Annotated in this window: 51 protein-coding genes (1 of these 51 cut by a window edge); 16 read left to right on the top strand and 35 right to left on the bottom strand. The window is 63.6% G+C overall.

All coding sequences use genetic code 11. The features are described 5' to 3' along the window. Positions 1-84 precede the first annotated feature (84 nt). Positions 85-1,677 (bottom strand): gamma-glutamyltransferase family protein, encoded by a 1,593-nt coding sequence (locus KJQ96_RS25850; RefSeq protein ID WP_213289226.1) that lies wholly within the window; start codon positions 1,675-1,677, stop codon positions 85-87. Between the two features lie 203 nt (positions 1,678-1,880). Here KJQ96_RS25850 and KJQ96_RS25855 point away from each other — a divergent pair, with 203 nt between their 5' ends. From KJQ96_RS25855 to KJQ96_RS25865, 3 genes are all read left to right on the top strand, one after another. Beyond that, positions 1,881-2,612 (top strand): gamma-glutamylcyclotransferase, encoded by a 732-nt coding sequence (locus KJQ96_RS25855; RefSeq protein WP_213289227.1) that lies wholly within the window; start codon positions 1,881-1,883, stop codon positions 2,610-2,612. 169 nt (positions 2,613-2,781) lie between these two features. Next, on the top strand, positions 2,782-4,446 hold the full coding sequence (locus tag KJQ96_RS25860; RefSeq protein ID WP_213289228.1) for an NAD(P)/FAD-dependent oxidoreductase: 1,665 nt from the start codon (positions 2,782-2,784) through the stop codon (positions 4,444-4,446). A 111-nt stretch (positions 4,447-4,557) separates the two neighbouring features. Further along, positions 4,558-4,947: a TfoX/Sxy family protein gene (locus KJQ96_RS25865; protein WP_309142472.1), complete on the top strand. Its 390-nt coding sequence runs from the start codon at positions 4,558-4,560 to the stop codon at positions 4,945-4,947. 54 nt (positions 4,948-5,001) lie between these two features. Here the strand turns inward: KJQ96_RS25865 and KJQ96_RS25870 are convergent, their stop codons facing one another. Together KJQ96_RS25870 and KJQ96_RS25875 are read right to left on the bottom strand one after the other, a co-directional pair. Then, entirely contained in the window at positions 5,002-7,680 is a 2,679-nt protein-coding gene (locus KJQ96_RS25870; RefSeq protein WP_213289230.1) for an alpha/beta hydrolase fold domain-containing protein, read from the bottom strand. Between the two features lie 400 nt (positions 7,681-8,080). Then, positions 8,081-9,232 (bottom strand): LysR family transcriptional regulator, encoded by a 1,152-nt coding sequence (locus KJQ96_RS25875; RefSeq protein ID WP_213289231.1) that lies wholly within the window; start codon positions 9,230-9,232, stop codon positions 8,081-8,083. Positions 9,233-9,244: 12 nt separating this feature from the next. Between KJQ96_RS25875 and KJQ96_RS25880 the strand changes: the two genes are divergently transcribed. Further along, positions 9,245-10,222 carry a tripartite tricarboxylate transporter substrate binding protein gene (locus KJQ96_RS25880; RefSeq protein WP_213289232.1) on the top strand — a complete coding sequence of 326 codons (978 nt, stop codon included), beginning with the start codon at positions 9,245-9,247 and terminating at the stop codon, positions 10,220-10,222. Positions 10,223-10,228: 6 nt separating this feature from the next. Here the strand turns inward: KJQ96_RS25880 and KJQ96_RS25885 are convergent, their stop codons facing one another. Genes KJQ96_RS25885 through KJQ96_RS25900 form a run of 4 tightly spaced genes read right to left on the bottom strand, consistent with a single transcriptional unit; the run spans position 10,229 to position 14,380 of the window. After that, the gene (locus tag KJQ96_RS25885; protein ID WP_213289233.1) at positions 10,229-11,419 is read right to left on the bottom strand and encodes an ABC transporter permease; all 1,191 of its coding nucleotides are present in this window, start codon (positions 11,417-11,419) and stop codon (positions 10,229-10,231) included. Between the two features lie 2 nt (positions 11,420-11,421). Beyond that, positions 11,422-12,582, bottom strand: a complete 1,161-nt coding sequence (locus tag KJQ96_RS25890) for an ABC transporter permease (protein ID WP_213289234.1) — start codon at positions 12,580-12,582, stop codon at positions 11,422-11,424. Next, complete coding sequence (locus KJQ96_RS25895) at positions 12,579-13,259, bottom strand: ABC transporter ATP-binding protein (protein WP_028347190.1); 681 nt, start codon at positions 13,257-13,259, stop codon at positions 12,579-12,581. Before KJQ96_RS25895 ends, KJQ96_RS25890 begins: the two co-directional genes overlap by 4 nt. A 47-nt stretch (positions 13,260-13,306) precedes the next feature. Beyond that, positions 13,307-14,380, bottom strand: coding sequence for an efflux RND transporter periplasmic adaptor subunit (locus tag KJQ96_RS25900; RefSeq protein ID WP_213289235.1), 1,074 nt, complete (start codon positions 14,378-14,380; stop codon positions 13,307-13,309). Between the two features lie 487 nt (positions 14,381-14,867). Between KJQ96_RS25900 and KJQ96_RS25905 the strand changes: the two genes are divergently transcribed. Beyond that, entirely contained in the window at positions 14,868-15,791 is a 924-nt protein-coding gene (locus tag KJQ96_RS25905) for a DUF2066 domain-containing protein (RefSeq protein ID WP_249734507.1), read from the top strand. A gap of 250 nt (positions 15,792-16,041) precedes the next feature. Here KJQ96_RS25905 and KJQ96_RS25910 read toward each other — a convergent pair whose 3' ends face one another. From KJQ96_RS25910 to KJQ96_RS26020, 23 genes are all read right to left on the bottom strand, one after another. Then, complete coding sequence (locus tag KJQ96_RS25910) at positions 16,042-17,055, bottom strand: NAD(P)-dependent alcohol dehydrogenase (RefSeq protein ID WP_213289236.1); 1,014 nt, start codon at positions 17,053-17,055, stop codon at positions 16,042-16,044. Between the two features lie 73 nt (positions 17,056-17,128). Beyond that, positions 17,129-17,755 (bottom strand): FMN-dependent NADH-azoreductase, encoded by a 627-nt coding sequence (locus KJQ96_RS25915; protein WP_213289237.1) that lies wholly within the window; start codon positions 17,753-17,755, stop codon positions 17,129-17,131. A 13-nt stretch (positions 17,756-17,768) separates the two neighbouring features. Further along, a complete protein-coding gene (locus KJQ96_RS25920) occupies positions 17,769-19,346 on the bottom strand; it encodes an isochorismatase family protein (RefSeq protein ID WP_213289238.1) in 1,578 nt (525 codons plus the stop codon). 19 nt (positions 19,347-19,365) lie between these two features. Then, positions 19,366-20,214, bottom strand: a complete 849-nt coding sequence (locus KJQ96_RS25925) for an MBL fold metallo-hydrolase (RefSeq protein WP_213289239.1) — start codon at positions 20,212-20,214, stop codon at positions 19,366-19,368. Positions 20,215-20,260: 46 nt separating this feature from the next. Continuing rightward, positions 20,261-21,151 (bottom strand): amidohydrolase, encoded by an 891-nt coding sequence (locus KJQ96_RS25930; RefSeq protein ID WP_213289240.1) that lies wholly within the window; start codon positions 21,149-21,151, stop codon positions 20,261-20,263. Next, positions 21,148-22,266, bottom strand: coding sequence for a VWA domain-containing protein (locus KJQ96_RS25935; protein WP_213289241.1), 1,119 nt, complete (start codon positions 22,264-22,266; stop codon positions 21,148-21,150). The genes KJQ96_RS25930 and KJQ96_RS25935 overlap by 4 nt, the downstream gene beginning before the upstream one ends. Further along, on the bottom strand, positions 22,263-23,144 hold the full coding sequence (locus tag KJQ96_RS25940) for a MoxR family ATPase (RefSeq protein WP_213289242.1): 882 nt from the start codon (positions 23,142-23,144) through the stop codon (positions 22,263-22,265). The genes KJQ96_RS25935 and KJQ96_RS25940 overlap by 4 nt, the downstream gene beginning before the upstream one ends. Positions 23,145-23,152: 8 nt before the next feature. Then, a complete protein-coding gene (locus tag KJQ96_RS25945) occupies positions 23,153-24,175 on the bottom strand; it encodes a xanthine dehydrogenase family protein molybdopterin-binding subunit (protein WP_065745719.1) in 1,023 nt (340 codons plus the stop codon). A gap of 2 nt (positions 24,176-24,177) precedes the next feature. Further along, positions 24,178-25,761, bottom strand: a complete 1,584-nt coding sequence (locus KJQ96_RS25950; RefSeq protein ID WP_213289243.1) for a xanthine dehydrogenase family protein molybdopterin-binding subunit — start codon at positions 25,759-25,761, stop codon at positions 24,178-24,180. Between the two features lie 11 nt (positions 25,762-25,772). After that, on the bottom strand, positions 25,773-26,252 hold the full coding sequence (locus KJQ96_RS25955) for a (2Fe-2S)-binding protein (RefSeq protein ID WP_213289244.1): 480 nt from the start codon (positions 26,250-26,252) through the stop codon (positions 25,773-25,775). A 6-nt stretch (positions 26,253-26,258) separates the two neighbouring features. Then, positions 26,259-27,077 carry a xanthine dehydrogenase family protein subunit M gene (locus KJQ96_RS25960; protein WP_213289245.1) on the bottom strand — a complete coding sequence of 273 codons (819 nt, stop codon included), beginning with the start codon at positions 27,075-27,077 and terminating at the stop codon, positions 26,259-26,261. 16 nt (positions 27,078-27,093) lie between these two features. Then, entirely contained in the window at positions 27,094-27,537 is a 444-nt protein-coding gene (locus KJQ96_RS25965) for an SRPBCC family protein (protein ID WP_213289246.1), read from the bottom strand. Position 27,538: 1 nt separating this feature from the next. Then, positions 27,539-27,976, bottom strand: coding sequence for an SRPBCC family protein (locus tag KJQ96_RS25970; protein WP_057842976.1), 438 nt, complete (start codon positions 27,974-27,976; stop codon positions 27,539-27,541). Positions 27,977-27,985: 9 nt separating this feature from the next. Further along, entirely contained in the window at positions 27,986-30,892 is a 2,907-nt protein-coding gene (locus KJQ96_RS25975; RefSeq protein ID WP_213289247.1) for a flotillin family protein, read from the bottom strand. Positions 30,893-30,916: 24 nt separating this feature from the next. Continuing rightward, entirely contained in the window at positions 30,917-31,750 is an 834-nt protein-coding gene (locus tag KJQ96_RS25980; protein WP_028347174.1) for a phosphoenolpyruvate hydrolase family protein, read from the bottom strand. A 2-nt stretch (positions 31,751-31,752) separates the two neighbouring features. After that, a complete protein-coding gene (locus KJQ96_RS25985) occupies positions 31,753-33,990 on the bottom strand; it encodes an ABC transporter permease (RefSeq protein WP_213289248.1) in 2,238 nt (745 codons plus the stop codon). After that, positions 33,983-34,765 carry an ABC transporter ATP-binding protein gene (locus KJQ96_RS25990; RefSeq protein ID WP_213289249.1) on the bottom strand — a complete coding sequence of 261 codons (783 nt, stop codon included), beginning with the start codon at positions 34,763-34,765 and terminating at the stop codon, positions 33,983-33,985. Before KJQ96_RS25990 ends, KJQ96_RS25985 begins: the two co-directional genes overlap by 8 nt. Next, complete coding sequence (locus tag KJQ96_RS25995; RefSeq protein ID WP_213289250.1) at positions 34,758-35,840, bottom strand: branched-chain amino acid ABC transporter permease; 1,083 nt, start codon at positions 35,838-35,840, stop codon at positions 34,758-34,760. Before KJQ96_RS25995 ends, KJQ96_RS25990 begins: the two co-directional genes overlap by 8 nt. 1 nt (position 35,841) lies before the next feature. Beyond that, positions 35,842-36,852, bottom strand: coding sequence for a branched-chain amino acid ABC transporter permease (locus KJQ96_RS26000; RefSeq protein ID WP_213289251.1), 1,011 nt, complete (start codon positions 36,850-36,852; stop codon positions 35,842-35,844). Positions 36,853-36,980: 128 nt separating this feature from the next. Beyond that, a complete protein-coding gene (locus KJQ96_RS26005) occupies positions 36,981-37,808 on the bottom strand; it encodes an AraC family transcriptional regulator (RefSeq protein ID WP_213289252.1) in 828 nt (275 codons plus the stop codon). Between the two features lie 138 nt (positions 37,809-37,946). Continuing rightward, entirely contained in the window at positions 37,947-39,197 is a 1,251-nt protein-coding gene (locus KJQ96_RS26010) for an ABC transporter substrate-binding protein (RefSeq protein ID WP_213289253.1), read from the bottom strand. A gap of 208 nt (positions 39,198-39,405) precedes the next feature. After that, positions 39,406-40,836 (bottom strand): MATE family efflux transporter, encoded by a 1,431-nt coding sequence (locus tag KJQ96_RS26015; protein ID WP_249734510.1) that lies wholly within the window; start codon positions 40,834-40,836, stop codon positions 39,406-39,408. Continuing rightward, entirely contained in the window at positions 40,836-41,837 is a 1,002-nt protein-coding gene (locus KJQ96_RS26020) for an alpha/beta fold hydrolase (protein WP_213289254.1), read from the bottom strand. The genes KJQ96_RS26015 and KJQ96_RS26020 overlap by 1 nt, the downstream gene beginning before the upstream one ends. A gap of 251 nt (positions 41,838-42,088) precedes the next feature. On the opposite strand from KJQ96_RS26020, the gene KJQ96_RS26025 reads away from it, so the two are divergent. The 3 genes from KJQ96_RS26025 to KJQ96_RS26035 are packed head-to-tail and all read left to right on the top strand — an operon-like array spanning position 42,089 to position 43,621. Next, positions 42,089-42,724: a TetR/AcrR family transcriptional regulator gene (locus KJQ96_RS26025; protein ID WP_249734512.1), complete on the top strand. Its 636-nt coding sequence runs from the start codon at positions 42,089-42,091 to the stop codon at positions 42,722-42,724. Then, the gene (locus KJQ96_RS26030) at positions 42,721-42,864 is read left to right on the top strand and encodes a hypothetical protein (protein ID WP_213289255.1); all 144 of its coding nucleotides are present in this window, start codon (positions 42,721-42,723) and stop codon (positions 42,862-42,864) included. Before KJQ96_RS26025 ends, KJQ96_RS26030 begins: the two co-directional genes overlap by 4 nt. Next, positions 42,854-43,621, top strand: coding sequence for an SDR family oxidoreductase (locus KJQ96_RS26035; protein WP_213289256.1), 768 nt, complete (start codon positions 42,854-42,856; stop codon positions 43,619-43,621). Before KJQ96_RS26030 ends, KJQ96_RS26035 begins: the two co-directional genes overlap by 11 nt. A gap of 65 nt (positions 43,622-43,686) precedes the next feature. Here the strand turns inward: KJQ96_RS26035 and KJQ96_RS26040 are convergent, their stop codons facing one another. The 5 genes from KJQ96_RS26040 to KJQ96_RS26060 all read right to left on the bottom strand — a co-directional run bounded on the left by KJQ96_RS26040 (position 43,687) and on the right by KJQ96_RS26060 (position 49,018). Beyond that, positions 43,687-44,691, bottom strand: a complete 1,005-nt coding sequence (locus KJQ96_RS26040; protein ID WP_213289257.1) for a calcium-binding protein — start codon at positions 44,689-44,691, stop codon at positions 43,687-43,689. Positions 44,692-44,934: 243 nt separating this feature from the next. Then, positions 44,935-45,909 carry a TRAP transporter substrate-binding protein gene (locus KJQ96_RS26045; RefSeq protein ID WP_249734513.1) on the bottom strand — a complete coding sequence of 325 codons (975 nt, stop codon included), beginning with the start codon at positions 45,907-45,909 and terminating at the stop codon, positions 44,935-44,937. Positions 45,910-45,923: 14 nt separating this feature from the next. Beyond that, positions 45,924-47,231: a TRAP transporter large permease gene (locus KJQ96_RS26050; protein ID WP_213289258.1), complete on the bottom strand. Its 1,308-nt coding sequence runs from the start codon at positions 47,229-47,231 to the stop codon at positions 45,924-45,926. A gap of 1 nt (position 47,232) precedes the next feature. Further along, positions 47,233-47,778, bottom strand: coding sequence for a TRAP transporter small permease (locus KJQ96_RS26055; protein WP_213289259.1), 546 nt, complete (start codon positions 47,776-47,778; stop codon positions 47,233-47,235). A gap of 268 nt (positions 47,779-48,046) precedes the next feature. Further along, complete coding sequence (locus KJQ96_RS26060) at positions 48,047-49,018, bottom strand: LysR family transcriptional regulator (RefSeq protein ID WP_213289260.1); 972 nt, start codon at positions 49,016-49,018, stop codon at positions 48,047-48,049. A 145-nt stretch (positions 49,019-49,163) separates the two neighbouring features. On the opposite strand from KJQ96_RS26060, the gene KJQ96_RS26065 reads away from it, so the two are divergent. From KJQ96_RS26065 to KJQ96_RS26100, 8 genes are all read left to right on the top strand, one after another. Then, positions 49,164-50,201 (top strand): class 1 fructose-bisphosphatase, encoded by a 1,038-nt coding sequence (locus tag KJQ96_RS26065; RefSeq protein WP_213289261.1) that lies wholly within the window; start codon positions 49,164-49,166, stop codon positions 50,199-50,201. Between the two features lie 12 nt (positions 50,202-50,213). Continuing rightward, positions 50,214-51,089 (top strand): phosphoribulokinase, encoded by an 876-nt coding sequence (locus KJQ96_RS26070; RefSeq protein WP_213289295.1) that lies wholly within the window; start codon positions 50,214-50,216, stop codon positions 51,087-51,089. Then, the gene (gene tkt / locus KJQ96_RS26075; protein WP_213289262.1) at positions 51,086-53,122 is read left to right on the top strand and encodes a transketolase; all 2,037 of its coding nucleotides are present in this window, start codon (positions 51,086-51,088) and stop codon (positions 53,120-53,122) included. The genes KJQ96_RS26070 and tkt overlap by 4 nt, the downstream gene beginning before the upstream one ends. A 33-nt stretch (positions 53,123-53,155) precedes the next feature. Next, positions 53,156-54,241, top strand: a complete 1,086-nt coding sequence (gene fba / locus KJQ96_RS26080) for a class II fructose-bisphosphate aldolase (RefSeq protein WP_213289263.1) — start codon at positions 53,156-53,158, stop codon at positions 54,239-54,241. Positions 54,242-54,296: 55 nt separating this feature from the next. Next, positions 54,297-55,757: a form I ribulose bisphosphate carboxylase large subunit gene (locus KJQ96_RS26085; RefSeq protein WP_213289296.1), complete on the top strand. Its 1,461-nt coding sequence runs from the start codon at positions 54,297-54,299 to the stop codon at positions 55,755-55,757. Positions 55,758-55,769: 12 nt separating this feature from the next. Continuing rightward, entirely contained in the window at positions 55,770-56,189 is a 420-nt protein-coding gene (locus KJQ96_RS26090) for a ribulose bisphosphate carboxylase small subunit (protein ID WP_213289264.1), read from the top strand. Between the two features lie 152 nt (positions 56,190-56,341). Then, positions 56,342-57,235: a CbbX protein gene (gene cbbX, locus KJQ96_RS26095; protein ID WP_213289265.1), complete on the top strand. Its 894-nt coding sequence runs from the start codon at positions 56,342-56,344 to the stop codon at positions 57,233-57,235. 118 nt (positions 57,236-57,353) lie between these two features. Continuing rightward, positions 57,354-57,671, top strand: partial view of a radical SAM protein gene (locus tag KJQ96_RS26100; RefSeq protein WP_213289266.1) — the beginning only. 717 nt of this gene lie beyond the right edge of the window; only the first 318 of its 1,035 coding nucleotides appear in the window; it begins with the start codon at positions 57,354-57,356; its stop codon lies beyond the right edge, outside the window.

The raw sequence follows: 57,671 nt of genomic DNA on the forward strand, positions 1-57,671 counted from the left end.
AAAGTGCGGCATCCGACCTGCCGCACTTTTCCGGTTGAGCGGCATTTTGCCATTGCTGCGCCGCTCCCGGCGGCCTGTCCGGTTCTATTCCTCCGCCACTGCCTCGCTCCAGGCGTGGAACGGCTCGGTGGCGCCGCTGTTGGTTGCGCCGTCGCGCAGCACCGCGCTGGGGCAGGCGAATTTCATCGGCAGGTTCTGGACACGCGCCTCCTCGTAATCGAACCGCGAGCCCAGCGCTTCGCGCGCGGCCTGCGGCAGGCGAACGTCGCCGATCACGATCGCGCCTTCGCTGGCGTCGATGCGCGGCTGATGGATTGCGGCATCGAGATCCATGCCGTAATCCATCACGAAGGACAGAAGCTGGCTTACCGCCGGCAGAATGCGCCGGCCGCCCGAAGCGCCGACCGCGACGCGCCTTCCATCTGCCGCCTGCGCCAGCACGGGCGTGTAGTTGGTAAGGCACCGCTTGCCCGGCGCCAGCGAATTCGGCGTGCCCGGGGTCGGGTCGAACCACATGATGCCGTTGTTCATGGTAATGCCGGTCTGGTTCGTCACGAATTTGGAGCCGAAGGTGGACAGCAAGGTTTGCGTTACCGCGGCCATGTTGCCGTCGCGATCGACGGCGGAAAAATGCGTGGTGCAGGCAGGCGCCAGCGCTTCGGCGCCGAGCGCGCGCCTGCCGTCTTCATCGCCCATGTCCTTGAGGCGTTCGCGATACGCTTTTTGCAGCGCCGATGCATAGGCGATGTAGGCCGCAGCGTCCGGTCCGCCGCGCGCAGGCTCAAGATTTTCCTGCAGCAGACGAAGCGTGCGCGCCAGCGTCGGCCCGGCGGTGAGTTCGGGCGTCGCGAACACCTCGCCGCCGCGATAGGGGATCGCCAGCGGCTCGCGCACAATGCCGCGAAATGGCTTGATATCCTCGGCCGACAGCGCGCCGCCGGCGGCCTGAATGTCGGCGGCGAGGCTTTGCGCCAGATCGCCCTCGTAGAAGTCGCGCGGGCCGGCGCTGGCGAGTTGCGCCATCGTGGCCTTGAGCCGATCCTGCGGCATGCGGACCTTGGACCTGATGCCCCATTGCGGGTTCGGCGGCAGCCCGTCCTGGAGATAGGCGGCGGCGCTCGCGGGGTAACGCCGCAAGTCTGCTGCCGCGCTCGAAATCATCACCGTCGTCCACCAGTCGACCGCAAGCCCTTCGGCGGCGAGTGCAATGCTCGGCGCCAGCAACTCCTTCCACGGCAGTTTGGCGTAACGGTGGTGCGCCTCTTCCATGCCGGCGACGACGCCGGGCACGGCGATCGAGCCGGGCCCGTGAATGTTGCGGTCGTCCTTTACCCGCGGCCAGGGAAAGATGTCGGAAGCCGCGCCACCGCCGGTCAGCGGATAATCTTCCACCCGCAGGCTGAGCGGCGCGCGCATGCCGTAGTCGATCACCTCATAGCGGTTTTCTCGCGCCCGATAGAGCACCATCGCGCCGCCGCCGCCGACCCCGCTCATCCAGGGCTCCAGAACGCCAAGCGCAAATGTCGTCGCGATCACGGCATCGACGCAGTCGCCGCCCGCAGCCAGCACCTCGGCTCCCACCTGTGCCGCCCTGCTTGATTGCGCGGCAACGATGCCGCCTTTGGAAGTGACGGCCGGCTTGCGTATCGCTTGGGTATTAGAGAACTGGTCGCGCATCGGATTGCCTTTGATCCCTGTAACGTGTGTGGTTGCCGGTCGGGCGGAAGATTTCGTTGACGTCATTACACCCTAAAAATCTCAGGCCAGCCATGACAGAATAACATGCTGGCAATTCGCATCGTCCGTCTTCGTGTTGGCGTCTTGCGTCCGACAATGGCACATTGCGGACGATGGCCGTATCCACAAAGGAGCATACTGACTTGACAGCCGACGCATTCATTCATCTGCCGGAGCTGCGAGCCCGGGTAACGCACCCGGAAAAATCGCTACTGCGCCTGACGCCGCAGATGTTTGCGATGTGGGAGCAGCGGGCGCGGGCCGCGGGATGGCCGGCAGGCTGGCGGCTCTCGGACGAAGCGATCGAGGCGTCGCGGCTTGCGGTGCTCGGCAATCACCCTGATGGCGACGACCTCTGGATCTACTCCTACGGTTCGCTGATGTGGGACCCCGGCTTTCACTTCGCCGAAGTCCGGCTCGCCGACGTCGAAAATTATCAGCGGCGCTTCACCCTGAAGATCAATCTAGGCCGGGGATCGCACGACTATCCGGCGCTGATGCTCTCGCTCGAGCCGCAATTGGGATGTTGCCGCGGGCTGGCGTTCCGCATTGCGGCCGAATCCGTCCATGCCGAGACTGCGATCCTGTGGCGCCGCGAAATGCTGCGCGGCGGCTATGCGCCGGCGATGATGCCGATGACGACGCCGCAGGGACCAATCACCGCACTCGCCTTCACCTCCAACCGCTCGGACCCGAGTTATGTCGGCGAACTGCCGCTCGCCGAGACCGCCGCGATGATCACGAGCGGGAAGGGCGTTCTCGGCACTAACCGCGAATACCTCGTGCAACTGGCGACGCAGTTGCAGGCGTTGGAGATCGAGGATCCGTATGTCGCGCAGCTGCATGCGCAGATCGGCGGAGCTCCCGGTGCTTGAGGCGGCCGCCTCACGGCGGCCTGCCGCGTCTATTTTCAAACAATGTTTCAGGCTGATTTTGCCGCACAATCCGGCATCCTGACGCAAGTGCAGGACGCGGATAGTTGGCATCATAAGAGCCGACGCGCGGAGACGATCGACAACGAAATAATTAATGGAGAGGGCGCGCATGGCTGGGGAGATCAAGTCGCACTACGAGGTCGTTGTCGTTGGCGCGGGCGTGTCGGGCATTTACCAGATCAAGCGGCTGGCCGATCTCGACGTGGATGCCCTCGTGCTCGATGCTGCCCCCGATCTCGGGGGAACCTGGTACTGGAACCGCTATCCCGGCGCGCGCTTCGATTCCGAGAGCTACACCTACGGCTATTCCTTCTCGAAAGAGCTGCTCAACGAGTGGCACTGGCAGGAGCGGTTTTCGAGCCAGCCGGAGAATCTTCGCTACCTCAACTATGTCGCCGACAAGTTCGATCTGCGCAAATACATGCGATTCAACCGTAAGGTGAAAGCGGCGGCGTTCGACGAAGGCCGTCATCTTTGGCGGCTCCGGCTCGACGATGGGCGTGAACTGAGCTGCCGATTCCTCATTCTTGCGGTCGGGTTGCTCTCGGTACCGACGCTACCCCGGCTTGAGGGCATGGAGATGTTCAAGGGGCGTTCGTTCCATACCTTCTATTGGCCGCACGAGCCGGTTGAACTCTCCGGCAAGAAGGTCGGTATCATCGGCACCGGCGCCACCGCGATCCAGGTGATCGGCGAGATCGCCGACAAGGTCGGCGAACTCACGGTGTTCCAGCGGCGTCCGAACTGGAGCGCGCCGCTCAACAACGGGCCGATCTCGAACGAGGAAATGGCCGACATCCGTTCGCGCTACGACGAGATCTTTGCAGCCTGCAGGCGCACGCCCGGCGGCTTCGAGCACGAGCCTGATAGGCGCGGCTTCTATGAAGCCACCCGCGAGGAGCGGATCGCGCTGTGGGACAAGCTCTATGACGAGCCCGGCTTCGGGATCTGGCTCAGCAATTTTCGCGAGATCTTTACCGATGAGGCGGCCAATGCCGAGTTTTCCGCTTACATCGCCGATCGCATCCGAAGACGCGTGAAGGACCCGGTGACGGCGGAAAAGCTGATTCCGAAGGATCATGGTTTTGGCGTGCAGCGGGTGCCGCTGGAGACCAATTATCTCGAGGCCTACAACCGTGACAATGTGCATCTCGTCGACATCAGCGAGACGCCGATTCTGCGGGTCACCGAAACGGGCCTGCGCACCAGTGCGCGCGACTACGAGTTCGATATCATCGTCTACTCAACAGGCTTCGATGCCATCACCGGCGCATTCGATGCGATCGACATCACGGGTGCCGCCGGAGTGAAGCTCGCCGACGAATGGCGCGACGGACCCTCGACCTTTCTCGGCATGATGGCGCACGGCTTTCCGAACTTGCTGATGCCGACCGGGCCGCAAAGCGGCTCAGCCTCGACGAATTTTCCGCGCGGCATCGAGAACGGCGTCGGCTGGTGCATGGGCCTGCTCGGCTACATGTGGGACCGCGGCTACACGCGGGCTGAGCCAACGGCCGAAGCGCAGGCGCGTTGGACCGCGCACGTGACCAAGATGTACGCCATCATGCTGATGCGTAAAGCCAAGTCGTGGTTCACCGGCTACAATTCCAATATCCCCGGCCACGAGCACGGCAAGACCCGCTACCTCGTGTACAATGGCGGCACGCCGAAATATGTCGCTGCGATCACCGAGGTCACCGACAAGGGGTATGAGGGGATCGTGTTTGAGGCGGAGGGGCGGGCTGCGACGCGGGCATCGGCCGCCGCGGAGTAAATCCGAGCGTCAAGGCGAGCGCAACCGAGATAAACTGAACGATTGACTTAGAAAATCTGATGCATGACCCTTGCGGGGAACGTCGGGGCGATTGCAGGAAGTGGCCGCGGAGTGACTGTCAGCGAAAGCTATGCCGAGTTTCTGCGCGAGCAGCTCGCGCCGCTTGGCCGTCTCACCATGCGGCCTATGTTCGGCGCGACCGGTGTGTTCTGCGACGGGCTGATGTTCGCCGTGGTGACGGAGAACACGCTTTACTTCCGGATCGATGATCAGAACCGGGAGATGTTCAGAGAGGCCGAGGCGTTTCCACCGCTCAGTTATGTGAAGAAGGGCCAGACCATCGACCTCGCGTTCTGGCGCGCGCCGGAGCGGCTGTTCGACGAACCCGATGAGCTTGCCGCGTGGGCGCGCGCCGCGCTGGCGGCGGCGCATCGCGTTGCGGCGAAGAGGCCTGCGCCAAAGCAACGCAAAGCGCCAAGGCCCCGCAAACGCCTGTCGTAAGCGGTTCAAATCTTTTGGCCGCTCAGATGAAGCCGAGCGGCCGTTGCCTAATGCCTATCCCGCAGCCGCGTTGATCGTGATCGGCGAAGCGCCTTCGCCGCTCTCTTCCAGCGTTCGCGGCAACCCCGCAAAACTGCGCAACGCTTCGGCCATCCTGGCACGCCCGCTGACGCCGGTGATCACCACATCCACCATCATCAGGGACGAGTGGATATGGCCGCGCGCCCGCAGTTGCTCGACCGGGACACCTGCGGCAGCGAGCGCCTCGGCATATTCGATCCCTTCGTCACGCAGCGGATCGAACTCGCAGGTCGCCACGAATGCCGGAGGCAGGTTCGCCAGATTGCCGCGCAGCGGCGAGGCGCGCGGGTCAGTGCGGTCAGCGGGCGAACAATAGATATCCCAGAACCAGAACATCAGCGCGCGCGTCAGGAAATAGCCGATCGCATTGTCGGTGTAGGATGGACGGTCGAACCTGCAATCGGTGACCGGGCACACCAGGAGCTGGCCTGCGATCTCTGGCCCGCCGCGGTCGCGTGCGAGCTGGCAGGTGACGGCGGCGATATTGGCGCCGGCGCTCCAGCCCGCGACCAGCACCGGTCCCGCTCTGCCGCCGAGTTCGGTGGCGTGCTCGGCAATCCAGCGCGTTGCCGCATAGCCATCCTCGGCCGCGGCGGGGAAGCGATGCTCGGGCGCATGGCGATAGCCGACGCTGACGACGATCATCCCGCTGCGGCGGCAGATGTCGCGGCAGAACGGATCGTCGGATTGCTCATCGCCCAAGACCCAGCCGCCGCCGTGGAAATAGACCACGATCGGATGCGGCCCCGGCGTTGCCGGCCGATAGAGGCGATACTGCAGGAGGCCATCGGCGCCGTGCAGCACGCCGTCGCCGACCTCGCCGACCGGCCGCCCGGCAGGACGTCCCTTGTTGAATTCGGTGAGGAAGTCGCGCGCGCCCTGGGCGCCGAGCGACTCGATCGCCGGCAGGTTCATCTCGGCCAACATGCCCAGCACCAGCCGCACGTCCGGCTGCAGGCGCACGACCTGGCCGTCATTGCATTGCTCGGCAACGTTTGGACCGGTGAGTTTGAAGCCGAGCATGCCGCGGGCGACGACCTCGTTGCATATGCTGCGATAGGGGCCGACGCCGCCGGTATAGGGCATCACGCCCCGCGCCTTGCCGGGCACGTTGGCGCCCGTGTACCAGGTGTTGGCGAGCCGATGCAGCGTCAGCGTCGAACAGTCGGCCATGTGCTGCGCCCAGCCGGCCTGTGCCGTCTCGGTCGCGTCGATGGTCGTGAAGCCGGCCTCGCGCAGCGCCGCCAGCCGCTCGACCACCCAGTCGACATGCTGCTCGATCGACACCGCCATGTTCGACAGCACCGATGGGCTGCCCGGGCCTGTGATCAGGAACAGATTGGGGAAGCCTGAGACCGTGAGCCCGAGATAGGTCTGCGGGCCGTTGGCCCAGACGTTGGACAGCGATTTGCCATCGCGGCCTGTGATCGGATGAACCGCCTTGATGGCGCCGGTCATGGCGTCAAAACCGGTGGCAAACACGATCACATCGACGTCGAACGTGCGCTTGTCGGTCGTGATGCCGGAGGCCGTGATCTCTGTGATCGGCTCCTTTCGCAAATTCACCAGTGTGACGTTGGGGCGGTTGAACGTAGCGTAGTAGTTGGTATCGAGGCAGGGGCGCTTGGCGCCGAACGGATGGTCGCGCGGAGTCAATGCCTCGGCCGTTTCGGGGTCCTTGACGATCTCGCGGATTTTCTCGCGGATCAGGTCGGCGAGCAGCGCATTGCCGTCGACGTCGACGCCCTGGTCGGCCCAGAGCTGGGTCAGGATGTAGACGAGATCGCCGGCGGCCCAGGCCTGCTCGAAGCGCTCGCGGCGCTCGGCATCGCTCAACTGCCAGCTCACCGCCATCTGTTGCGGATAGGGGACGCCCGCGAGCGACCACCGCGCTTGCTCGCGATAGCCGGCGCGGTCGCCCTGCAGCAGTGCGAGGCGGTCTGCCGGCGCCGAACCGTTGTGGGCGGGAAGGGCGAAATTCGGCGTGCGCTGGAAAACGGTGAGATGCGCGGCCTGCTCGGCGAGCAGCGGGATCGACTGGATGCCCGATGACCCCGTGCCGATGACGGCGATGCGCTTGCCGGCGAGCTTGACCTCTTCGTGCGGCCAGCGGCCGGTGAAATAGATCTCGCCCTTGAAATCCTTGACGCCGTCGATCTCCGGCGGCTTGGGCGCAGAGAGGCAGCCGGTCGCCATGATGTAATAGCGACAGGAAACATCAGCGCCATTGCTGGTCGTGAGCCGCCAGCGTTCGGCCGCCTCATCCCAATTTGCCGCCGTGACCTTGGTGCCGAAGCGGATGTCGCGCCGCAACTCATATCGATCGGCGACGAAGCCGAGGTAGCGCAGGATCTCGGGTTGCGTTGCGTATTTCTCCGACCATTGCCACGCGCTCTCCAGCTCGGGATCGAAGGTGTAGCTGTAGTCGATGGTCTGGATGTCGCAGCGTGCGCCGGGATAGCGGTTCCAGTACCAGGTGCCGCCGACGTCGCCGGCCTCTTCGATCACGACCGCCGAGAAGCCGGCCTTGCGCAAGCGATGCAGGAGATAGAGGCCGGCAAACCCGGCACCGACCACCGCGACATCGACCTGTTGTGTCGTACCGCTGTTCGTCGCTTCAGAAGAACGTGCTGCGACCGCTGCGTCTGGCATGCCACTCCTCCCGTATGTTCTATAATTTAGAGGAGGCTACTGCCGCGTGTTCAGTTTGTCATCAGAACATATGCAATCGTTGGATGTTGGTTGCAGACGCGTGCTGCCGTCCTGCCCGACGGCGGTTTCACAAATTTCCTCGTGTGAAGCAGCGACTTACCCCCGCAACGCTTTCGCTCACACCTCCTACTGAACTGCATCCTCTACGTCGTCCCTGCGAACGCAGGGACCCATACGCCGCGGCCGTCTGAATGGGCAGGAGGGGAGACGGCTTTGCTTCAGCAACTCACAACAGTAGGCGGCTAACGCAGGGCGTCTGCGACCGCGCTTCCTCGACGGATCACGCGGTATGGGTCCCTGCGTTCGCAGGGACGACATCGACATGCCGCGCGCCCGTTCGCTAGACGCGCTTGCGTCGCTCATTCGTGCGCCGGCGCTCCATTCCGCCGGGCGCCCAATTCGGGCTGAAATCCAGCGTGAAGTCGCGAAAACTTTCCACGGCGGGTGACAGCGATGCGCTGTTCCGGACGAACATCGCGATCTTCCATTTGACCGTGGGTTGTGTGAGCGGCAGGAACGCCAGCCCGAAGCCGCGCACCAGCGGCTCCGCCATCGAGGGGCAGATCACGACGCCCTGTCTCACCCGCAGCATCGATAGCGCGGTGTTCACCCGGTGCACTGGCACCAGCACCTTCGGGTGATGCCTAGGCGGCACGTTGCTCAACACATTGACGGCGATGTTGGGCATGTAGTTGAGCAGGGGCCGCTCGCGGAGATCCTTCCAACTCACCGACTTGCCCTTTGCCAGCGGATCCTCACTACGCAGCGCCACCCAGAGCGGGTCGGCGCAAATCATGTGCACCTCCACCGATCGATCGGGAACGACGCCGGCCGGCCCGAAGCCGATGTCGGTAGAGCCGTTCTGCAGGCCCGCCAGCACCTCCTGGATCGGCACGTCGTCAAAGCGGACGTCCACGCCGGGATGGCTGTTAGTGTATTCAGCGATCAGCTCCGGCAGCAGCGTGCACGATAAGGTCTCGGGCGCGGCTACTCGCACCAGTCCGCGGCGGAGCTCCTTCAGGTTGGTCAGGCTCTCCAGAGCCTCGTCGAGGTTCGACAGCACGCGCCGCGCCATCGGTGCAAAGGTCTCGCCGACGCTCGACGCAGAAACCTTGCGGGTGGTGCGGTCCAGGAGGCGGACGCCGACGCGGCTCTCGAGCTCCTTAATCAGGCCGGAGAGCGCCGCCTGTGACAAGTGCATGGCCTTGGCGGCTTCCGAGAAGCTCGCGGTCTCCAGCACGGCCACATAGGCGCGCAACTGCCGCACTGTCACGTCCATCGCCATGTCGCCTCCCCCAGCATCGTCGTTTCTGTATTCATAGGGCCAGCTTATCAATCGGTCAAAAAATACAAATTGTTCGATAGAAGGCGCGTATCTATCGTTGCACTCAATCGGATGAAGGGCCCGGCGATCCAGCAGTGCGATCGCACCAATGTGGCTCGAAAAATGGGATGGACGCGACGGGCTGCCCCGCATTTTCAGGCGGCTCAAAAAGAGGCATTCATGAAAGTCACACGCCGAACCTTGCTCGGGACCATCGCCGCCTGCCTCTCGGCAAGCTCCGGGTTCGAGGCATTTGCCCAAGGCGATTGGCCGTCACGGCTGGTGCGGCTGGTGTCGCCCTACGGCGCCGGCGGGGCCAACGACATCTCGCTGCGTATCCTGGCCGAGCAGTTCGGGCGCGGCCTGGGGCAACAGTTCATCGTCGAGAACAAGCCGGGGGCGGGCACGCGCATTGCCAACGAGCTGGTCGCGCGCGCCGCACCGGACGGATACACCTTCCTCTATGCCGCCGCGCCGTATGCCACCGCCGAAGCGCTGTTCGGCAAACTGAAATACGAGCGCAAGGATTTACAGCCGGTTGCGATGACCGTCATGGCGCCGCTGTTCCTGATCGTCAACGCCAAGGCGAGCTTCAAGAATTTGCAGGAGATGATCGCCTACGGCAAGTCGCAGTCGGACGGCCTGACCTTCGCCTCGCCGGGCGCGGGCTCTCAACCGCATTTGGCGGCCGAGTTGCTGCTGAGAGACGCTGGCGTCAAGGGCCTCAACGTGCAGTACCGCGGCGATGCGATGGCGTACACGGAGCTGCTCGCCGGCCGCGTCGATGCCACCCTGACTGCGATCAGCACGGCGTTACCGCACATCCAGAACGGCGATTTCCGCGTGCTCGGCGTCGCCTCCGCCGAGCGCAGCGCGATCTACCCGCAGGCTCCAACCTTGCGCGAGCAGGGCTATCCCAACGTGGTCGCGTCCGGATGGTTCGGCTTCATGGCGCCATCGGCCACACCGCAGCCGATTGTCGAGCTAATGCAGCAAGAGATCAATCGCGCGCTCGCCGACCCCGAGGTGAAACAGAAGCTGCTCGCCCAGGGGCTGGAAACACGCGCCGGCTCGGCCGCCGAATTCGGCAAGTTCATCGACGACGAGACGCGGAAATGGAGCGAGGTGATCCGCGTGGCAGGCCTCAAGGGCGAATAAGGCGTTTCAGTTCGCGTACAGGCCTTCGACGATAGGCAATCGCGCGGCGCGTAGCGCCGGAAACAGCCCGCCGATCAGGCCCACGATCAGCGCGAGCATCACGCCCTCGGCGATCAGCCACGGGCTGAGCTTGAAGTCGAACACTACCTGCGTGAAGTTGCCGCCAAGCGTCGATGCCGTGAGGCCATCGAAAATCAGATAGGTGGCGGCGGCCCCTAACAGTCCGCCGATGACGGCAAGCAACAGCGACTCGGCCAACGTTCCGACAAACGCCGGGAAGCCGCCGAAGCCGATGGCGCGCAGCGTTGCGATTTCCGTCGCGCGCGCGGCGACCGACGAATACATGGTGTTGAGCGCTCCGGCGACAGCTCCGAGCGCCATCGCGATCGCCAGCGGCCAGCCGAGTTTCTGAATCAGGTCGGAGGTTTGCGAGGCCTGTTCGGCAAAGTAACTCGCTTCGGATTTTACATCGAGCTTCAGCCGCGGATCGTTGTCGCTGTAGCTTTTGAGCTCATTCAGTGCGGCCGGTCCGGTGAGCCGCGCACGCACGGTCTGGACGATGTTGTTGCGGTTGAACAGGCTCTGCACCACGGAAAGATCGGCCCAGATCTCGGATTCGAACACGCTGCCGCCGGCCTCGAACACGCCGACGACGGTCCAGCGCGTGGCGCCGAACGATACGGTAGAGCCGAGGTCGAGCCCTTCAAATTCCCGCAGCAATGCCTTGCCGACCACCACTTCGTTGCTGCCGCGATTGAACATGCGGCCTGCGGTGATGCGAACGTCCTTGCGCAACTCGGAGCCCTGTTCGCCGATCCCGCGCAGCGGCAGATTGGCCTTGGTCTTGGTGGTGCGTTTGATGCCGTCGACCACAAGATAGAGTTCCGGCGAGATCAGCGGCTTGCCGTCGCTGCCGCGCGCAATCCCGGGTCCATCCTCGATCACCCGCACCTGATCGCGGCTCACGGTACTGTTGATCTCGGCCTGCGAGCCGGCCCGCAGCACGATGGCAATGTCGTCGGCGCCGGATCCGGCAATGGTGCGCTGGAAGCCGTTGGCCATCGCCAGGAATGCGAGCAGCACGATCACTACCAGTGCAATCGCGATCACCGTCGAGAGCGAGAGCCAGCGGCGCTGCGAGATGCTCTTGAGATTGATGGCGGTGGCCGCCGCCACTTGAAGCCAAAGCGAACGCATGCCTACCCCCGTCCGAGCGCGGTTGCAATTTTGAGCCGCATGGCGTTAAGCGCGGGAATGATACCCGTGATCAATCCAAGCGCGATCATCAGCGCCAATCCCTGCAGCGCTATTGTCGGCGATACTGCAAACGCAGGCGCGATGTTGGCGAGGCTGGTGCGGAGCGCCATCGCAATCAGCGCCGCAATCGCAAGGCCCGGAATGCCGCCGAGCAGCGCCAGCAGCACGGATTCGCCGAGCACCATCGTCAGGATCCGCGGACCTGAGAAACCGAGCGTCTTAAGCACGCCGATCTCGCGGGTGCGCTCGCGGATCGAGAGCGCCATGGTGTTGCCGACGATCATCAGGATGGTGATGAAGGCCGCGCCGACCACCAATAGCACGATCAGGGCGATATTGCCGAACTGCGCCGCGAACGCCTTGCCGAATGCTTTTTCGGTGTCGGTCGAGGTCTCGGCCGTGGAGTTCGCGAACATCGCGTCGATGGTCTTGGCCACGCGGTCGTTGTTTTCGGGCGAGGTGGTCTGCAGGATCATCCAGCCGATGGTGTCCTTTCCGAAGCTGCGGGTCTCGTCGAAATAGGGATACTGGAACAGGAGGAAGTTGGTATCGACGTGCTGGGCCTTGCCCTTGGCGATGCCGACAATGGTGAGATCCCAGGTGTGACCACCGCTCTTCTGGCTGAAGATGTTGCTATTGAGAGGAATCCGATCGCCGATCTTCCAGCCCCACTTCTGCGCCAGCGTTTCACCGACCACCGCGCTGCCGCGGTCGCGTATGAAGGCCTGAAGCTGCTCGGGAGGAACGTCGATTTCGCTTCGATAAACGTCGAAATAGGTGTTCGGCTCGATCGCGAGCGCCATGATGAAGTTCTTGGGATCCTGATAGTAACCGCCGAACCAGTTGGCGAAGGTCACCTGCCGCACCCCTTCCACCGCTTTTACGCGGTTGAAATAGGCGATCGGCATCGGCTGGGTGAAGTTGATCTTGTTAACGGTGATCATCCGGTCCGCGGCGGCGGCATCCTCGCCGGCGGTGAAGGCACGGTAAAATCCGGCGAGCACGCCGAAGATCATGAAGGCGATCAGGATCGACACGATCATCAGGCTCGCGCGCAACTTGCGGCGGAACAGGTTTTTCCGGACCAGGTCGAAATCGTTCACGCGGCAAGCTCCCGTTCGACGAAGCGGCCCTTGTCGAGATGCAAGACGCGCTTGGCATAGTTTGCCGCCGCGGGATCGTGGGTGACCATCACGATGGTCTTGCCGAGCTCGCCGTTGAGCAGTTGCAGGATCGATAGGATTTCGTCGGCGGATTGGCGGTCGAGATCGCCGGTCGGTTCGTCGCACAACAACAGGTTCGGGTCCGAGACGATGGCGCGCGCAATCGCCACGCGCTGCTGCTGGCCGCCCGACATTTCGCGCGGACGGTGCTTGACGCGATCGGCAAGCCCGACCACGGAAAGCGCGGTGTGAACACGCTCGGCGCGTTCTTTGCTGCGCAACTTGGTGAGCAACAGCGGCAGTTCGACATTCTGCGCGGCGGTCAGCATGGGCATCAGATTGTAGAACTGGAAAATGAAGCCGATATTGGCGGCCCGCCAGGCCGCCAGTTCGCCCTCGGAGAGGCCGTCGATGCGATGGTCCGCCACCGCAATCTCGCCCGCGTCGACGCGATCGATGCCGCCCAGCAGGTTAAGTAGCGTCGTCTTGCCCGAACCCGATGGCCCCATCATGGCGACGAAATCGCCGCGGGGAATCGCAAGGTCGAGATGGTCGAAAATCGAGATGGTTTCCTTGCCCTTGGTGAAGCGCTTGCTTACGCCGGTAAGGCGGACCATCGGGTGTTCGGCTGTCACGTTTGTCTCCTCTTTGAATCGGTCGGGAGCTAGTTCGCGGCGCTGGCGTCGGCCGAGCCGTTCGCCTTGGCCTCGCGCATAAAATTCACCTTCACCGCCATGTCGGGCAGAATGCGCGGATCCTTCTTTTCGAAGCGTATGCGGACCTTCACCGTGGCCTTCTCGCGGTTTGCAGTCGGCACGATCGCGATGACGGAGGCGGGAATGGTCCAGTCCGGATAGGCATCCAGCACCGCATTCACGGGACCGCCGGGGGTGACACGGCCGATGAAGGCCTCGTTGACGTCGACCTCGATTTCGATCGAATCCATGTCGACGATGGTGCAGATGCCGGTGCGGGTGTAGCCGCCGACCGACATCGGTGAAATCATCTCGCCGGGTTGCGCGCTGCGGTCGATGACGACGCCGGCAAACGGCGCGCGGATTTGGTGCTTGTCGAGCATCGAGCCGCTACGTTTGGCGTCGATCTTGGCGGTCTCGAGTTGCGACTGCGCCTGGCGCAATTGCGCACTGAGCACGCCGACCCGAGCCTGCGCCTTGGTCAGATCGGCCTCGGTGGCAAAGTTCTTCTGCGACAAGGTCTGTACCCGCGACATGATCCGGGTCGCATCCTCAAGATCGGCGGTGATCGCGGCGACGGCGGCATCGGCGGTCTCGACACGCGAGCGCGCCAGTTCATAGTCCCTTTCAGCCAGCACGCTGTCGAGCCGCGCGACGACTTGCCCTTCGGTCACCGTCCTGCCTTCGTCGGTGAAGACCTCGACCACCTTGCCGGTAATTTCGGCCGCAACGGTTGCCTTGCGGCGCGCTACCACATAGCCGGAGGCCGCCAGGCTGCCGGCCGCCTTGCCATTCGTTGCGGGCTGCTGAGGCTGCTGCTGCGCTTGCGGCTGTGAGGCCGGCTGCGGTGCGGTTTGCGCTGTCGTCTCTTTGGGCTGGTCCTGCTTGCGCAATTCGAAGGCGGCAAAGGCGGCAAATGCGACGACGACGCAGGCGGCAACGGCCGCCGAGATCGGCAGCCAGCGGCTCTTCGGTCGTTCCATCTTGCTGGCGCTGCGATCGATGGTCAGCGATCTCAGCAATTTGCTCTTGTCTTCGCGCATCGTTCATTTCCATCCGGCTGCTCGCTGCAGCTTCCGCGCGGCGACATCGTTCTCGCGCGGGCGGTCTCTCTTACAGCCGATCTACATGTCTCGCCATAGCAGCGGTCGAGCCCTCAGCCTTTTTCGTAAGGCGGCGACCCCAGCTCGGTTGTAGATCACGTTCAGCTCTCGCGCGCGCCAGGCGGCGCCCGGTTTTCGACGAGCGAATTGCGGAAATCTAAAGCCTAATGGCGATAGAAGCAATTCTTGGGACCAGCAAGAGTTGTATGCGTCGCGGCGCCAAATGCCAGGCCGTCAGCATCGCGGATCCCTGCGTAGACGCCTATGATCCTGAAATGACCTCAAAACCCGGCAAATCTTGCAGTCGGAACCCTGTCATTGGACCCGCGCATGTGTTTTTCGGCGCAAAGAGACATAATGCTAGTGTTGAAGGCCCCCAGCGGGGAGGGCTTTCTTTAAACGAAACTTCTAGCCCTCGCATTTGCCAATGTTCCAGGACAAGAGCTTGAGAAATCGCGGAAGCCTCATCGTGGTTGATCTGCCTATCACGAGACGCCAGCCTGTCTTGGTATGGTTCGGCGCAGCCAGCATCGTCAGGATGCTCCTTGCAGTAGCCCTGGTTTGGTGCGCGAGCGCGATGGCGGCGGCGGGAGCTGATCTGTATCGGGCGCAGACCGTCGTCACGGGGCAGGGCGAGGCCAATCGCATCATCGGCTTTGCCTCCTGTCTGGAGGACGTCCTGATCAAAGTATCCGGCGCACAGAAACTTGCAGGCGACCGTCGCTTGGCGGTGTACAAATCGAACGCGAAAAGCTTCGTCAAGGCATTCAGTTATCGCGACCAGTTTTTGGGTAAGCCCATTCGTGACGAGCAGGGCACCCGTGATCGGCCCTACGACCTGACCGTCGATTTCGAGGAAAAGAAAATCGACGACATTCTCAGGGCGCTTGGTCTGAAGCCGTGGGTTTCACATCGCCCACGCCTTGCCGTTTTTGTCGGGATGGAGAACGGCCCGAGGAACTTTATCGTCACAGCGGATGGAGCTCAGTCCGATTTGCAGCGCGACGCGTTGCTCGCAGCCGCCGACAGGCGCGGGATGAACATCGTGCTGCCCAGCATGGCTGCGCTGGCGAAATCGGGCCTCGAAGGCGCGAAGCTCGAGACTGCGCCATCGTCGACTCTGGCGCCGCTCGCGACCGAGCAGGGTGGGGAACTCGCGTTGATCGGACATCTGGTGTGGAATGATCGCGAGCTTGGATGGTTCACGCGTTGGCGAATGGACTGGCAAGGCCGGACGCACCGCTGGCAAATCCGCGGTGTGACTTTCGATGAGGCGTTCCGACGTGGCATCGGCGGCGCGGCCCAGGTTTTGTCCGACAACGGCGATCCGGGCGGCCATGCGCGACGCTAGAGCATGATGCTTTTTGGTTAGATCGATTTGGCCGCAGGCACGCTTCACCTCTCCCGCTTGCGGGGGAGGTCGGCGCGAAGCTCCGGGTGGGGGCTCTCTCCACTCGGGCAGTGTCGCCCGCGGAGACACCCCCACCCCAGCCCTCCCCTGCAAGCGGGAGAGGGAGCACACCTTCTCCGTGGTCGCAATCAAACCTAATTTCATCATGCTTTAGCGAAACTGGCCGGAGATCTGGCAGGATCTTGTGGGCTCACCCGATCTCGATCGCCACTTTGCCGAAATGCGCGCCGCTCTCCATGTGCGCAAAAGCGTCTCTGACCTGATCGAAACGGAACGCTCTGTCGATCACCGGCTTCATGCCGTTGGTGGTGATCGCATCCACCATCGCCTGGAGATCCTCGACCGATCCGACGGTGACGCCCTGCAGCCGCTGCTGCTGCATGACCATCAAGGGGAGCCGCAGGTCGGACGGCGGCGGGCCGGCGAGCACGCCGATAAACGCGATCGTGCCGCCGATCCTGGTCGCCCGGATCGATTCGTTCAGCGTGCCGACCCCGCCGACCTCCACGATCAGGTCGACGCCGTGACCGCTCCATTCGCGGGCTTTCTTCCCCCAATCGGGCGTCGTCTTGTAGTTCAATGTAAAGTCGGCACCGAGCTGCTTGAGGCGTTCGATCTTTGCATCGCTGGACGAGGTTGCGACGACGCGCGCGCCGCACATTCTGGCGAACTGAACTGCGAACAGGGATACGCCGCCGGTCCCCTGCGTCAGAACGGTTTGACCGGGCTTCACGCCGCCGAGTTTTGTCACTGCGCTCCAGGCCGTGAGCCCGGCACAAGGGAGCGCGGCGGCTTCGATGTCGGTGAGGTGCTCCGGCGTCCGGACCAGCGCGTGCTTCGGAAAGACACGATACTCGCTAAGGACGCCGTCGACCGCGCCGCCGAGGGCTGACCGCATTTTTGCTTCGCTCGGTTCGCCGCCGATCCAGCTTTCGAAGAAGCTGCCGATGACGCGGTCGCCGGCTGCGAATTCCCGCACGCCCGGGCCGACCCGCTCGATGACGCCTGCACCGTCCGAAACCGGCACGAGTGGAAATTTCTGACGCGAGCCGTAACCGCCCTTGACCGTAAGGAGATCGCGATAGTTCAGCGTTGCCGCCCTGAGCCGAACCAGCACCTGGCCGTCGCCGGGCTCCGGCACAGGCTTGTCCACGATGGCAAGCCCATCGATTCCGCTCGGTCCCTGCAGCTCATAACATTTCAACGGAAGTCTCCTTCGACGCGGTCCGGTGAGCGCTATACTGCCGCAAATATTCCGGTTCCGCCAACCTTGCGAGCTAGAATCGCGCAGCCATCTCGGCCAGCCGCCGATGCGCGCCTTCGCGAGCCGCCCGGATCGGTTCGAGCGGCCCGGTCGTCGGTCCGATCGGCACGAAACGCACATTGCTGACGCCGATGAACCGCAGCGCCTCACGCAAGTAAGGCGTCGCCATGTCGATGCGGCCGCGATTCATGCCGGTGACGAAGTCGCTGCCGCTTGCGAGAATGACGATTGTCGGCCGGTCCTTGAACAAAGGCAAATAGCCTTGCGCCGGGTCGAAGCGGAACGCCAGCCCGGGCTGCGTGATCACGTCGATCCATTGTTTCAGCTTATAGGGAATGCCAAAATTCCACATCGGCGTCGAGATCAGCACGCGGTCGGCGAGTGCAAAGCGGATGGCGATGCGCTCGGCGACCGCAAAGGCGTCGCGCTGTGACTCGGTGAAGGCCCGTCCATTGATGCGGGCATATTTGGCCTCCAGTACATAGCCCTCGAATTCCGGCAGGTGATCCCGCCACAGGTTCATCACGTCGATGTCCCAGTCGGGGCGTGCCTGGCGGAAGCAGTCGACAAAGATGCGCGCGCCGGCGGAAGATTCCGAATCCGCGCGCGGCGAGCAGCTCAGGTGAAAGAGTTTTGGCATGGCCGGGCCTTGGTCATCCCAGTCCCCGGATGACCGCGTCCGCATTGGTGACGACGGCGACGTTCTGCATGGCAAAATTGATGGAGGCGTTGTGCCAGTCGGCGTTCATGGTTGAGCAGCAGTCTTCCGGCACGATCATGAAGTAGCCCTTGTCGGCGCCGGTACGGGCGGTGTGTTCGATCGACATGTTGGTCCAGGCGCCGGTGTTGATGATCATGTCGCGGCCGGTCGCCTTCAGGATGGTCTCCAGCCTCGTGCCTTCCCAGGCACTCATGCGCATCTTCTCGACCACGAAATCGCCGGCACGCGGCTCTAGCCCCGGCACCGGCGCGGCGCCCCAGCTTCCGCGGACCATCGCGCCGCTATCGACCAGCCCTTCGAACAAGGGAGCGTTGAGCGTGACGCCGGGCGCGCCCGGTTCGACGATGAACCAGACATGGATGATGACGACGCCGCGGGCCCGCGCGGCCTCGGCAAGACGGCGGACATTGTCGACCACCCGCTGCTGGCGCGCATGGACGGGCGAGCCGGAATCGGCGAATGCACCGCCCTCCATGATCACATCGTTCTGCAGATCCTGAATGATCATGGCGCAGCGGCGCGGATCGATCTGCATGTCGCCGCCGGCCAATTGAGGTGACGCAGGCGCGGCGGAAACGGTATCGGGACCAGTTGAAGCCCGGCTACTCATATAGGGCTCGTGGCGCGGTCCGGCTTTGACCGGAATCGCATAGACCGAATGCGTGGCGGTCAGATAGAGCGTGCGAAACTCAGGCCCGCCCCAGGTGAGATTGGCGACGAGTTCGGGAACGCGCACCTTGCCGAGCAACTCGCCTGATGGCGAATAGACCCAGACACCGCCGGGCGCCGTGACCCAGACATTGCCGCGCTGATCGCACTTCATGCCGTCGGGCAGGCCGGGCTCGAGCTCGGAGCGGATGCCGCTGGCGAAGACGCGCGCGTTGGCGAGCGAGCCATCAGTTTCGACGTCGAAGACGCGGATCAGCGCCTGCGTGGTGTCGTTGACGTAAAGCAGGCGCTCGTCGGGCGAGAAACAAAGGCCGTTCGGCTGATCGAACATGTGCCGATCGACCACGAGTTTCGGTGGGCCCCCGCCGGGCGGCACGCGAAAAACGCCCTGAAAGCCGAGCTGGCGCGGCCGCTCGACGCCGTAGATCGGCATGCGGCCGTACCAGGGATCGCTGAAATAGATCGCGCCGCTCGAATGCACGCAGACATCGTTCGGGCTGTTGAGCTCCTGATTCTCGAAATGCGAGGCAATCACCTCGCGCCTTCCGTCGGGACGTTCGCGGATCAATGACGAGGTGGCGTGCTCGCAGACGATCAAATTGAGCCCGGCGTCATAGGTCATGCCGTTGCATTTGTTGGAGGGGCGCTTGACCTCGACGACACCGCGCTTCGCATCCCACCGCCGGCGCACGTCGGCGGGCATGTCCGAAAACAGTAGATACTGATGGACCGGATGCCAGATCGGCCCTTCCGTGAATTCGAAACCGGTGCCGACCTGGCCGACCGGCGCATAGGGGTCGATCAACGTTTCGAATTCCGGGCGCAGCGTGACGTGCGTCATCGGTCCGTCCTTTCAGCGCTCAGGCCGGGAACCAATTGCGTTGCGGCAGGCTCTGCACCACGGGGCCGGGCACCTGGTCATGCAGCCGGCCCACCACCATGCCGCCTTCGATCTTGGCCGGCCGGTCGTGGACCGGAAGCAGGTAGCGCGAATTGCTCAGGAGCTTTTTGATGGCTGCCTTCTCCGCCCGCTTGCTGGTGCCGTGATTGCCTGTCGTGCGCGGTTCCCAGTCATGAATCTCATGGAAGGGCGTGACGATCTGGTCGTTAAAGTCGTAGATCACATCGCCGCAGATGGTAGCGATACCGTCGGCGGTGTGAATGTGGATGTTCATCGAACCTTCGGTGTGGGCGTTGGCGGCATCGCAATAGACGCCCGGCATCAGTTCGATCGGGCCGGTCACCTCGAGATCGAGGAAACGGAGCGCGCTCTTGGTGTGCAGGCGGTCGATCAAGTGCTTGATGTCGGGCGCCGGGTATTGCGGATGCATTAACCCGGAGACGGAGTATTCCAGCTCCTTGCGGTTGAGCACGACGGTGGTGTTCATCGGAAACAGATCGTCCTTGCCGGCATGGTCGATATGCAGATGGGTGTGGCAGACGAAGCGGACGTCGCCCATGCGCACGCCGTGGCGAGCGAGCTGGTTCTCGATCATGTTCTCGTGGTATTGCAGGCCACGCATGCCCAGCGTTTCCATGATCTGGTTGGAGCGGTAGCCGGTGTCGACCACGACCGGATAGGGCCCGCCGACGATCAGGAAGCCGAGCGTCAGGACGCGGCGGGTGCGGCCGCAATCGCGGCCGAGCACGAGAAAGCTCGACTCCAGTTCGATATCCCCATAGTCGAGGATTTTGATTTCAAGCGGCATATGTTCCCTCCCACGTTCTTTTAATTGGCGGTCTGCGCGTGCGCCGTCATCGCTCAAGCCGGTAGACGCGCGTGGCAGTCGCTCGCAGAACGGCGTCGCGCTGATCCGCGGCAAGCGAGGCGGTCGCGGCGAGATAGGCGTCGATGAGTTCGCGATAGGTCGTCCAAAGCTTCTCGATCGGAAAATTGGAGCCGAACAGGCAGCGCTCGGCACCGAAGATCGCGACTGTCTCGGTGAGAACACCGGCTACATGCGCGGGGTCGTTGCGGTGGATGAAGGTGCCGAGGCCGGACAGTTTTGAGACGACGTTCGGACAGGAGGCGAGCCGGCTCATGCCGGCGCGCCAGGCGGACCGGCCCTGTGGCGAAAGGTCTTCCAGCATGCCGGCGTGCTGCAGGATGAAGGTTACATCGGGACAGGCTTCAGCAAGGCTTGCGGCATCGGCCATCTGCGGCGCGAACACCTGCAGATCGAAGCTGAAGCCGTAGTCGGCGAGCCACGCGACGTTACGGCGGATCTTTGGATCGGCGCAGAGGTCGGGCCGTGCCGCAAAACGATAGAGCGGGTTGTCGTGCCAGTGCAGTTGCATGCGCACGCCCCGCACAAGCGGATAGCGGGCCAAACGGTCGAGTTGCGGGCGGACATCGTCGACGTTGAAATCGGCATAGGTGACGATGGCGTGCGGCCAGCCATGGTCCTTGGCGGTCTCTTGCGCCCAGGCGGTTTCATCCTCGAAACGATCATTGGCCCAGTTGGTCTGTACATAGACCGATCGCGTCACGCCGGAGCCGGCGAGGTCGCCGAGATACTCCTGGATCGGGTAGTCGCGCCGGATCGGCTCGTAGGGGCCGAAGATGCGCGGCTGCATCGGGCCGATGAGCCACGGCAGGTCGGCCTGGCGCCAGATATGATGGTGGGCATCGACGATTTCGGTCACGCGGCCTTCCTTTGTCCAAGCGAGAGTACATGCGAAACGATCGCAGCCGTGGATCCGCCATCGACCAGATCATCCACGAAATGGCGGATCGCGATCAGCGCTTCGGTCTGCGGCTGAAAGCCGGGGCCTGACGCCAGGGGCGTCAGCCAGCTCAGGCGCCAGGCGCTTCGCGACAATTTGGCGACGGCGTCGCGTAGCGCCGAGGGATCGCCACGTTCGAGGCCGTCGGAGAGGATGACGACGGCGGCGCCGCGCGCATAGCTGCCGAACCGCGGTACCGCCAGGAACGCCTGCAGCGCATCGCCGATGCGGGTGCCGCCGTCCCAATCGCTGACCAGATGCGCGGCAGCGAACAGCGCCTGCTCGCGGCGCTTGAGACGGAGCGCGCGCGTCACGCGAGTGAGCCTTGTACCGAAAGTGAATACCTCGACGTTGGGAGCCGCATGCACCACGGCATGCGCGAGCTTCATATTGTCGTCCGTGCGCCCTTTCATCGAACCCGAGACGTCGATCAAGAGCAGCACCTTGCGCGGCCGGGTGCGCCGCTTCAGCCGTCCGAGCCGCAGCACCTCGCCATCGTTGCGCACGCTGTCGCGCAAGATACGGCGAAGATCCGCCCACGGGCCGCGGCGGGCGCGCATGCGCCGGTGGCCGCGGCGTCGCGGTAATCGGGCAGGGGCTTCGCGTGACAGCCGACGCAAGGCCTCGCCAATTTGGCTTGGCGCGAAGCGGCGTTCGACCAGCGCCTCCGCGCGGGTCGCGGAAAGCCCGGATTCGTTGGCTTCATCGGCGAGCATTGTTTCGTCCTCGCCGCGTCCTTCCTCCTGCAGGCGAACCACTTCCTCGTCTTCGACGCCGGCACGATCGACCGCATCGCTGCCGAGGAAATGGATATCGAACAGCCGATCGTAGGTCGCGCGCCGCTCGGGTGGCGGCGCGAGCGTTGCCAATCCGGCCTGCCGAATGGCTTCGAGGCTGCGCGGACCCAGCAACTCGATGGCGGCCAGGAACGTAGTCGTCTGTTCCGGCGCCACGGCAAAACCGTTGGCGCGCAATAGAGCGACAAAGGACACGAAGACGCCGGCAGCACGCGGCAATTGAGGTTCGTCACTCACGCGGCAGCCTCCGCAATGAGGGCGTCGAGCCGGCCGGAGATGAAGGTGAGGTCCTCCTCGTCCTTCAGCGCAACCCCGATCGAGCGCTTGAACGCGTCCGGCCAGCGGACGCCGCGCGCGTGCAGCAGTGTGGCGGCTTCCGCCCAGTCCACAGCTTCGGCAATACCTGGAGCCTTGCTCAGCGGTTCGCGTCGCAACCGGCCGACGGCGGCGACGACCGCGCGCGCGGTCGCTTCGGCGACACTGGAAGCCCGCATCATGACGATACGCGCTTCGCGCTCGGCGGTGGGATAGTCGATCCAGTGATAGACGCAGCGCCGGCGCAACGCTTCGTGGAGATCGCGGGTGCGGTTCGAGGTCAGAACGACGACGGGGCGCTCGGCGGCGCGGACGGTGCCGCGCTCGGGAATCGAAATCTGGAAGTCGGAGAGGAATTCGAGCAGAAACGCCTCGAACTCCTGGTCGGCGCGGTCGATTTCGTCGATCAGGAGGACGGTGGAGTCGGGCGCGCGCAAGGCGGCCAGCATCGGCCGTTCGATCAGAAAGGTCTCGCCATAGATGTCGATGCTCTCTGCGCCGGCCTGGCGGATCGCGAGCATCTGGCGCGGATAGTTCCACTCGTAGAGCGCCGCGGATGCGTCGATGCCCTCATAGCATTGCAGGCGGATCAGGCGGCGGCCGAGCACGGCGGCGATGGCTTTTGCAGCTTCGGTCTTGCCGACACCCGGCGCGCCTTCGAGCAGCAACGGCTTGCCGAGCGCAAGTGCAAGATAGGCCGCCGTCGCCAGGCCCTCGTCGGCGAGGTAGTACGCCGTGCGCAAGGCACGTTCCAGCGCCTCCGGGCTGTCGATGCCGACGATGTTGCCGCGGACCGTCATGCCTGACCTCAGCGCCTCGCTTGCGGCCGCGCGCCGCCCTGCGCCTTGATGGCCCGCAAGACTTTTTCAGGCGTGATCGGCAATTCATCCATCCGCACGCCGACCGCGTTGAAGATGGCGTTGGCGACCGCGGGCAGCACCGGGTTGGCGCACATCTCACCGGGGCCCTTGGCACCGAACGGGCCGTCGGCCGCAGGGCGCTCCAGCACCGCGATATCGTGCGGGCAGATGTCGCCGGGGCCGGGCATCAGATACTCAACGAAATCGCGCGGACCATGCGCCGGGTCGGGATAATAGGGTTCGGGTGTTTCAAACAGCGCGTGGCTGATCCCCATCCACGCGCCGCCAACGAGCTGCTGCTCCACCAGCCGCGGATTGAGCGCGCGTCCCAACTCATACGCGCTGTCCATGCGCACCATCGCGACCTCGCCGGTCTCGTCGTCAACCTCAACCTCGGCAACCAGGCAGGCGTGCGCATAGCAAGTCGCAGGTGACATCTCGCCGGTCTCAGGGTTCACCTCGGATAGCGGCACCAGAAAGATGCCGCGTCCCGATATCGTCTTACCCTGCTTGAACTGCGCGGCGATCGCGACATCCTTGGTGGAGATCGAGCGATGCGGCGCGCCCTTGACGTGGATGTTGCCGCGCCCATCGGTCTCGAGATCGGCGGCGTTGACCTCCAATTCCTCCGCAGCGGCTTCCATCATGACGCCGCGCGCCTCTTTGGCCGCCGCCATCACCGCATTGCCGACCCGATGCGTGCCGCGCGAGGCGAACGAGCCCATGCAGTGCGGTCCGGTATCGGAGTCCGCGGTATCGACATAGACGTCCTCGACCGGAACGCCGAGCGTCTCCGCGCAGATCTGCCGCGTCACCGATTTCATGCCCTGGCCGAGGTCGATTGATGACAGCGACACCGTGAACTTGCCGCTGGGGTTGGAATGCACCAGCGCCTGGCTGGGGTCGCCGCCAAGGTTCATGCCGATCGGATAGTTGATCGAAGCGATGCCGCGTCCGCGATGCTTTGCCATGGTCAGCGCCTCCTGGTGCCGAAGACAGAGGAGAAGCGGGTGGCGCCGTGCGACGGCGACGGAGCCGGCGGCCTCGGGGGAGGTGGCGTCGGCGTGGGGGGCGCTGGCTGAATAGTTGCAGCGGGCGCGCGGTCATAGATGGTCCGCTGCTGTGAAACCGCAGCACGTTGTGGGGCAGGCTCGATCGGCGTCGGCGATATTGCCGCCCGGCTGCCGCCGCCATCCTTGCGCGAGGACATCCGCTTGACCTCTTCGCGCAGCGGCCATTTTGCTTTCTCGGCGGCGACCTGGACGCATTCGATCAGGGCGGTGTTCTTGGCCTCGCGCCGGTGCGCCTTCATGTCGCCGTCGCGATAGGCGTTGAGGATGCGGAACTCCATCGGATCGATGCCGACGAGATGCGCGAGCTTGTCCATCTGGCATTCGAGCGCAAAGTCCATTGCCGTGACGCCGAAGCCGCGCATGGCGGTAGCCGGCGTCCGGTTGGTGAATACGCAGTACACGTCGCCATGGACGTTCGGAATCGTGTAAGGGCCGGGCAGGTGGGCCACGCATTTGACGACGGCGTAGCTTGAAAGCCTTGTATAGGCACCGCTGTCGAAATAGGCGCGGATCTTCCGCGCGACGATGCGGCCGTCGCGCATCACGCCATCCTTGATGTAGATGCGCTCGGCGCCGCGCGGCGAGCCGAACTGCATCTCCTCTTCGCGGCCGAGCTGATAGCGCACCGGGCGCCCGGTCAGCATCGCGCCGAGAATGGCAAGCGGCTCCGTGAGGGTATCGACCTTGCCACCGAACCCGCCGCCGACGGTTCCGCCGATGAAGTGGAAGGTGTTGGAGGGTACGTCGAGGATTTTGGCGCAGGTGTCGAGCGAGAAGAACAGCGCTTGCGTCGAGGTATAGACGACATAGCGGCCGTTGGTATCGGGGGCTGCGATCGAGCCGTTGGTCTCGGTCGGTGCATGCTCGATCGGCGACATCTGATAGCGCTGCTCGAGCACATGGTCGGCCTCGGCAAAGCCGCGCTCGACGTCCCCGAAGCGCAGTTTTTGGTGATCGTAGACGTCGTGGTAGACAAACGTGTTCTTGGGATAGGTCTCGTTGACGACGGGCGCGCCGGGCTTCAGCGCCTCCTCGACGTCGAACACCGCGGGCAGCGGCTCGTAGTCGACGCGCACTTTCGCCATCGCTTCATAGGCTTCACGCGGGCTGTCGGCGACGATCGCAACGATCGGCTCGCCCTTGTAGCGCACCTTGTCGACCGCGAGCGATGGCTCGTCGTCCTTGCCGAAATTGATCAAACTGAGCAGGGTGTTGAGATTACGCGGCACGTCCGCCCCGCGAATGATGCGCCGCACGCCGGGCGATCGTTCCGCTTCCATCGTATCGATGCGGCGCAGGCGGGCATGCGCGTGTGGGCTGCGCAGTACCTTGAGATGGAGCATGCCCTGCAGCTTATGGTCGTCGAAATAGGTCGAAGTGCCCGTGACATGGCCGAGCATGTCCTGGCGCTGCGTGCCTCTCCCGATTTCTTTCAAATTATCGTCGCGCTCGTCGGCGAAGATGTCCTTGCGCAGTTCCAGCATAGCGGTGTCCTTTAGGCGCGGGCCCGTCCGCCCGATGCGGCGGCTAGCACGGCGTTGATGATCGGCTCGTAGCCGGTGCAGCGGCAGATATTGCCGGAGATCGCCTCGATGACCTCGGCGCGGCTCGGCGACGGATTGCGATCGAGCAGCGCTTTCGCCGCCATCAGCATGCCCGGCGTGCAGTAGCCGCACTGGGCCGCGAACTGCTCCATGAAGGCGCGCTGCAGCGGATGCAGGTTGGGACCGTCCTTCAGCCCGTCGAGCGTTTCGACGGCGCGACCGTTCACGGTTTCCGCCAGCGTCAGGCAGGAGAGATGCAGCTCGCCGTCGATCAGCACGCTGCAGGCGCCGCAGCCGCCCTGGCCGCAGCCGAACTTTGGCGTCATGTCGCCAATTAGTTCGCGGAGCGCGACCAGCAGATTGACGCCGCCGTCGACGAATAGCGCGACGTCGCGGCCATTGTGACGAAATTGCAGGGCGGTCTTGGTCATGAAGGCTTACTCCAGGCCGGACAACAGGCGGCGAAGATGAACGCCGACGATCTCGCGGCGATACCAGGCGCTGCCAAGGGCATTATCTGCGGGTGACACACCTTCGGCGGCTACCGCCGCAGCGGCGTTGATCGCCGTATCGTCAAGCGCGCGGCCCTCCAGCGCCCGCTCGGCGGCCCTGGCACGAATTTGCGTTGCGGCCATCGAGCCAAGCGCGATACGCGCGCCCGAGACGCGGCCGCCGCTCGAAGGCAGGTGCGCCGCCAGGGTGATCACCGAGCCGCCCTTCGGCTTGACACGGGCGATCTTGCGATAGCGGAAGGCATCGGCGCCTGCTGGCCGCTGACAGGAGACCGCCAGCACCAGCGCGCCGTTTTGCCGTTCGCGAGATTGCAGGAATTCTTCGATAGGCATGTCGCGGGCGCCAAGACCGCCCTGGACGGAGACGGTCGCGTCGAGCGCCAGCAGGGCGACGGTGAAGTCGCCGTAGGGGCTGGGCGCGAACAGATTGCCGCCCACCGTACCCATGTTGCGCACGGCCGGCCCGCCGATCGAACGCGCCGGCGCGTGCAGAAAGGCGAGTTCGCGCTCGGCCAGAATTCTCGCAAAGGTGACGCCGGCGCCGATCGTGACGCGCGAGCTTGCGACGTCGATGCGGGTCAGCGCCAGGTCGGTCGCGCGCACGACAGTGGAGATCGAGACATCGCCTTCGTTCAGGGCGCGCATGACGAGCGTGCCGCCGCCGAGATAGCGCGCGCTGCGGTCGGACGACAATGCCGACGCCGCCTCGCCGAAATTCGCGAATGTCTTCACCGTGACGGGCATGGCTTCGCCTCCGCTTTCATGCAGCCTCCTTCAGGTGCCTTCGAATGGCGTCGAAGCCGGCTTGATAGATCTGTTCGGCGACCATCTGCGTCAGCCGCTCGGCATCGGCGGGCCGCGTGGTGAACCTGGATTCCCAGTGCCAAAACGTGCGGTCGCCGTCGGTGACCGGAAGCAGGCGGACATGGGCGACATAGTTGAACATCGGGATCGGCGTATCGAGCAGGCAGTAGCTAAAGGTCTGTTCGAGGTCCGAAAGCGCCAGCAGTTGTTCGCGCAGCTCCGAGCCGTCCTGCAGCTTGAAGCGCCGCACGCAGCCGATCTTGTCGGCGGCCTGTGCGCGCTCGATCGTGCTGGTGGCGACCTCAGGATGCCAGCGGTCGTGGCCGTTGAAATCGCGCAGCACATTCCAGACCGCGATTGTCGGCGCGTCGAGGATCGTGCTTTTGACGATATGCGGCACGCTAGCCTCCGAAGGCACGCTTGAGCGCATCGAAACCACCCTGGAACACGCCGGTTCCGATGTTGCTGACGAGTTCGTTCTCACGCTCGGGAGCGCAGTCGAACTCGGCCGTCCACTCCAGAAAGGTCTGGTCGCCGTCTGTCACGGGCGTCAGCCGCAAGGTAGCTACGTAGTTCTCCACGCCCATCGGGGACTCCAGGATGGAGTAGGTGCAGAACATGTCGTAGTCGGAGAGCCCGAGCAGCTTTTCGCGGATACGATCGCCGTTGCGCAGGCGAAAATCCCGCACGCATCCGATCTTGTCGGCGGGCTCGCCGCCCTCGATGCGGCTCTCCGCAATCGCGGGATGCCAGTTCGGCAACCCGTTGAAGTCGCGCACGCGCGCCCAGACGCGGTCGTTGCGGGCGTTGACGACAGTGGAAACGTAGACCCGGGCCATCACGCGTGCTCACCCTTTCTTGCGCGGTCCGCGTTCAGGGGCGGGTTCGCCGGGACCGGGGACCGCAGGAGGCGCCTCGGACTTGCCTTCAAGCTTCCCTTGGCCGCCCCTACGCGCGGACTCCCTGATGCCCTGCATATCGCGCGCTTCGCGAATGAGTCCGGGCATCTTGGCAAGGCTTCCGCCCTCGACGCCGATGTCGGAAAGGATCGAATCAATCAGCGGCGCCTGCACCCGGTAGCGCAGCGCCGAGTCGATCACCTCGTCGGTGGCGCTGCGGCCGCCATTGCCGCCGCCGGCGCCGTTTAATCCGTCCACCTGAAGGATGCGGATGCCCTCGATCTTCTCCATCGGCTTGACGCTCTCGCGCACGATGCCCTCGATCCGGTCGAGCAGCTTGCGGCGGAACAGCGAGTAGCGCGCCTGGTCGGTAAGCACGTTCTCGGCTTCGTTGAGCAGCCGCTGCGCCTCGGCTTCGACCGCGGCGCGCACGCGTTCGGCGTCGGCAGCGATACGGGTCTCCTCGGCCCGCTTCTCCGCCAGCAGCACCTCGACGGTCTTTTGCCGTTTGGCGATCTCGCTTTCGCGGGCGGTGACGACGCGCTCGGCCGCTTCGGTCGCCCGCACCCGCGCATCCTCGGCGGCCACCTTGGCGGCAGACTCTTCCAGGGACTTCTGGTAGAGGGCGATCGCCTTTTCCATCAGAGCCGTTTCGACGTCCTTCTCGCGATTGACCTCGAGTTTCCGCAAGTCCCGCTCGCGGCCGATACGGGCTTCGTCGAGGCCGCGGTCAGCGGCGATGCGCGCCCGCTCGACTTCCTCGCGGGAAGCAATCTCGGCTTCCTGCAGCGCCTGGACACGGCCGACTTCGAGCTGCTCGATCGCGCGCCGGCGTGCCAGCCGGGCCGCCTCCAGCGCCTGTTCACGCGAGACGTCCGTGGTCTCGACTTCCTTGCGCGCGTTGATCTCGGCCTGCTTGACCTGGCGATCGGCGTCGATGCGCTCGGAGCGCTTGGCGGCGAGCGCAATCACGCGCTCCTCATCGGCGATCTCGACCGCCTTCTTCTGATCGATATTGAGCACCTCGCGAGTCCTGGACGAGGCGATACGTTCGGCTTCGAGCGCCAGCTCGACCTCGACGCGGCGCCGCTCGATGGCGTCACGCCGCTTGAGTTCGGCGGCTTCGATGGCTTCGGTACGCTCGATCTCGAGCCCCCTGGTTTCTCGTTCGGCCCGAATACGCTGCGCGGCGACGACCTTCTCCTGGGAGATGCGGGCGGCCTCGATCGCTTCGCGCGAGGCGATATCGGCCTCCTCGACGGCGCGGTTGCGCGCGATTTCCAGCGAGCGAACGCGCTCTTCCTGCGCGATGCGGGAGGCTTCGGTTGCCTCTCGCGCCGAGATACCTGCGACCTCGAGCGCCTGGTTGCGCTCGATTTCCAGCTTGCGCGTGGTGTGCTCGGCGGCGATCCGCTCGGCTGCGAGTGTCCGCTCGCGTGCGATCCGTGCGGCTTCCACGGCTTTCTGCGCCTCGATCTCCGCTTCCTGGATGGTACGAACCTGCTGGATCTCCAGCGAGCGGGTACGCTCGTCGGAGGCAATGCGTTCGACGTTGACGATCGTGGTCTGGGCGATGCGGGCCTTTTCGGTCGCCTCGCGCGCCGCGATCTCGGCTTCTTCGACCGCGCGGGTACGCTCGATTTCGCGCCTTCGGGTTTCTTCCTCGTTGGCGATCCGCGCGTCGGTGACGGCGCGGTCTTGCTGGATGCGCGCCTTCTCGATCGCTTCGCGTGCCGTGATCTCGGCTTCCTCGACGGTCCGCGTGCGCTCGATGTCCCGCTGCCGCACCTCTCGCTCCGAGGCAATGCGGGCGGTATCGACCGCGCGCTGATTGGCGATCTTGGCTTTTTCGATCTCCTCGCGCGCCAGCAATTCCTTTTCTTCGACGGCGCGCGTGCGCTCAATCTCGCGGTGCCTTGTTTCGCGCTCGGAGGCGATCCGCGCTTCGGCGATGGCGAGCTCATTGGCGATACGTGCCTTTTCGATCGCCTCGCGGGCGGCGATCTGCGCCTGCTCGGCTTCGGTCTCGCGCAACGCGCGCTCGCGGGCCACCTCGGTGCGCTGCAGCGCCCGGCGCATCTCGATGTCGCGTTCCTGTTCGAGGCGGGCGGTCTCGCTCTCGCGCTCGATCTCCAGCGCCTGGCGCTCGGCATCGAGGTTGCGGGTGCGAATCTTGATCATCGAATCCTGCTCGATGTCGTTGCGCAGCTTGCGCTTGGCTTCGATGTCCTCCATCAGCCGGGTGAGACCCTCGGCGTCGAAGCGGTTCGACGGATTGAAATATTCCAGGTCGGTCTGGTCGAGATCGGTGATAGCAACCGATTCGAGTTCAAGTCCGTTCTGGGCCAGCGCTTCGGCAGCGGCAGCTTTCACTCGCGCGACATATTCGCCGCGCTGCTCGTGCATCTGCTCCATGGTCATTTCGGCGGCGACTGACCGGATCGCCGAGACGAACTTGCCGGAAAGCAGGGCGTGCAACTGCCCCGGCTCGAGCGTGCGCCGCCCGAGCGTGGCGGCGGCGATCGCGACGGCTTCACGGGTCGGCTGCACGCGCACGTAAAAGTCGGCCTCGATGTCGATACGCATGCGGTCGCGGGTGATCACGGCGTCATGCTTGGCCCGCACGATGCCCATCGGCAACACGTTCATGTTGACGGGCGTGTAGTCGTGAATGAACGGCAGCACGAAGGCGCCGCCGTTGATCACCACGCGCTCTCCCAGGAGACCGGTGCGGACGAAGGACACTTCCTTCGACGATCGGTGGTAAAGCCAGTTCACGATATAGACGACAATTGCGATCAAGATGATCGCGACGATCAGCCAGAGGATCAATTCGCCAACCAGAGTCCCCGACATCTCTTCCTCCCTTTGGTCTCGGCGTTACCGCGCGCCGATCGCCTTGAATTTGCGAACCTGTTCGGTGAGCGCCCGCTCCACCGGCAGGCGCTCCATCGAGGAGGCGCCGTAGAAGCCGTGGCACTTGCGCGTGTGTTTCATGATGAAGTCGGCGTCGGCGGGCTCGGCGATCGGGCCGCCATGGGCCAGAACCAATATGTCCGGATTGACACTGAGGGCGGCTGCCGCCCAGGTGTCGATCTGTTCCGGGCAGTCTTCGAGCTTCGGCGCAGTATGCGCACCGATAGCGCCGCCGGTGGTGAGGCCGAGATGGCAGACGATGATATCGGCGCCCGCGATCGCCATTGCCGCGGCTTCGCTCTCGCTAAACACATAGGGCGTCGTCAGCATGTCCTTGTCGCGCGCCTTGGCGATCATGTCGATCTCCAACGCATAGGACATTCCGGTTTCCTCGAGATTGGCGCGGAATACGCCGTCGATCAGGCCGACGGTCGGAAAGTTCTGCACGCCGGCAAAGCCCAGCGCCTTCAACTGATCGAGAAAACTGTCCATGTCGCGGAACGGATCGGTGCCGTTGACGCCGGCCAATACCGGCGTCCGGGTGACGACGGGGAGCACTTCGCCGGCCATCTCCAGCACGATCGCGTTGGCGTCACCATAGGGCATCAGGCCGGCGAGGGAGCCGCGTCCTGCCATGCGGTAGCGGCCGGAATTGTAGATCACGATCAGGTCGACGCCGCCCGCTTCCTCGCATTTGGCCGATAGCCCAGTGCCGGCGCCGCCGCCGACGATCGGCTCGCCCTTGGCGGCCATGTTGCGAAACTTCTTCAGGATGGCTGAACGTTCGAACTTCGCCATGGTCACCTCGCGACTTTCCGACGTGTCCCCGGGCGTCCGACCAGAGGACGGAGCGCGTTGACAATGGCGGATGCAAATTCGGGTTCGTTGATGTGGCGCCTGATGCGGATGAGCTGGCGGTTGCCGGTCTGGCGCACGCTGCGTTCCAGCGCTGTAAACAGCGCCGCGTCGGCTTCCGGATCCCAGAACGGCTGGTCAGGGGCGTCGAGCGCGGAGACGCCGCCTTCCGGCAGGAAGAAGCGCACCGGCCCGTCCATCCGGTTCAGTCTTTCGCCGATCCAGCGCCCGATGCGGTCGTTCTCTTCCGGCGTGGTGCGCATCAAGGTCACCTGCGGATTGTGAACGTGGAATTTGCGCTGGCGGTAGCGTTCGGGAATGCTGTCGGGCGCACCGAAATTGACCATGTCGAGCGCGCCGGCCGAGCCGATGAAGGGCACGCGGCTGCGGATGATCGCGCCAAAGCGGTCGTCGGTTGCCGGGAACACGCCGCCCATCAGGAGATCGCAGACTTCCGTCGTCGTCAGATCGACGACGGCCGCGAGCATTCCGGAATCGACCAGCTTTTCCATCGAGCGGCCGCCGACGCCGGTGGCGTGGAAGACGAGACATTCGAAGTCATTGCGGAGTTCGGCCGCGATCTTCTGCACGGCCGGTGTTGTCACGCCGAACATGGTGATGCCGACAGCGGGCAACGCAACCCGTGCGTCACGCTCGGCCGCGCTTTGATTGTCGAGGCGCGCCTTCACCATGCCGGCGATGGCGTTGGCGCCGTTGGCGAGCACGGCACGCGAGATCGAGTTGAGGCCCTGCACGTCGGTGACCGAATACATCATCGTGATATCGGCAGGCCCGACATAAGGACCGACATCTCCCGACGCGACGGATGAGATGATGAGTTTCGGCACGCCAACGGGAAGGCCGCGCATGCCGGGTGCGACCAACGAGGCGCCGCCGGAGCCGCCGGCTGAAATGATGCCTGCGACATTGCCTTGACGGCGCAGCCAATTGGCGAAGGCATCGGCCATTGCCGTCACCGACGCGCCGCGATCGGAGCCGAACACGCTTGACCCGCCGCGCCCATGGTTGAGCGCAATTTCCTGGGCAGAGACGTCGCAGGTGGAGAGCTTGCCGCTGGTGGACACATCGACCAGGCGCGTCCGCAAACCGTGACCGGCGATCACGTCGCGAATGAAGCGCAGCTCCTCGCCCTTGGTATCGAGGGTACCAACCACGAGAACGACCGGTGGCCCGGACACGGTTTGAGCGATGGCACCGGCTTGGCGTTTCTGCCGTGCGACGTCTTCAATCCGGGTGACGCCCGTCGAAAGCGTGCGCGCGGCTGCCTCGATGCGCGCAATCGGTGCCGGCTGCGACCAGCGCGTCGGCAGCGTGGGATTGGAGATATAGATCCGGATTGGCGCCGTGGTCGGGGCGCGCGGCGGGGAGGGACGCGCCTTGTCCTCGGCGCCTGCACCGGTGGGTTCGATATCCGCTTCCAGCTCGGCGTGGACACCAACGACGCCAACACCGAGCAGACGTTGCTGCAACTCGCGGTCGGCGGCAAGGCGCGCGGAGTCGATGATGCGATTGATGCGGCCATTGACCATGATCGCGACATTCTTCGAAATCGCCGTGGCGACGCCGATATTCTGCTCGATCACCAGCACCGACATCTCGCCGTCTTCGGCAAGCCGCACCAGCATTTCCTCGACCTGGGCGACGATGACAGGCGCAAGGCCTTCGGTCGGCTCGTCCATGATGAGGAGATGCGGATTTGTCAGAAGCGCGCGTGAGATCGCCAGCATCTGCTGTTCGCCGCCCGAGAGCTGGGCGCCGCCATGGGCCTTGCGTTCGGCAAGGCGGGGAAATGTCTCGTAGATGCGATCGATGGTCCAGGCGCCGCGCCGCATCCCGGCCGCCAGCCGCAGATGTTCGTCCACGCTGAGCGAGCGCCACAGCCGCCGCCCTTGCGGAACGTAGCCGACACCTGCTTGCGCGATCCGCGCCGGGCTGTGGCGGGTGATGTCTTCGCCGCGGACCCGAACCGAACCACCGCTCGCCCGCAGCAAGCCCATGATGGTCTTGCACAGCGTGGTCTTGCCCATGCCATTGCGACCGACCACGGAGAACACACCAGAATCCAGCGTCAGCTCGACGCCCTGCAGCGCATGAGAATGGCCGTAGTAAACGTCGAGGCCCCGGACTTCGAGCGCAGGTGCGGAGCGGCTGAAATCACTCATGGCCGGCCCCCAGATAGAGTTCCTGCACCTCGGGGTCGGCTTCGATCTCGTGCGGCAGGCCTTCCTTGAAGACACGGCCGTTGTGCATCATCGTGACGCTTTCGACGACGCGAAGCGCGACATCCATATCGTGCTCGATGATGATGTAGCCGATATGGGCGGGCAGCGAGGTCAGGATATCGATCAATTCGCGCCGCTCGGTAGGTGACAGGCCCGCGGCCGGTTCATCGAACAGGATAAAGCGTGGCGCCCCGGCGAGCGCGAGCGCGATCTCGAGCTGCCGCTGCTGGCCATGGGCGAGTTCCGCGACCCGCTGCTCCCTGACCGATGCCAGATGCACCGCCTGGATCAGCGCCTCTGTCGCATGCATGAGGGCATCGTTCGCTCCCGGGCGCAGCGGCGAGAATCGCCCGCGCGAAACGCCGCGGCAGGCGAGGTAGACGTTGTCCCTCACCGTAAGGCCAGGGAACAGTGCTGATATCTGGTACGTGCGGCGCAAGCCGCGCCTGATACGCTCGTAGGGCGGGAAGTGGGTGATGTCCTCGCCGAAGAACCGGATGGTGCCGGAGGACGGCGGAAAGTCCCCGGTCACGCAGTTGAACAGCGTGGTCTTGCCGGCGCCGTTGGAGCCGAGCACGGCGCGGCGTTCGCCCGGGCGAACCGTGATGGTGACGTCGGTCAGCGCCGCGAGCGCGCCGAACAGCCGCGTTACGCCGCGCAGCTCCAGCGCGGCGCCGGCGCCGACAGCAGAAAAGCGTGGCGCGGCGCTATCCATGGCCGTGGCCTCCGCCCGCGCGTTTATCGACGGCCGCTGCACCGCGGCGCCACCGCTCCCATAGCCCGATCACCCCGTCCGACGACCAGAACACGATAGCGAGGAAGCCGATGCCGATCAGCAGCCGGAAGCGGTTGCCGTCGAGCCCTAACTTGACCAATAGATCGAGCGCGAAGGTACGCAGGATGACGAAAATGAAGGCGCCGATGAAGGGCCCGATGGGACGGGTGATGCCGCCGACCACGGCGATGATCAGGATGTCGATGCAGGCGCCGACGCTGACCGAGCCGGGCGAAATCTGCCGGTAGTTCCAGACCTGCAACACGCCGCCGAGTGCGGCGATGAAGGCCGCAAAGGCGTAGGCCGCCACGCGGTGCGCGTTGACGTTATAGCCGAGCGCCGCCATGCGGCGGGGATTGTCGCGCACGCCCTGCAGCGCGAGGCCGAAAGGCGCGCGCGAGACATATTGAACGGCGAAATAACAGAACGCCGCGACGCCCAGCGTGACGTAATAGAAGGGGATGTCGGAGCGCCAGTCGACACCCCAGAATTTCGGCGTCGCGATGGTGTTGATGCCGGTGTGACCGCCGAAGATCGGCCAGTTCTGGTTGGTGAAATAGTAGAAGGCCGCGCCGATCGCGAGCGTGATCATGATGGTGTAGATGCCCTCGGTCCGCACCGCGAGCGCGCCGCCGAGCGTGCCGAAGGCAGTGGCCAGAATGAGCGCCATCGGCGTTGCGAGCCACCACGGCCAGCCGAGGCTGATATTGGTGTTGGCGCTCATGCCGAACACCGCGACCATGTAGGCGGCAAAGCCGGCGACGGTGAGCTGCATCAGGCTGACCATGCCGCCATAGCCCGCCAGGAACATCAGGCTGAGCGCGACGGTCCCGAGGATCAGCGTCGTGGCAAAGATCTCGATCAGGAAGAAGCCGTTGGCGATGAACGGCATGATCAAGAGGATCACGGCCACCAGCCAGACAGCCGGCTTGTTGAATTCCGGCCATGCCAACAACGCCGCTCGCACTTTTGCCGGCTGACTAGTCTGAGGATGGGCGCCCTGGACCAACGACATGTCAGCGCCTCGCAAGGAGGCCCTGCGGCCGCAGCGCCAGCACCAGCACCATGATCAGGAAGGTCACGACGATCGCATAAGTCGGGATGTAGACGGAGCCGAGCTGCTCGGCGAGGCCGATGATGACGGCGCCCAGCGCCGCGCCCGGGATCGATCCCATGCCCCCGACAATGACGACGACGAGGGAAGCGAGCAGAAAGCGGGTATCCTCGCCGGGCGAAAGCGACTGAAATGTTCCGCCGACGACGCCCGCGATGCCGGCAAGGCCGGCGCCAAGCGCGAACACGGCAACGAATACGAGCTGGATCGGCACACCGGTCGCCGCGAGCATGTCGCGGTCATCGACGCCAGCGCGTACCATCATGCCGACGCGGGTTCGGTTGAGCGCCAGCCACATCGCGATGCCGATCACGATCGCCGCGACCAGGATCACGAGCCGCACCAGCGGATAACGCAAATAGACCGCCTCACCCGACGATCTCACCGCGGTGACCAGCGGCAATTCGATCGGGCCGACCAGCCAGCTCGGCGTCTGGATCTGATAAAAGTCACCACCGAAGGCCCACAGCATCAGATCGGCAAACACGATCGAGAGGCCGATCGTGACCATGGTCTGGCGCAGATCCTGCCCTTCCATGCGGCGGAAGACGGCGATCTGCAGGACGATGCCGACCAGCGCCACACCGAGAAATGCGATGATGAAACCGAGCACCCATGAACCGGTCCAGGCGCTGATGGCGTAACCGATGTAGCCGCCGAACAGATAAAGCGAGCCATGCGCCAGATTGACGTTGCGCATCAGCCCGAAGATGAGCGTGAAGCCGCTGGCCACCAGGAAGTAAAGGCTGCCGAGCGTGATGCCGTTGAATAGGGCGTTGAGAAAGACCCGCTTCCTGCCGATCGCCTCTTCGAGGCCGGGTGGCCAGACGGCAAGGATCAGCCACAACAGCACCGCGACCGCAATCAGCAGGATCAGCGCCCATGCCGGATGGCGTTCGATGAATCGTGTCACGGTAGCAGCCCGGCCGTCGCCATACCGTCCTCCCAGACGCCGCGGCCGTTTCGGCTCGCGTTTGGGGCATCCTAGCGGCGCCGCGAACCTTGCACTTGATTGTCAGTATCTTTTCGCGCCGGATGCGCTCAAGGGCGCAAGACTTTGGCGGCGCGGCGGTATTCAGTCGGCGCCATCCCGACATTGGCTGCGAAGAAGCGGGTGAAACCGCTCTGGGAGGAGAAGCCGAGATCGAAGCCGATATCGGCGATCGGCACTTCGGTCGCGACCAGTGCGTCCAGCGCCTGTTCCATGATCAGTGTATTGAGATAGAGGTTCGGGGTGACGCCGGTCTGCGTGCGGAACAGCCGGTAGAAGTGCGGGCGTGACAGCCCGGAGGCCCTCGCGATCGAATCCAGTTCGATCTCGGCGCCCGGGCTTTCGGACATCAGCTTGATGGATTTGCGGACGCGAAAATCGGTGACGGCAGTGGCGGCGCGCGTCTCCTGCACCGGCTCGGACGTCTGCCAGCTTTCGTCATAACAACTGTCGATCAACTGCCTGAGTTCGCAGTCGAGGCTGCTCAGCGAAGGTGCGCCGCACACCAGCGCGGCAGAGCGGCGAATATGCCTGTCGAGCGTGGCCGTGCGCTTGAAGCAGGTGCGGCCGAACCGCAGGCTGTGGGCCCGGGCCGCGTCGGGGGCGAACCATTCGGCGTTGACGTAAAGCACGAAGAAGATCGCGCCGTTCTCCATGTCCGTCGGGACAAAGTTGTGCGGTTCCCAGGGGTTGACGGCAACAATGGAGTCTTCCGCAAGCAGCCATCGCTCGTCGCACACATCGATGCGCGCTGGCGTTCCACCGACATGAAAAATCAGGTGCCCTTCGCGATGCGCGTGCATGTTGAAGGGGCGGTTCAACTGATAGACCGTCGCGCGACCGAACCGGCCGTGGAAGACGGCGAGAGCCTTGCTCATGCCTTCCCTCCCCCGGGATGTTCTTGTCTTTTCAACCAGCGTTCAACATCCGCCGCGAGAATGCAAGGGAAGATCAGATGCTGCCCGGCCGTGCTCGGGCCCCGGCATGACCGGGGCCCGTTCGCACATGCGAAGAGGTCAGTACTTCTTGCACTCCGGAACCGTCCGGCTCGGCAGCCCGATCTTGGAGAACACTGCCGGGTCGTAGCCAAGCGTCTGGTTCACGTTCGGAATGACCTTCACGACCTTGCTGAAGAGGGCGCCTTTGCCGTCATCCACCACTTCGGTGACGAAGTTGGTTCCGATCGCCTGGCGGTTGGAGTCGAGCTTGATCTTGCCATTGGGCGCGTCGAGCTCGATCTTGGCGAGGGCTTCCTTGAGCTTGGCCTGGTTGTTGCTGAGGTCGCCATTGACCTGACGCAGCGCCAGGATGAGCGCCATCGTCGAGTTGTAGTAGTTGGTGGCGAGCAGTGACGGGCTGGGGAACCGCTTGTTCGGCGGGAAGGCGTCCTGATAAGCCTTCACGAATTTCTGCCAGCCCGCATCCTCCCACGTATCGGCCTGGCCGCTCGCGGCGATCGTGCCGAGCAGCGCATTCTTGGCGTTACCCTTGGCGGAGAGGATGGTCTGGTCGACCATGATCGAGCCGCCCATCAGATGCGCCTTGCCGCCGGCCTGCTGATATTGGTTCAGGAAATTGACGGCATCCGCGCCGCCAAGGCCGAGATAGATTGCGTCGACGTCGTCGGGCAGGGCGGCGATGACGGAGGCAAAGTCCTTGGTGCCGAGCGGCACCCATTGCCGGTTGGTAACCTGTCCGCCGGCCCCGCAGAACTCGAGCACAAGCCCGAACACCTGGGTGTAGATGAACGAATAGTCTTCGCCCACCGTTGCGATTTTTCGGTAACCCTTGGTTTCGTAAGCGTACTTGCCGAGGCCCACCTGCCACTGGGCGCCGTCCATGTTGTAGCGGAAGAAGTTCGGCGCCGGATCGACGTAAGTGGTTTCCTGCGCGCCGGAAGCAGCATTCACAAAGGTCAGCTCGGGGCGCGTCTTGGCAAAATTCTTGACTGCGATGCCTTCGTCTCCGGACAACGGCGAGAGCAGGATCTGGACCTTGTCCTGTTCGATCAGCTTGCGCACGGCGCGGACGGCGGAGTCCGGCGTGGCATCCGTCGAAGCGATGACGAATTCGATTTCCTTGTCGCCGACCTTCTTGCCCAGCGTGTTGATCGCCGTCTGGTGCCCGCGGATTCCGTCCTCGCCGAGCACCGTATAGGTGCCTTCAAGGGTCGCGGTGACGCCGACCTTGATCTTCTCTTGAGCTAAGGCGGCGCCGGAAAGCAACAGGCTGCTCAGCGCGACAAGTCCCGCACAGCTTCTAAACATCGAACCCCTCCCTTGTATCGCCAGTTTTTCTATAGGTCGTTCCGAAATCGTCATGCCCTTCACAATGCATTGCGACCGGGACCGCCGGGCGAAAACTAGCCGATGACTGGGGCGACGCGCGCAGCTTCGCCTGCTGCAACTTGACCGGTAGTCTCATTTTGCATGCTGCGCCGCGACGAGATGCCGAGGCTGGCGAAGCCAGCGGAGCCTAGCCGGTCCGCCCCCAGCCACGGAGCCAAAGCGCAGATGCGACGATGCCCCCGGAAACGATCGAGCCCGCGGCAACGGTAATGAAGAGCTCCCGCAATCCGCCGCCAAGATAGGCAACGACGAGCCAGCCAATTCCCGCCGCGACGAGTAGCCGGACGGTTCCCCCGAGAACCGGCCACATCACGCGGCCTGCGCCTTGGCCTGCGAAATAGAGCAACATGCCGAGACCCGCCACGCCGTAGAAGGGCGCTACGTTACGGAAATAGATCGAGCCGGCGGCCAGAACCTCGGGCTCCGTGCTGAACAGCGTCAGCCAGGCGTGTGGAAATATCGTCACGACAAGTCCGAGGAGCTCGGTGACACCGGCCGCAAAAAACGCGGCAATCCAGGCGATGCGCTCCGCCCTCTTGATCTGGCCCGCGCCAATGTTGACCCCGACCATCGTGAGCGCCGCGCTGCCAAGCGCAAAGAGCACGGGAATCTGGATGTAATCGAGGCGGGACGCTATTCCGTAGCCTGCGATGGCGTCAGTGCCGAACAGCCCGACGGCGCCGGTGACCAGGACGACCGTCAGATTGGACTGAATGGTGCCGATGGCCGACAAGCCGCCGACGCCAAGAATATCGCCGAGCTGCCGCCACTTGATGAGGCGCACGGCGAACGGCAGGCGCAACGAGGCGCGGGCGGAGCGCATGTAGACGATCAACACGAGCGCACCGACGAGATAGTAGACGACGACGGCAACGCCGGCTCCCGCTACGCCGAGCTGCGGAAAGGGGCCCCAGCCGAAGATCAAGGCCGGTGAAAGCGGAAGCAGCACGAACACGCCCAGCAGAATGACGGCCGCCGGCGCGACCGTATTGCCTGCGCCACGAAGAGCCGCCGCCAGAAGGCTGACGATCCAGACAAAGATCGCTCCGAAGAAGACAACGTGGCCATATTCGAGAGCCGCGCCGAGGGCTCCTGCCTGACCGCCGAGCAAGCGGTAGATGGCCTCGCCGAACAGCCATTCGGCGGCGGCAAAGATCACGCCGAAAGCAATGGCGAGAACGAGTGCGTTGAGCGCCAGCGCCTCGGCTTCCGCCACTTTGCCGGCGCCCATCGCACGCGCGATTGCCGATGCGACACCACCACCGATGCCGCCGTTCGACATCATCTGCATCAGCATGAAGACCGGAAACACCAGGCTGACGCCCGCCAGCGCTTCCGTCCCGAGAAAGCTGACGAAATAGGTCTCCGCGACCCCGACCAGGGTTTGCACGACCATGACCACGAGCGTCGGCAGAGCGAGCGTCAGGAGCGTCGGCAGCACGGGGCCCTCGAGCATCGCGCTCTGCTTGACCTTTGCCGCTTCGTTTTCTTTCAGGCTACTGCCGGCCACGGCCACCGGTCGCGGCAAGGAGGGTTGTTGGGGTGTCAGGGTTGTCATCATCGGCTCGGCAGGTCTCGAATAAATTCCACCAGCGCGGTGCTGACCTCGTTCGGCCGCTCCTGCTGGGTCCAGTGGCCGCAGCCGGACAGCATCTGAATCTTGCGCAGGCCGGGAACGAAGTTCTTCTGGTTGGCGAGCAACTGGTCCGTTCCGGGAAACGAGAGCAGGAAGTCATGATCGCCCGCGATATAGAGCGCCGGTACAGACACTTGCATGCCGGCCACAGCACCCGTGATTTCCCAGTTGCGATCGATGTTGCGGTAATAATTGAGCGCGCCCCGGAAGCCGGTTCGCCTGAACTCCTCGCCATAAAAGTCGATGTCGCTTTCGCTGATCCAGGATGGCAGGATTTTGGGGGCGCCGGGTCCTTGCAGAAATCCGCCGCCCTTCGGCACCATGCCAAGGTTCGGCGCGGGCCCGCCCGCAGCGACGGCCGCGCGGGCCGCGGCTACGCCATCGCCGGACGCCCCGAACAGCATGTTGCGAATGGTCGCGCGCGGATCGCGCCCTAATTCCGCCTCGGCCGGTCCGGGCTCCATGAAATAGAGCTGGTAGAATTGCGCCGTCTCCGTGCGCGGCATCAGACTGGTCGGCGCCACTTTGCTGCGCGGGCGGAACGGGACGCTGAGGGCTGCGACCGCCCGGAAGCGGTCGGGCCGCATGAGAGCTGCCTGCCAGGCAATGCTGGCACCCCAATCATGACCGGCGATGACGGCGGTCGCCGCGCCCAAGGCATCAAGAATACCCACCACGTCGCCTACGAGATGCAGGATCGTGTATTGATCGATCGCTTGCGGCGCGTCGCTCTTGCCGTAACCACGCAGGTCCGGAGCGACGACACGGAAGCCGGCGGCGGCAAGCGCATCGATCTGATGCCGCCAGGAGAACCAGGATTCGGGAAAGCCGTGCACCAGCAGCACCAGCGGTCCCTCGCCCTGTTCGGCAATATTGATGCGGATACCGTTGCATTCGATGATCCGTTGCGTGGTCTTGCTCATTTTTCCATCCCGCTCCGAAGTTGCTGCTGATGCGTTTGACGAGATCGCGCCTGGCGCAACTCGCAATGCGAGCGGTGCCAGTGCCGCCGCTAGTAGCTGACGTCTGTTCATGGACTTTCCTCAGGCTAAGCCGGCAGCGAGTGGGTGAACGCCGCCGATCTTTACCGTCACGACCAGTTTTGGTACTGTCTGGTACCCAATGAGCGATGTATGGTACCGCTGGGTACCGAGTCAAGAGGGAAATGACATCGATGAGTCGGAAGATGAAGCCGCGCGAAGAAGAAGCCGATTGCGCCGCAGTCCGGAAGCGGATTCTCGGCGCGGCCCTTTCGGCCTTCATGGAGGACGGCTATGCGCAGACCAGCACGCTGGAGATTGCGACGCGCGCACGCGTGTCAAAACGCGAGCTTTATTCGCTGTTCGGCAACAAGGAAGCGATGCTGGTCGCCTGCATCACCGAGCGCGCCCGGCGGTTGAAAGCGCCGGCCGATCTGCCCGAGTTGCGCGACAGGGAAACCCTGGCCAACGCGCTTACCGCTTTTGGAACGAGGCTTCTGACGGAAACGACCGATCCGGTCGTCGTTGCTGTGTTCCGGCTGGCGATATCCGAAACAGTGCACGCGCCAAAGGTTGCACAAGCGCTGGATTCGATCGCTCGCCGGCCTACGCGTGATTCATTGCGAGAGATCATGGCAAACGCCAAGTCAGCCAGTCTTTGCGATGGCGATCCTGCCGCGATGGCCGAACAATTCTCGGGGCTGCTCTGGGGCGACCTGATGACCGGCCTGCTGCTTCAAGTGGCCGATCGCCCGACTGCCGGCGAGATCGCGCGGCGGGCCCGTGCGGCAACGACCGGGTTTCTAGACATCTATCCGAAGCCCAGGTGAAATCACCTGTCTCCGCCGGCACCGTCGCCGGTACGCTCGCCATCCCGGATGATCTGTCGTTTTGGCTTGACCGCCGTGTGCGATATTTCTACGTCCATCCGACCCACCTGCGCATGGAGAAGGTCCGCCGTGGCATTTGAACTGTTCAATCTGGCCGGCAAACGAGCACTCGTCACAGGATCGTCCCAGGGGATCGGTCTTGCCATCGCGCGAGGGCTCGCCGAGCATGGCGCCTCCGTGGTCCTGAATGGACGGGAGCGCAGCAAGCTTGAAGCCGCCGCCGCAAGCTTGACCGCAGCCGGGCACAAGGTTGCGGTCGCCGGTTTCGATGTCACCGTGGCCGACGATGTCCGCGAAGGAGTTGCGACAATCGAACGGACGGATGGGGCGATCGATATTCTCGTCAACAACGCCGGCATGCAGTTTCGTACGCCGCTTGAGGATTTTCCGGCGGAGAAATGGGAGCAATTGCTCAGGACCAATGTCTCGAGCGCCTTCTACGTCGGCCAGGCTGTCGCGCGCCACATGATCCCGCGCGCAAAGGGCAAGATCATCAACATCGCGTCGGTTCAGAGCGAGTTGGCCCGCCCGGGCATTGCCCCGTACACCGCTACCAAGGGAGCGATCAAGAACCTGACGCGCGGCATGTGCGCCGATTGGGCCAGGCACGGACTGCAGATCAATGCCATCGCGCCGGGTTACTTCAAGACCCCGCTGAATCAAGCACTGGTCGACGATCCCCAGTTTTCAGCGTGGCTGGAGAAGCGGACGCCGGCCTCGCGCTGGGGCGACGTGGACGAACTGATCGGCGCCGCCGTCTTTCTGTCGGGAGATGCCTCGTCCTTCGTCAACGGGCATACGCTCTACGTCGACGGCGGCATCACGACCTGTCTTTAATTGTTGGCGCTTCTTTCACGCCGCCCGGCACAAGTCTTCAAGAAGCGTTTCGCGCCTGGCTGCGGTCAAGCCAGTTTCGTCTCGCCTGATCGCGCACGCAAGGCACTGAACGTATCCACCTTGATTTCGGCGCTTGAGCCATCGGCGAAGGAGAGGTTTACCGGATGGAAGCCGATATCCAACGTCAACTGGTCCGACCCATCTCCGAAGGACACCGTCGCGACATTTCCTGATATCGTGACGTTCATATTCTCGGCCGACAAGCCCGCGCCCAGTTTGATGGTAACGTCGCGGTTGGTGAAGACGGTATCCTTGCCGTCGCCGGCATTGAACAGGATTGTGGAGCCCCGGTCAGCGCGAATTGTATCGTCGCCCGTACCGCCGCTGACGATCGTTCCGTTGTCCGCATCGATGGTGTCGTTGCCCGCACCGCCCTCGACATAACTGCCGACAAGAGCTGAGATCGAATCGTTGCCGTCACCACCATAGGCGCGGCTGTCGGACCATACCGAGATCGTGTCATTCCCCGCGCCGCCATCGACCAGGCTCTCCGACCAGGCGCTGATCGTGTCGTTTCCGGCGCCGCCCCTCGTCACGGTACTTGACCAGGCGCGCACCATGTCGTCGCCATCGCCGGCATCCACGGCGCTGTCGGACCAGACGTCGATCTGGTCGTTGCCGGCGCCGCCATAGACCGCCGATCCCGACCAGGCACGGAGCGAGTCGTTACCCGCGCCACCATCGACGACGCTATCGGACCAAGCATCGATCGTATCGTTGCCATCGCCGCCATCGGCGAGAGTCTTGGTCCAACCGGACAGCGCGTCGTCGCCGTCGGTCCCCGGGCGATATGACATTCCCAGTTCCTGCAACCGCAGCAAGAACGCCTGTACCACCGGCGATTGGCCGATGCTGCCGGTGGACGGGGTTGAAGGTCCGCTTTGCGATTTCTCGTTCGATGAAGCCTGATGGTTGGACGCCAGCGTGGCCAAAAGCCTGGGCGGCTCCGGCGGCTGCGGCAACGACCAGGGTCGGAACGATGGGGAAAGAGGATTGTAGAGCACTCTCATGGCGGCATTTCCAAACCCAGTTGCCGCCCTCTGCAAGCGGCGACATGCTGTGAAGATGTCTGAACGGTATCGCGATGCTCCTAAGAAATAATTACTCGTCTACCTAAGGATGTATCGAAGGATGCTTGTCGGCAGCATTATTATTTCGGGCAGCATTACAATTTCGGACAAGTGAGCATCGTCCGCGAATGGCAGCGTCCGGCAACCAACGCCGGACGCTGCGAGCGCAAGATATTGGTGGCCTTACTTCTTATAGGCGGCGATCACGGCTTCACCATCGGCACCCGCCTTCTTGAGCCAATCGGCCGTCAACTGCTCGCCGATCTTCTCGAGGCCGGACTTCAGCGCCGGAGGTGGCGGCAGCACCTTCATCTTGTTGGCCTGAAGCTGTTCGAGATACCACTTCGCCTTTTCTTCCGCGAGCTTCCAGCCGCGTTCTTCTGCAACCGCCGCGGCCTTCAGGATCGCGTCCTGCGTCGGCTTGTCGAGCGCGTCGAACGCCGCCTTGTTCACGAAGGTGACGTTCTTCGGAATCCAGGCTTGCGTATCATAGAAATGCGTCATGGTTTCCCAGGACTTGCTGTCGTAGCCGGTCGAGCCCGAGGTCATGAACGCGTTCACAACGCCGGTGGCCAGCGCCTGCGGCAGTTCCGCTGCCTGGATGGTGACGGGCTGCGCGCCGACGAGTTCGGCGATGCGCGAGGTGCCGACGTTATAGGCGCGCCACTTCAAGCCTTTCATATCCTCGACCGTGTTGAGGTCTTTCTTGGCATAAATGCCCTGTGGACCCCACGGCACCGCGAACAGAAGCATCAGTCCCTGCGAGGCGAGCTTCTTTTCGATGGCGGGCTTCGAGGCGAGCCACAGCTTCTTGGCTGCCGGATAGCTCGTCGCCAGGAAGGGGATCACGTCGATGCCGAACATCGGATCTTCGTTCTCATGCAGCGAGATCAGAACCTCGCCGGCCTGCGCCTGGCCGGTTGCGACCGCGCGTTTGATTTCCGGCGCCTTGAACAGCGACGCGGCGGGGTGCACGGTGATCTGCAGCTTGTTGCCGGTTGCATCGGCAACGTCCTTGGCGAACGCGATCAGATTCACCGAATGCGGATTGTCCGCCGGATAGGCCGCCGGAAGATTCCATTTTGTTTGCGCCATTGCGGGGGCGGCAAGCGCCGCGATGCAGGCGGCCAATGCGCACGTCTTTATAAGTCTGAACATGACAATACCTTTCTCTAGCCAGGGAACGCGATCCGCGGCAGCAGCATCACGATATCAGGAAAGACCGTGATGATGGCAACCGCCAGAACGAGCAAGAAGAAGAACGGCAAGGCCGCCTTGGCGACCGTGTTGGAATCCTTGCCGCTCATGGTCTGCAGGACGAACAGGTTGAAGCCGACGGGCGGAGAGACCTCCGCCATTTCCACCACCAGCACCAGGAAGATTCCGAACCAGACCAGATCGAAGCCGGCCTGCTTCACCATCGGAATGACAATGGCGGTCGTCAGCACGATCATGGAGATGCCGTCGAGTGCCGTGCCGAGCACGACGTACATCACGGTCAGCGCCGCAATCAGCGCATAGGGGCTGAGCTGGAGGCCGTTCACCCAGTTCGCGAGCGCCATCGGGATGCCGGTATAGGCCATCGACGTGCCCATATAGGAGGCGCCCGCCAGGATCAGCAGGATCATGCAATTGACCCGTGTTGCGCCCATGACGCTAGCCCAGAACGATTGCCAGGTCAGCGCGCCCTGCCACCAGGCAATCGCGAGCGACCCCAACACGCCCCAGGCCGCGCATTCCGTCGCGGTCGCCCAGCCCATCAGCAGCGACAGAAAGACGAAAATGATCAGCAGCAGACAAGGAATGAGATTGAGCGACTCGGCAATGCGCCTGCGGAGGCTCATGGATGGTTCGGCCGGCGGAGTCCGGTTCGGATTGGCGAGCGACCAGATCGCAATGTAACCGGAATAGAGCGTCATCACCAACACGCCCGGCAGAAACCCGGCGAGAAAAACCTGAATGATGGAGACGTTCGCCTGCACGGCGTAGACCACCATGGTGATCGACGGCGGAATGAGAATGCCGAGCGTGCCCGCACCGGCCAGCGAGCCGAGGCTCAAGCCTTCGTCGTAGCCGCGCTTCTTCAATTCGGGCAGGGCGATCTTGGCAACGGTGGCGCAGGTCGCGGCTGATGATCCCGACACCGAACCGAACACGCCGCAGGCGAGCACATTGACGTGCATGAGCCGGCCCGGCAACCAGTTCAGCCACGGCGCAAATCCGCGGAACATTTCCTCCGACAGGCGCGTCCGGAATAGAATTTCGCCCATCCAGATGAAGAGCGGCAGCGCGGCTAGCGACCAGGATGCGCTGTTGCCCCACACCGTCGTCGCCAGCACGCTGCCGGCCGGAATGGCGCCGCCGGCGAATTGCATGCCGGCCCATCCCGTCGCCATCAGGGCGACGCCGATCCAGACGCCGGCGCCGAGCAGCAGCGCCAGGAATCCGAGCAGGATGGCGGCGATGGAAAGCAGCTCCATCTCAGACCCCGCTCTGCATGGCACGCTCGACGATTTCCTCGGCGCTCTGCGCCTTCGGCAATTCGTAGCGCGGCGCAAAGCCGCGCAGCACATGGATCAACTCATCCACGAAGGCGATGAAAAGAATCGCGAGGCCGCCGCTGTAGCCGAGTTGCGGAATCCACAGCGGCACCGCGATGACGCCTTGCGAAATATCGGAAAATTTCCACGACTGCCAGGTCATGATCACGGCATGCCAGGCGAAGAAGCCGATGAAGCCGACACCGACCAGGAGGGCTGCGATCTCGACATAATGACGCACATTATCGCTGAGGCGGTCGATCAACAGGCCGACACGGATCATCTCGCCGTGCTTGAATGTATGCGCGAGCCCGAGGAAAGCGGTCGCCGCCATGCACCAGGAGATGAAATCGTCGCCCGCTGGAATATTGATGCCAAACGGCCGGCCGCCCGACAGCAGCAGCATCAGGACAAAAATCGCAATGAGGAAAAGTCCGGCAAGATAACCGGAGAAAAGGTAGAGCCGATCGAGAAACACGCGGATCATAATGAGTCCTTACCCCTCGCACGCATATTGCCGGGAAGCAATAGACGTACCACTTTCGGTCGTTCCTTATGGAAGGGCCTATCGATCCGCGCCCCGCCCACGCGACCGAAATCAGCCTTCTAAGGTGATAGGTTTTCGGAGTTGCTCCGGACAGTCAAGGCAGGACGAGGCAAATCCTGCGACTCTTTCGGCGGGATACCATTCCGATCGCGACCGGATCTTGGCTCTAGTCCTTTTCTCGTGCAAAGCGAGGTGAAAGCAGAGCGCGTCAGCCGCGCCTGGCACCGCCTGACGGCCGGGTGAGCCGCAACCTGCGATGGGTGCGGGGCAGAAACTGCTTGCCCTTGGCGCTGAGGAAATCGAGCATCGCCTGCGCCGGCGGCAGCAACACCTTGTCCCTGCGCGCAAGCGCGAACCATTGCCGCACGATCGGCAGGCCATCGACGTCCAGGGTGACCAGGCGCCGTTCGTCGAGCTCGGTCGCGACCGTGTGCGCAGAGAGGAAGGCGATGCCTAGCCCTGCGATCACTGCCTGCTTGATGGTTTCGTTGCTGCTCATGGCGAGGCCGATCTTGGGCCGGATGCCCGACGTCTCGAACAATTGCTCCATCAGCCCGCGCGTTCCGGACCCGGGCTCGCGCGTCAGGAAGGTTTCGCCGGCAAGCTCGCGTAGCGCGATGCGGGATTTTCGTGCCAGCCGATGCGCAGTCGGCGCGATGATGACGTGGGGATGATCACCGATCAGGTGGACGTTCATGTCAATATCGGCGGGTGGGCGGCCCATGATCGCGAAGTCGAGATCGTAGCCGCGCAGCGCCTCGCCGACTTCCTGGCGGTTGCCGATCGAGAGCGTGATTTCGACGTTCGGATAGAGCTTCGAGAAGCCGGAGATCATGAACGGCACGAAATATTTCGCCGTCGAGACCGCGCCGATCGAGATGCGGCCCGCGGTCTTTCCCGCCATCATCTCCAACGTAGTCTCGCAGTCGGTGATCGCTGCCTCGATCCGCTCGGCGAGCGCCAATACCTCGCGCCCGGCATCCGTCAGCAGCATGCCGTCGCCGGTGCGCTGGATCAGCGGCAATCCTGCGACCGCCTGTAGGTTGCGTAGCTGCAACGTTACCGCGGGCTGTGTCAGGTATAGCTGCTTCGACGCCGCGGTAACCGACCGGTGCTTTTGCACGGCGGCCAGCGCGCGCAATTGGCGGATGGTCAATTCGCGCAACAACCGGCCGGCCATGGCACGTCTCCATTATAACAAAAACTTTGCTCAGGCCAAAGATAACAAAATTTCCCTAATTCAGCAAACTGCGCTTGCTTAAGAGCGCGGGTCGCCAATCGGCGGACGCTTCGACAGCGCCGAGAGAGCGCACCGGGAGACGGCCATGGACGAACGCGTGACGCTGCGTTCACATCTCGAGAAGTCGATTGCGCTGATCCCGCATGGCGCGGCGGTCGGTGCGGTGATCGAGGCCATTGCCGCCGCTGCGATCGAACTCGCCGCGCTGATTGCGAACGGACCGCTCGTTGATATCACCGGGCAGGATAGCGGCATCAATTCCGACGGCGACCGGCAGAAAGACATCGACATCGTCGCCGACGAAATGATGCGCCGTGCGCTGCGCGACGCGCCGGTGGCGGCGGTCCTTTCCGAGGAGGCGGCGCTGCCGGAAACCTTGCGGCCTGAGGCGCACCTGTGTGTTGCGATCGATCCGCTCGACGGATCGGCCAATCTCGAAAACAACATCTCGATCGGCACCATCTTTTCGATCCGCCCGAGAGGCAACGACATCCTTTCGACCTTCTTTGAGCCCGGCACGGCGCAATGCGCGGCAGGCTTTTTGGTCTACGGTCCACAAACCACGCTCGTCCTCGCGCTCAACGCGCGCGTCGACATCTTCATTCTCGACAGGCGCGCGAGGGAATTTCTGCTGATCCGGCAGGCCGTGCAGGTCGCGCGCGATACGCCGGAGTTTGCCATCAACGCGTCCAATCGCCGGCACTGGCATGGTCCCGTTCGCGCCTACATCGATGAATGTCTCGCCGGTACCAGCGGTGGCGGTGAGGCGGATTTCAACATGCGCTGGATCGGTTCGCTGGTTGCGGAATCGCTTCGCATTCTGGCGCGCGGCGGCGTGTTTCTCTATCCGGCCGATGCCCGCCCCAGCTATCGCGAAGGGAGGATTCGCCTGCTGTACGAGGCCCATCCGATGGCGCTGGTAATGGAATGGGCCGGCGGCGCGGCCTCGACCGGACGGCGGCGAATTCTAGAAGTGGCTGCGAGGACGCCGCACCAGCGGGTGCCGCTGATCATGGGTTCTATGCGTGGCGTGCGCGACATCGCCGCCATTCACGAAAGGATCGAGCCGATGTTCGACAATAGCGACGCGCCGCTGTTCGCGCGGCGCGGCCTGTTCCGCTGACGGGGCATCATGATGTCACGGGCTCATCCCATCATATCGATTACGGGTTCGTCGGGCGCCGGCACGACGTCGGTGAAGAAGACGTTCGAGCAGATCTTCCGCCGCGAAAAGGTGGTCGCGGCCTACATCGAAGGCGATGCCTTCCATCGTTACAATCGTTTCGAGATGCGCAGCAAGATGCTGGAGGAGGCCGAGCGCGGCAACAAGCATTTCAGCCATTTCAGTCCGGAAACCAACTTGTTCGAGGAACTCGAAAAAGTGTTTCGCGACTACGGTGAATCCGGCACCGGAATGACGCGTCACTACGTCCACGACGAGGAAGAGGCGAAGCTGTACGGCGCTAAACCGGGAACATTCACCGAATGGGACCAATTGCCGGCAGGGTCCGACCTACTGTTTTACGAAGGGTTGCACGGCGCGGTCGTGACCGACAAGGTTAACGTGGCGCAGCATGCCGATCTCAAGATCGGCGTCGTGCCGGTGATCAACCTGGAATGGATCCAGAAGCTGCATCGCGATCGTCGCGACCGCGGCTATACCGCCGAGGCGGTGACCGACACCATCCTGCGGCGAATGCCGGATTATGTGAACTACATCTGTCCGCAGTTCGCCGAGACCGACATCAATTTCCAGCGCGTTCCGACCGTCGATACGTCGAACCCGTTCATCGCGCGGTGGATTCCGACGCCCGACGAATCGATGGTGGTGATTCGTCTCAAGAATCCGCGCGGCATCGATTTTCCCTATCTGCTGTCGATGATTCCGCACAGCTTCATGTCGCGCGCCAATTCGATCGTGATCCACGGGGCAAAGCTCGACCTGGCGATGCAGCTCATCCTCACCCCACTGATCCTGCAACTGATGGAACGCAAGAGGCGCACGATATGAACGCTCCCGCTCTGTCCCGCATAGCCAGCCGCCCGGATCTGTCGCACGCAGAGATGGCCAACGCGATCCGTTTCCTGGCAATCGACGCCGTTGAAAAGGCGAAGTCCGGTCATCCGGGCATGCCGATGGGCATGGCTGACGTCGCGACCGTTCTGTTTTCGCGCTTCCTCAAATTCGATCCCTCGGATCCGGCGTGGCCGGATCGCGACCGCTTCGTGCTGTCGGCCGGCCATGGCTCGGTGCTGCTGTATGCACTTCTGCACCTGACGGGGTACGAAGGCATGACGCTGAACGAACTCAGGGCCTTCCGCCAATGGGGGTCGAAGACACCGGGACATCCCGAATATGGCCATACGGCGGGTGTCGAGACGACCACCGGACCTCTCGGGCAGGGCATTGCCACGGCCGTTGGTATGGCGCTGGCCGAGCGGCTGATGAACGCCCGCTTTGGCGACGACTGCGTCGATCATTTCACCTATGTAATCGCGGGCGACGGCTGCCTGATGGAGGGGATCAGCCACGAGGCGATCTCGCTGGCCGGGCATCTCAGGCTCAATCGCCTGATCGTGCTGTTCGACGACAACGAAATCTCGATCGACGGCGCCACGTCGCTGTCATGCTCGGATGATCAGCTCGCACGGTTCAAGGCGGTGGGCTGGTCGGCCAGCCGGATTGACGGCCACGATCCCGAAGCGATCGCGGCCGCGATCGAGCGGGCGCGCAGCAGCGACCGGCCGTCGCTGATTGCCTGCCGCACGATCATCGGTTTCGGCGCGCCGAACCGTCAGGGAACCGAGAAAGTCCATGGCACGCCGCTGGGTGGCGAAGAAGCCGCCAAAACGCGTGATGCGCTGAACTGGCCGCACGCGCCGTTCGAGATTCCGGAAGCCGTCCTTGCGCAGTGGCGTCAGGCAGGCCGCCGCGGGCATGCCGCGCGCCGCTGCTGGATCGAACGGACCAAGCGTCTGAGTTCGGATTCCCGTTCGCCATTTCACGATGCGCTGAATCGCAACCTGCCGTGCAGCTATGCGCAAGCAATGACAAAGCTGCGCGATGACTTCGCGACCGAGCGACCCAATATTGCCACCCGGCAGGCGTCGCAGCGCGTGATCGATGCCATCGCCGAGGCGCTGCCCAATCTGCTCGGTGGCTCGGCGGATCTCACGCATTCCAACCTGACGCGAGCCAGGACCCAGCGGCCGGTACAGCCTGGCTCCTTTGCAGGCAGCTATATTCACTATGGCGTGCGCGAGCACGCCATGGCGGCGGCGATGAACGGCATCGCGCTGCATGGCGGCTTCATCCCCTATGGCGGTACGTTCCTCAGCTTCGCCGACTACAGCCGTCCGGCGATCCGGCTGGCGGCGCTGATGAACATTCGTGTCATCCATGTGATGACGCACGACTCCATCGGGCTGGGCGAGGATGGCCCCACCCATCAGCCGGTCGAACATCTGGCATCGCTTCGAGCGATCCCCAATCTACTGATCTTTCGACCGGGCGACGCCGTCGAGACCGCCGAGGCGTGGGACTGCGCGCTACGGGCGCAGGCCAGTCCGTCCGTGCTGTGTCTGTCGCGGCAAGCGCTGCCTGCCTTCCGCGAAGGCGGGTGTGACAATCTGGTCGCGCGCGGCGCCTATGTCGTCGTTGAGCCGGAGGGCGGACGCGATGTCACGCTGATTGCGACCGGATCGGAAGTCTCGATCGCCATCGAGGCTGCGAAAACGCTCGCAAAGGACAATGTCCGTGCGGCCGTCGTCTCGGCGCCGTGCTTCGAGCTGTTTCGTCAGCAGTCCCAGGAGTACCGGGCGGAGGTTCTTGGAGACGCCCCGCGGGTCGGGGTCGAAGCCGCGATCGAGGGCGATTGGGCGCGCTGGCTCGGCGACGGCGGCGAATTCGTCGGTATGACCGGCTTTGGCGCATCTGCACCGGCGGAAACGCTCTACCGCGAATTCGGCATTACCTCGAACGCCGTCGCCACAGCGGCGATGCGCTGCATCGCGCGGTCAAGGATGGCGGCAACCTGGGCATGACGATCACATGAGAGTAATGACACGGAGATTCCGATGGCGCTGATAACGCTGAGGCAATTGCTGGATCATGCCGCCGAGCATGGCTATGGCGTGCCGGCATTCAACATCAACAACATGGAGCAGGGCCTTGCCATCATGGAGGCGGCGGCTGCTGTCGATGCGCCCGTCATCATCCAGGCCTCGCGGGGCGCCCGCTCTTACGCCAACGATATCATGCTGGCGAAGATGATCGAGGCGCTGGAAGAGATGTATCCGCAGATCCCGCTCTGCCTGCACCAGGATCACGGCAACGAGGAATCGACCTGCGCCACCGCGCTGCAGCACGGCTTCACGTCGGTGATGATGGACGGCTCGCTGATGGCCGATGCCAAGACTCCGGCGAGCTACCGATACAACGTCGACATCACCCGCCGCGTGGTTGACATGGCGCACTGGATCGGCGCTTCCGTCGAAGGCGAATTGGGCGTGCTCGGCTCGCTGGAGCATGGCGGCGGCGAGCAGGAGGACGGTCACGGCGTCGAAGGCGAGGTCAGCCACGACCAGTTGCTGACCGATCCGGATCAGGCCGTCGACTTCGTTCGCGCTACCAAGGTCGATGCGCTGGCGATCGCGATGGGGACTTCCCACGGCGCCTACAAATTCTCGCGCAAGCCGGACGGCGACATCCTTGCCATGAGGGTGGTCGAGGAAATCCATCACCGGCTGCCCAACACGCATCTGGTGATGCATGGCTCGTCCTCGGTGCCGCAGCCGCTGCAGGACGCATTCAACCAGTTCGGCGGCGAGATGCCGCAGACCTGGGGCGTGCCGGTCGAGGAAATCGTCCGCGGCATCAAGCACGGTGTCCGAAAGGTCAATATCGATACCGACTGCCGGTTGGCGATGACTGCGGCGTTCCGCAAGGTCGCAACGCAGAGCAGAAACGAGTTCGACCCGCGCAAATTTCTGAAACCGGCGATGGATGGCTTGCGCGATCTTTGCCGCGAGCGCTTCGAGCAATTCGGCACGGCGGGGCATGCGTCCCAGATCAAGGTCGTCCCATTGGCTGAGATGGCGCGACGCTACCGTTCGGGCGCACTCGATCCACAAATCGGAGGAATAGCCGATGCCGCCGAATGAGCTGACGACGCGTTCGATCCCGGCCAATCGCCGCACACCACCCAAGGAGAGCGATATGAACATGCACTCGATGACTGTCCGCGGCAAGGATCGCTACAAATCCGGCGTTCTCGAATACAAGAAGATGGGCTATTGGGAGCCCGACTACGAGCCCAAGGACACCGACATCATCGCGCTGTTCCGCGTCACGCCGCAGGACGGGGTCGATCCGATCGAGGCGTCGGCGGCGGTCGCCGGCGAATCCTCGACCGCGACCTGGACCGTGGTGTGGACCGACCGGCTGACGGCGGCGGAGAAATACCGCGCCAAATGTTTTCGCGTCGATCCCGTGCCGAATTCGCCGGGCCAGTATTTTGCCTACATCGCCTACGACCTCGACCTGTTCGAGCCCGGATCGATCGCCAATTTGTCGGCCTCGATCATCGGCAACGTGTTCGGCTTCAAGCCGTTGAAGGCATTACGGCTCGAGGATATGCGGCTGCCGGTGGCCTACGTGAAGACGTTCCAGGGGCCTGCGACGGGCATCGTGGTCGAGCGCGAGCGCATGGACAAGTTTGGCCGGCCGCTGCTCGGCGCCACGGTGAAGCCGAAGCTCGGCCTATCCGGGCGCAATTACGGGCGCGTGGTGTATGAGGCGCTGAGGGGCGGGCTCGATTTCACCAAGGACGACGAGAACATCAACTCGCAGCCGTTCATGCATTGGCGCGAGCGGTTTCTCTATTGCATGGAGGCCGTCAACAAGGCGCAGGCCGCGACCGGCGAGATCAAGGGTACCTATCTCAACGTCACCGCCGGCACGATGGAGGACATGTACGAGCGCGCCGAGTTTGCCAAGGAGCTCGGCTCGGTCATCATCATGATCGATCTCGTGATCGGCTACACCGCGATCCAGTCGATGGCCAAATGGGCGCGCCGCAACGACATGATCCTGCATCTGCATCGTGCCGGTCATTCCACCTATACCCGGCAGCGCAGCCACGGCGTCTCGTTCCGGGTGATCGCGAAATGGATGCGGCTTGCGGGCGTCGATCACATCCATGCCGGCACCGTGGTCGGCAAGCTCGAGGGCGATCCGGCGACCACGCGCGGCTATTACGACATCTGCCGCGAGGACTACAATCCGATGCGTCTGGAGCACGGCGTGTTCTTCGACCAGCATTGGGCGAGCCTCAACAAGCTGATGCCGGTCGCGTCCGGCGGCATTCACGCCGGGCAGATGCATCAACTGCTCGATCATCTCGGCGAAGACGTGATCCTGCAGTTTGGCGGCGGCACGATCGGCCATCCCATGGGCATTCAGGCCGGCGCGACCGCCAACCGCGTGGCGCTGGAAGCCATGATTCTCGCGCGCAATGAAGGCCGCGACTATCTGCACGAGGGTCCTGAGATTCTCGCCAAAGCCGCAGAGACCTGCACGCCGCTGAAATCGGCGCTGGAAGTCTGGAAGGACGTCACCTTCAACTACGAATCGACCGACATGCCCGACTACGTGCCCACGCCCTCTGTCGCGCTTTAAGGAGCGGAAATCATGCGCATTACCCAAGGCTGCTTCTCGTTTCTGCCCGATCTCACCGACGAGCAGATCTCCCGCCAGGTCCAGTATTGCCTGGAGAATGGCTGGGCGGTGAACATCGAATTCACCGACGATCCACATCCCCGCAACAATCTCTGGGAAATGTGGGGATTGCCGATGTTCGATCTCCGCGACGCCGCCGGCGTGATGATGGAGCTGAACCAATGCCGCAAAGTGTATGGTAACAGCTACATCCGCCTGTCGGCATTCGATTCCAGTCACGGCTGGGAATCGGTGCGGCTGTCCTTCATCGTCAACCGACCGAAGGAGGAACCCGGCTTCCGCCTCGAGCGGCATGAAGTTGCCGGCCGCAACATCCGCTACACGACCAAATCATACGCCGCCGACCGTCCGGAGGGCCGGCGCTACGGTTAGTCACTGGTTCGGTCCGACAGACGCGTTCTCCCTGATCGTGCCTTTCGTCTGCCGGATGCACTGCTCCGTCGCTGTCGAAGCGGCGACGGAGTTTTTTCGGGCTGCGCATGCATTGCGTCGAGGTTTGCCAGATGGACATGGATACCGCCGACATGACAGACACGGTCAACCTCCGCGAGGAGCTCGAATCCGTCGGCATTGAGGAAATCCTCACGCAGCTCGACCGCGAGCTGATCGGGCTAGCGCCCGTCAAAACCCGTATCCGCGAAATCGCATCGCTCTTGCTGATCGAACGTATCCGCAAGCGTCTGAATCTGACGTCGGAGGTGCCGACACTGCATATGTCGTTCACCGGCAATCCCGGCACCGGCAAGACCACGGTAGCGCTGCGGATTGCGAGCATTCTCCACAGGCTCGGCTTCGTGCGCCGCGGCCAGGTGGTGTCGGTTACCCGCGATGAGCTGGTTGGACAATATATCGGCCACACCGCGCCGAAAACCAAGGAAGTGCTGAAGAAGGCGATGGGCGGCGTGCTTTTCATCGACGAAGCCTATTATCTCCACCGGCCCGACAACGAACGCGATTACGGTCAGGAAGCGATCGAGATACTGTTGCAGGTGATGGAAACCCAGCGCGAGGATCTCGTGGTGATTCTTGCCGGTTACGGCGATCGGATGGATAAATTCTTCGCCAGCAATCCCGGCTTCCGCTCCCGCATCGCCCATCACATCGATTTTCCGGACTATTCGGAGCCCGAGTTGCTTGCCATCGCCGAGCTGATGCTCGGCGACATGAATTACAAACTCAGCGCCGACGCGCGTGAAGCGTTCATCCGCTACATCGTGCTGCGCAAGACCCAGCCGCTGTTCTCCAACGCGCGCTCGATCCGAAACGCGCTCGATCGCATGCGCCTGCGCCAAGCCAATCGTCTCGTCGCCGATCTCGATCGCGTGCTGACCGCTGACGACATCATGTCGCTGGAGGCGTCAGACGTGCTCGCCAGCCGGGTCTTTCTGAGAGACAAGCCGATGGTTCGCTCCGAGTGAAGAGGAACAAGCACCCGACCGTTGATTTTACTGGATTTTCGTTGGAAGTTGATCGTGTTCGTTGCGTTCTGGCGAGATTGGTTCTGGTGCGATAGATTGGAGGACCGAGGATTGACGCATGAGGACGAACGCGAACGTTGAACTCGACGCCGGCGGCAAGACATTTGCCTCCGGTCTGCTGCCGGATTTGATAGCCGCATTACGCCGTAGCCGTAAGGGCGATCTGCTGGCCGTGATCAGCGGCGATCCAAGTATCGGCCCCGAACTCGAGGCATGGTGTCGCTTCACCCGCAACAGCCTGGTCGACACAGCAGTCGAAGACGGCCGCACGCGCTGGGTGCTTCGGTACGGAGAGGCTCCGGAGAATGTAGGTGAAGATCGGCCTGTCGGCTCTCGATTATGGCTTTACACCAACTTCGATTGCAACCTGAGTTGC

The sequence above is a fragment of the Bradyrhizobium sp. sGM-13 genome (assembly GCF_018398875.1).
In the GTDB taxonomy this organism is placed as follows: domain Bacteria; phylum Pseudomonadota; class Alphaproteobacteria; order Rhizobiales; family Xanthobacteraceae; genus Bradyrhizobium.

Coding starts and splice junctions, on each gene's coding strand:
- KJQ96_RS25850 (WP_213289226.1), bottom strand. CDS start 1,677: ATGCGCGACCAGTTCTCTAATACCCAAGCGATACGCAAGCCGGCCGTC.
- KJQ96_RS25860 (WP_213289228.1), top strand. CDS start 2,782: ATGGCTGGGGAGATCAAGTCGCACTACGAGGTCGTTGTCGTTGGCGCG.
- KJQ96_RS25870 (WP_213289230.1), bottom strand. CDS start 7,680: ATGCCAGACGCAGCGGTCGCAGCACGTTCTTCTGAAGCGACGAACAGC.
- KJQ96_RS25880 (WP_213289232.1), top strand. CDS start 9,245: ATGAAAGTCACACGCCGAACCTTGCTCGGGACCATCGCCGCCTGCCTC.
- KJQ96_RS25885 (WP_213289233.1), bottom strand. CDS start 11,419: ATGCGTTCGCTTTGGCTTCAAGTGGCGGCGGCCACCGCCATCAATCTC.
- KJQ96_RS25895 (WP_028347190.1), bottom strand. CDS start 13,259: ATGGTCCGCCTTACCGGCGTAAGCAAGCGCTTCACCAAGGGCAAGGAA.
- KJQ96_RS25900 (WP_213289235.1), bottom strand. CDS start 14,380: ATGCGCGAAGACAAGAGCAAATTGCTGAGATCGCTGACCATCGATCGC.
- KJQ96_RS25905 (WP_249734507.1), top strand. CDS start 14,868: ATGTTCCAGGACAAGAGCTTGAGAAATCGCGGAAGCCTCATCGTGGTT.
- KJQ96_RS25915 (WP_213289237.1), bottom strand. CDS start 17,755: ATGCCAAAACTCTTTCACCTGAGCTGCTCGCCGCGCGCGGATTCGGAA.
- KJQ96_RS25920 (WP_213289238.1), bottom strand. CDS start 19,346: ATGACGCACGTCACGCTGCGCCCGGAATTCGAAACGTTGATCGACCCC.
- KJQ96_RS25925 (WP_213289239.1), bottom strand. CDS start 20,214: ATGCCGCTTGAAATCAAAATCCTCGACTATGGGGATATCGAACTGGAG.
- KJQ96_RS25940 (WP_213289242.1), bottom strand. CDS start 23,144: ATGACGGTCCGCGGCAACATCGTCGGCATCGACAGCCCGGAGGCGCTG.
- KJQ96_RS25945 (WP_065745719.1), bottom strand. CDS start 24,175: ATGGCAAAGCATCGCGGACGCGGCATCGCTTCGATCAACTATCCGATC.
- KJQ96_RS25950 (WP_213289243.1), bottom strand. CDS start 25,761: ATGCTGGAACTGCGCAAGGACATCTTCGCCGACGAGCGCGACGATAAT.
- KJQ96_RS25955 (WP_213289244.1), bottom strand. CDS start 26,252: ATGACCAAGACCGCCCTGCAATTTCGTCACAATGGCCGCGACGTCGCG.
- KJQ96_RS25960 (WP_213289245.1), bottom strand. CDS start 27,077: ATGCCCGTCACGGTGAAGACATTCGCGAATTTCGGCGAGGCGGCGTCG.
- KJQ96_RS25970 (WP_057842976.1), bottom strand. CDS start 27,976: ATGGCCCGGGTCTACGTTTCCACTGTCGTCAACGCCCGCAACGACCGC.
- KJQ96_RS25975 (WP_213289247.1), bottom strand. CDS start 30,892: ATGTCGGGGACTCTGGTTGGCGAATTGATCCTCTGGCTGATCGTCGCG.
- KJQ96_RS25980 (WP_028347174.1), bottom strand. CDS start 31,750: ATGGCGAAGTTCGAACGTTCAGCCATCCTGAAGAAGTTTCGCAACATG.
- KJQ96_RS25985 (WP_213289248.1), bottom strand. CDS start 33,990: ATGAGTGATTTCAGCCGCTCCGCACCTGCGCTCGAAGTCCGGGGCCTC.
- KJQ96_RS25990 (WP_213289249.1), bottom strand. CDS start 34,765: ATGGATAGCGCCGCGCCACGCTTTTCTGCTGTCGGCGCCGGCGCCGCG.
- KJQ96_RS25995 (WP_213289250.1), bottom strand. CDS start 35,840: ATGTCGTTGGTCCAGGGCGCCCATCCTCAGACTAGTCAGCCGGCAAAA.
- KJQ96_RS26005 (WP_213289252.1), bottom strand. CDS start 37,808: ATGAGCAAGGCTCTCGCCGTCTTCCACGGCCGGTTCGGTCGCGCGACG.
- KJQ96_RS26010 (WP_213289253.1), bottom strand. CDS start 39,197: ATGTTTAGAAGCTGTGCGGGACTTGTCGCGCTGAGCAGCCTGTTGCTT.
- KJQ96_RS26015 (WP_249734510.1), bottom strand. CDS start 40,836: ATGACAACCCTGACACCCCAACAACCCTCCTTGCCGCGACCGGTGGCC.
- KJQ96_RS26020 (WP_213289254.1), bottom strand. CDS start 41,837: ATGAGCAAGACCACGCAACGGATCATCGAATGCAACGGTATCCGCATC.
- KJQ96_RS26025 (WP_249734512.1), top strand. CDS start 42,089: ATGAGTCGGAAGATGAAGCCGCGCGAAGAAGAAGCCGATTGCGCCGCA.
- KJQ96_RS26040 (WP_213289257.1), bottom strand. CDS start 44,691: ATGAGAGTGCTCTACAATCCTCTTTCCCCATCGTTCCGACCCTGGTCG.
- KJQ96_RS26045 (WP_249734513.1), bottom strand. CDS start 45,909: ATGTTCAGACTTATAAAGACGTGCGCATTGGCCGCCTGCATCGCGGCG.
- KJQ96_RS26050 (WP_213289258.1), bottom strand. CDS start 47,231: ATGGAGCTGCTTTCCATCGCCGCCATCCTGCTCGGATTCCTGGCGCTG.
- KJQ96_RS26055 (WP_213289259.1), bottom strand. CDS start 47,778: ATGATCCGCGTGTTTCTCGATCGGCTCTACCTTTTCTCCGGTTATCTT.
- KJQ96_RS26060 (WP_213289260.1), bottom strand. CDS start 49,018: ATGGCCGGCCGGTTGTTGCGCGAATTGACCATCCGCCAATTGCGCGCG.
- KJQ96_RS26065 (WP_213289261.1), top strand. CDS start 49,164: ATGGACGAACGCGTGACGCTGCGTTCACATCTCGAGAAGTCGATTGCG.
- KJQ96_RS26070 (WP_213289295.1), top strand. CDS start 50,214: ATGTCACGGGCTCATCCCATCATATCGATTACGGGTTCGTCGGGCGCC.
- tkt (WP_213289262.1), top strand. CDS start 51,086: ATGAACGCTCCCGCTCTGTCCCGCATAGCCAGCCGCCCGGATCTGTCG.
- fba (WP_213289263.1), top strand. CDS start 53,156: ATGGCGCTGATAACGCTGAGGCAATTGCTGGATCATGCCGCCGAGCAT.
- KJQ96_RS26085 (WP_213289296.1), top strand. CDS start 54,297: ATGAACATGCACTCGATGACTGTCCGCGGCAAGGATCGCTACAAATCC.
- KJQ96_RS26090 (WP_213289264.1), top strand. CDS start 55,770: ATGCGCATTACCCAAGGCTGCTTCTCGTTTCTGCCCGATCTCACCGAC.
- cbbX (WP_213289265.1), top strand. CDS start 56,342: ATGACAGACACGGTCAACCTCCGCGAGGAGCTCGAATCCGTCGGCATT.